The organism is Aeromonas genomosp. paramedia (genome assembly GCF_023093515.1).
Classification (GTDB): Bacteria; Pseudomonadota; Gammaproteobacteria; order Enterobacterales; family Aeromonadaceae; genus Aeromonas.
In genome coordinates this window covers 1-42,357 of sequence record NZ_JAAROG010000030.1, presented here as the reverse complement: position 1 = coordinate 42,357, position 42,357 = coordinate 1, and the positions used below count along the sequence as shown (strand labels likewise).

The window sequence follows — 42,357 nt, the reverse complement described above, 5'->3', positions numbered from 1 at the left end:
CGACTTGGTTTTCTGCGTTGCCGCTTGCCCTGTCGATGGAGGCGCATTATAGGGAGCTGAAACTTTCTGGCAAGCCCATTTTTGCAAAAAGTGGCAATAAATCTTCAAAAATAGGCCTTTCTCTAGTTATTCATAGCCAACCACAGCTTTTGTACAAACTTATCCACAGAAACGGGCTCGGGATTGCTAGAATGGCCAGAAAATTGAGGAGGCCAAGATGGACTTGCGACTGAGATCCTATAAAGGAAAACGCCCGCAACTGGGCAAACGGGTATATGTGGACCCCTGCGCCACCCTGGTGGGAGACATAGTGCTCGGCGACGATGCCAGCATCTGGCCCCTGGTGGCGGCACGGGGGGATGTGAACCATATCCGTATCGGCGCCCGCAGCAATGTGCAGGACGGCACCGTTCTGCACCTCAGCCGCAGGAGCGCCGCGAATCCCGATGGTTATCCCCTGCTGATCGGGGAAGACGTCACTGTGGGCCACAAAGCCATGCTGCACGGTTGCACCATAGGCAACCGGGTACTGGTCGGCATGGGGGCCATACTGCTGGATGGGGTGGTCGTCGAGGATGATGTGATGATAGGCGCCGGCTCTCTGGTACCACCGGGCAAGCGGCTCGCATCCGGCTTCCTCTATATGGGGAACCCGGTCAAGCAGGCACGGCCGCTCAAGCCAGCAGAGATTGCCTTTCTAAAGACCTCGGCCGACAACTATGTCCTGCTCAAGGATGAGTATCTGTAAGAGGCTTGAGGCAGACAGATAACAAAAACAAGAAGCCCGGCATGCGCCGGGCTTCTCTGCTTATATAGCTAGCCAATCACTGTGATCGGGATCAGTGGGCCTGATCCCAGTTGTCGCCGGTCCCGGCTTCCACCACCAGCGGCACGTGCAGCTCGGCCGCCGCGGACATCTTCTCCTTGATGAGGGCGATGTACTCCTCCAGCTTCTCCTCGCGGATCTCGAACACCAGTTCATCGTGAACCTGCATCAGCATGTGGATGGAGCCATCGGTAATGCCCCGGATCCAGCCATCGACGGCGATCATGGCGCGCTTGATGATGTCGGCGGCCGTGCCCTGCATGGGGGCGTTGATCGCCGCCCGCTCCGCCGCCTTGCGCAGACCGGCGTTGCGGGACTTGATGTCCGGCAGGTAGAGGCGACGACCGAACAGGGTCTCGACATAGCCCTGGGCTTCCGCCTGCTGGCGGGTGCGCTCCATGTACTCCAGCACGCCCGGATAGCGCTCGAAGTAGAGATCCATGTACTTCTGCGCCTCGGCACGGCCGATCCCCAGCTGCTTGGCCAGACCGAAGGCACTCATGCCATAGATGAGGCCGAAGTTGATCGCCTTGGCGCTGCGGCGCATGTCGGTGGTCACCGCCTCGAGTGCCACACCGAACACCTCGGCGGCGGTCGCCTTGTGGATGTCCTTGCCCTCGGCAAAGGCGGTCAGCAAGCCCTGGTCACCGGAGAGGTGCGCCATGATGCGCAGCTCGATCTGGGAGTAATCCGCCGCCACCAGCTTGTAGCCGGCGCTCGGGATGAAGGCCTGCCGGATCCGGCGCCCCTGCTCGTTGCGCACCGGGATGTTCTGCAGGTTGGGATCGGTGGAGGAGAGCCGGCCGGTCGCCGCCACCGCCTGATGGTAGGAGGTGTGTACCCGCCCGGTCTGGGGCTTGATCATCAGCGGCAGCTTGTCGGTATAGGTGGACTTGAGCTTGGCCAGACCGCGGTGCTCCATCAGCAGGCGCGGCAGATCATAGGTCTCCGCCAATTCCGCCAGCACCTCTTCGGCGGTGGACGGGGCCCCCTTGGGGGTCTTCTTGAGGATGGGCAGCCCCAGCTTGACGAACAGTATCTCGCCGAGCTGCTTGGGCGAGGAGAGGTTGAACTCCTGCCCGGCCAGCTCGTGCGCTTCCCGCTCCAGCTCCGCCAGACGTACTTCGATCTCCTGGCTCTGCTGGTGCAGCAATTTGGGATCTATAGTGGTCCCGAGCAGTTCCATCCGTGCCAGCACCGGCAGCAGGGGCAGTTCGATCTCGGTGAACACCTTGGCCAGCTCAGGCTGTTTGCTCAGTTCGCCCCACAGGGTCTGGTGCAGACGCAGGGTGATGTCGGCATCTTCCGCCGCATAGGGCGCGGCCTGCTCCAGTTCGATCTGGTTGAAGGTGAGCTGCTTGGCCCCCTTGCCGGCGATGTCCTCGAAGGAGATGGTCTCGACCCCGAGGTACTTGCTGGCCAGGGAGTCCATGTCGTGGCGGCTGGCGGTGGAGTTGAGCACATAGGATTCGAGCATGGTGTCGAAGGCGATGCCCTGCAGATCGATGCCGTGATTCTGCAGCACATTGCGATCGTACTTGAGGTTCTGGCCCACCTTGAGGCGGGTCGGATCTTCCAGCAGCGGCTTGAGCTTGCCCAGCACCTGCTGTTCGGTCAGCTGGGTTGGCGCCCCCAGATAGTCGTGGCCGAAGGGAACATAGGCCGCCTTGCCCGGCTCGATGGCGAACGACACGCCGACCACTCTCGCCTCCATGTAGTCGAGACTGGTGGTCTCGGTGTCGAAGGCAAACAGTGGTGCCGCCTGCAACTGTGCCAGCCAGCCGTCGAACTCGGCCTCCTCCAGAATGCAGCTGTAGTCGGTCTCGATGGCGGCAGCGGGAGCAGCAGCGTCATCAGCGGCCTCTTCCTGTCCGGCGCTCTCTTCGCCACCGGACTCCAGCTCCTTGATGAGGTTGCGCAGCTCGTACTCCCGGTAGACCGCCAGCAGGGACTCCTTATCGATCGGGCCCAGCAGCAGCTCTTCGAGACTCTGCTCCAGCTCGACGTCGGTCTTGATGGTCGCCAGCTGGTAGGAGAGGCGAACCTGATCCTCCTGCTCGCGGAATTTGTCGGCAAACGTCTTGGAGCCACGGAAGCCGAGGGCGGCGACCTTGTCGAGGTTGGCGGCGATCTGATCGATGCTGCCTATCCCCTGCAACAGCGCCTGGGCCGTCTTCTCGCCCACCCCTGCCATGCCGGGAATGTTGTCCACCTTGTCCCCCATCAGGGCCAGGTAGTCGATGATGAGCTCGGGGGGCACGCCGAACTTCTCGATCACCCCTTCCCGATCGGTCTTCACATCCTTCATGGTATCGATCAGGGTGACATGGTCGGAGACCAGCTGCGCCATGTCCTTGTCGCCTGTGCTGATGAGCACGGGCAGTTGCTTCTCGGTCGCCTGGCGGGCGAGCGTGCCGATCACGTCGTCGGCCTCGACCCCTTCGACCATCAGGAAGGGGAAGCCCATCGCCTTGATCATCTGATGGATGGGGGCAACCTGGCTGCGCAGATCGTCCGGCATGCTGGCGCGGGTCGCCTTGTACTCGGGGTAGATGTCGTCACGGAAGGTCTTGCCCTTGGCGTCGAACACCACGGCCACATGGCAGTCGGGGTATTGCTTGCGCAGGCTGCGCATCATGTTGGCCATCACCCGGACGGCGCCGCTTGGCAAACCGGTCGATGTGCGCAGATCGGCCTGCTGGGAGGCGAAGAAGGCGCGGTAAAGATATGAAGAGCCGTCGACCAAGATAAGGGGATTGCTAGGGGCCATGAAATCGTCCTGCCAGGAATAAACAGTCGCTAGGATGCCACAGGGCCCGCGGCACACCAAGGGGCTGACCCCCTCCCATTGGTGCCACGAACCGCCCCATGACCTGTGGATAACTCTGTGCTCAAAAATGGACTCATGGCTGTACCATGGTGGCAAAGTTGTGGATTAAAAACAAAAAACACATATAAAACAGCGCATTGAGATCGTAAAAACAAACCATGACGCCTTCATCATGATCTCGATCAATGTGGAAAAAAATTCAAGGGGGTCAACGAGGCAGGATCCAAAACGAAACAATCCTAGCACAGCAAGATGACTTGACCAGTGGAGGCCGAACGATAACCATACAAAAGTACAACAATCTACCCTGGCTCACATTTTCAACAACGAGGAGTCTGCCATGAAAAAAGTGGCCGTGATCTTGAGTGGCTGTGGCGTGTTTGATGGCGCCGAGATCCATGAAGCCGTCATCAGCCTGCTGGCTCTGGCCCGTCAGGGCGCCACCGTCCAGTGCTTCGCGCCCGACGTGCCTCAATTGCATGTCATCAACCACCTGACCGGCGAGGTGAGCGAGGGGGAGAGCCGCAACGTCCTGGTCGAGGCTGCCCGCATCTGCCGCGGCCAGATCCGGAATGTGGCCGAGCTGGATGCGGCCGATTTCGATGCCTTGCTGGTGCCCGGCGGCTTTGGCGCCGCCAAGAATCTGTGCGACTTCGCCGTCCAGGGCGCCAACTGCCAGATCCAGCCCGATGTGCTGAAAGCCTGCCAGAGCTTTGCCGAAGCCCGTAAACCGGCGGCCTATATCTGCATAGCACCGGCCATGATACCCCTCATCTATGGCGCCGGCACCCTGGCCACCATAGGCCATGACGAGGGCGCCGCCAATGCCATCGAGGCCATGGGGGGCAGCCATCTCAACTGCCCGGTCAGCGAGTTCGTGGTGGATCAGGAACACAAGGTGATCTCGACTCCGGCCTACATGCTGGCACAGAACATCGTCGAGGCCGCCGACGGCATCGAGAAGACGGTCAGGCAGTTGCTGGCCCTGTGATCCCCTCCCCTGCCAAAACAAGCGGGCCGCTCAAGGAGCGGCCCGCTTTCATTCCAGTCAGTCAAGACGGGATCAGATGGCATCGCCCATCTGGTCCATCTTGCCCAGCAGGGCGCGCAGACGCTCTTGCCAGGCAACGTGTTCGTTGCGCAGCTGATGGTTCTCGTCTTGCAGCTTGTTGTTCTGCTCTTTCAGCTCGTCCAGCTCCATTTTCAGCAGGGAGATGTTGTCGACGGCGGATTGTACTTTGGATTCGAGTTGCTCAAGGACTTCTAGTGACATATGCATACCTGTATGTTCAATTGCGATGCCCCACAGGGGGCGATTCAAGCGCGTGAAGCCAGCATACCCTGATGCGCTCGGCACAAACAAGCCAGCGCGTTGCAAAATGCGCCCTCCGTGCCGGTATTGCTTAAATATGCGTCGGTTTTTCTCGCAGGCAGCAGGAACCGCGATCCGGGACGCTCGCCGCGGCGTCACGGCCCCTGCTAACAGCCTCCTCTCCCGCCGCCGGCATCAGCCGTGCAGGGCGATGAAGCCCCCCATCAACAGACAGGCCACCCCGTACATCAGCAGCCCGTAGAGCAGGTTCCAGCGCAGCAGCAGCCCGGCGCTCAGGTTGTAGCGGGAGGCCAGCGCCAGGTTGGAGCCGGAGAGCGGGCTGGTGCCGGTGGCGAGCCCCCACCCCAGCAGGAAGCACATGCCGAGCAGACTGGGATCCGGTGACAGCGGCCACAGCAAGGGGGCCACCCCCGAGATGCTGATGAGGGGGTGCACACCTATGATGGCGACCAGGAAGATGAGCAGCAGGGTGAGGGATGCCTCAAGCCAGCCGAAGTGGTTGAACAGCGGCAGGCCGTGACCCGCACCGAAGTCGATGACAGAGAGGGCACTGTTGATGCCGGCAGCCAGCAGGCCAGCCCCGAGAAACAGCACCAGCTGGCCGCCTATGGCGGGGAAACGCTCCACCACCTGCCGCTTGAGGGCCGCCCCGCGCCCCTGGCTTGGCATGAAGAGCAGCGCCAGCAAGGGGGCCACCAGCGCGATCACCGCCAGGATGCTGAGCCCGGGCCAGAGCCGGTGGATCAGCAGCACCAGCAGCGCCAGGGTCACCGGCAACCCCAGGGTCTGCAGCCTCAGGGGATAACCTGCAAAGTCCGCCACCCCGAGCCGCTCCACCTGCCAGGCCGTCAGACCCATGGCCAGCAGGGCGGCAAGGATGCCAAACGGCAAAATCTGGGAGAGCTGCAGGCCGGGGGCGTAAGTGAGCGCCACCGCCATGGCGACGAAGAAGGGGGACCAGAAGGCCGCGGCGCAGAAGATCCGGCTCAGCACCATGACCTGGCGCCGTTCAAGGGTACCATTGCGCTCCAGCCGATCGCCGATGATGAAGAGCACCGAGAGGTTGATGACGGCACCGAGCAGATTGAGGCTGGCCATGGTGCTCCACAACCCCTTGCGCCCGGACCAGGAGGCGGTGCCGGTCAGCAGACCCGAGGTGGCGAGGTTGAGGGTGCTGACGGCGGCAAACATGGTGAGCATGTTGATGTTGGGCAGCAGCCAGTCTCCGGGGCTGAGGCTGGCGCCGCGCCACCAGGAGAAGAGCAGCAGCAGCAACGCCGCCCCGTAGAGCGCCAGCGCCTGACGACGGGCGGCGCCCACCAGCCAGGGCCAGGTGAGCAGGGAGGCGGCCCAGGCCGCGACAGCGGCCGGCCAGGGGGAGAATCCCAGATAGAGGTGCAGCAGGTTGAGCAGCCACATCCCCAGGATCAGATAGCCTGACCAGCGCTTGACCATACAGCGGCCTCGGTCAGGGGATCAGAGACACTGATCCATGTCCAGGGAGGGTTTGTCGCACTCGGGTCGGCCCACTATCTTGGCGGGCACGCCGGCGACCGTGGTGTGGGGTGGCACCGGATTGATCACCACGCTGCCGGCCCCTATCTTGGCGCCGACCCCCACTTCGATGTTGCCGAGCACCTTGGCGCCCGCCCCTATCATCACCCCTTCCCGGATCTTGGGATGACGGTCGCCACTCTCCTTGCCGGTGCCTCCCAGGGTCACGCTCTGCAGGATGGAGACGTCGTTCTCGATCACTGCGGTCTCACCGACCACTATGCCGGTGGCGTGGTCAAACATGATGCCCTTGCCGATCCGCGCGGCCGGGTGCACGTCGACCCCGAACACCACGGAAATCTGGTTTTGCAGGTAGAGCGCCAGCGAGCGACGCCCCTGGCGCCACAGCCAGTTGGCAACCCGGTAGCCCTGGAGGGCATGGAACCCCTTGAGGTAGAGCAGCGGCGTCGAGAAGAGGTCGACGGCGGGATCCCTGTCCTGCACCGCGCAGATGTCGGCGGCCACCGCGGCCAGTAACTCGGGTTCGCTGCGCAGGGCCAGCTCGATCACTTCCCGCAGGGCGATGGCCGGCATGGTGGTGCTGTCGAGCTTGTTGGCGAGCTGGAAGCTCAGCGCCGAGCGCAGATCGCTGTGGTTGAGAATGGTGGAGTGAAAGAAGCTGGCCAGCATGGGCTCCTGGGCCGCCATGCTCTGCGCTTCCTGCTGAATTTTTTGCCACGTCTGGGCAACCAGATCATCCATGTTGCAGCCTACTGTTGTTCAGGGTGAGTGCCTTGTTGTTCTTTTGTCAGCACCGAGATGGGGTCCATGTGGATGATCACATCCATCCGCTCAAAGGACTGGCGGACCGCCAGTTCAGCCTCGTCGGCTATCTGATGGGCCTTGACCAGGGGGAGCTGATCGTCAAGCTCCAGATGCAACTGCACGAAGCGGGTCGGTCCGGATTGACGGGTGCGCAGATCATGTACGCCATGCACCCCCTCTACGGCACAGCAGAGCGCCATTATTCTCGCTTGTTCTTCCTCTGGCAACTGACGATCGAGCAGGGCCTGTACCGATTCGTAGCCGATCTGGACGGCTCCCCACACCAGGAACAGACCGATCAGGATGGCGAACAGGCCATCGGCCCAGTACCACCCCTGCCCCGCCAGCACCAGCGCCACCAGGACACCGGCGTTGAGCAGCAAGTCCGAGCGGTAGTGCAGCATGTCGGCCTTGATGGCCACGCTGTTGGTCTTGCGAATGACCAGGCTCTGGAAGCTGACCAGCAGCAGGGTCAGCAGGATGGAGCCGGCACTGACCCAGATCCCGGCCTCGAGCCGCACCACGGGAACCTGGTTCAGCATCGACGAGATGCCGTGCATCATCAGCAGCAGGGCAGAGCCCGAGATGAAGGCCGACTGGATCAGACCCGCCAGGGACTCCGCCTTGCCGTGGCCGAAGCGGTGCTCCTCATCGGCCGGCGCCAGCGCGTAGCGAATGGCCAGCAGGTTGATGATGGAGGCGCTCACATCCATGAAGGAGTCGGTGAGGGATGCCAGCAGGCTGGAAGAGTCCGTCATCAACCAGGCGATCAGCTTGCCCAGGATCAGCAGGGTGGCGGTGACGACCGCCGCCGTGCTGGCGAGGGTGACCCAGCGGGAATAGTGTTGGTGGCTCAAAACCGGCTTTCCTCTGACGCGTAAAAACCTATTATACCCTGACCCGAACGTCAGTTTGGCGCGCAAAATCAACGGAGTGACCCCGAATGAACAAAATACTCCTGGTCGACGACGATCTCGAACTGACCCAGCTGCTCACCGAAATCCTGACCCTGGAAGGGTTTGACGTCACCGTCGCCGAGGATGGGGAGGAGGGGCTGCTGCGGCTGGCAGAGCAGGCATTCGATCTGGTGCTGCTGGACGTCATGATGCCCAGACTCAACGGGTTCGCCATGCTGACCAGGCTGCGCAAGACCCACGACACTCCAGTGCTGATGCTGACCGCCCGGGGCGACAGCCAGGACAGGGTCAACGGGCTCGAAGCGGGGGCCGATGACTATCTGGCCAAGCCCTTCGACGACAGAGAGCTGCTGGCGCGGGTGCGCGCCATCTTGCGCCGCACCCAGCATCCCTCCCCCCAGCGCGGCGCATCCGACGAGCTGCGCTTCATGGATCTGGTGCTGCAACCCGGCCTGCAGCAGGCCCGCTGCGACGATCAGCTGCTGGAGCTCACCGCCACCGAGTTCGGCCTGCTGGAGTGCCTGCTGCGCAGCCCGGGCCAGATCGTCAGCAAGAACCTGTTGTCAGAGCAGGTGCTTGGCAAGAAGCTCGAGCCCTTCGATCGGGCCATCGACATGCACCTGAGCAACCTGCGCAAGAAGCTGCCTGAGCGCAGCGATGGCCAGCCCCGCTTCAAGACGGTGCGTGGCCGAGGCTACCTCTGGCTGGAGCAGGCATGAAAACGGCCCGCACCTTCAATGGCCTCTCCACCCAGATATTTCTCTGGTTCTGGTTCATGCTGCTGCTCGTGCTGGCCGCCGTGGTGACACTGCCCACCCTGGATCCCCGCAACACCATACCCCTGCCCGAGCACGAGATGGCCAGGATGAACAACAACCTGCGGGCACTGCAGGCCGGTGCCGATCCGCACCAGGATTTCGATCTGCAGCAGGCCATCACGACGGCCGGACTGTTGCCGGTGGACAACGTCTACCTGCGCGATGCCAAGGGCCAGATGCAATCCACCACCCGGCTGAGCAAGTTCGTGATCCGCTTCATGCTGGATGCCGACGACCCGGCCAGGCCCATGCTGGGCAGCGAGCACCAGCGGGCCATCGCCGGCCCCTTCCTGATGCAGCACCACGGCCAGAGCTATCACGTCTACTTCGGGCTCAACGTCGAGAACTCCTATCTGTTCCTGTTCATCCAGATCCTGGATCACCCCATCCAGATCCTGGGCATCGCCATGCTGGTCAGCACCCCCCTCTGCCTGCTGCTGGCCTGGCGGCTGACCCGCCCCATACTGCAGTTGCAGCAGTCGGTCTCCCAGCTGGCGCAGGGCAAGCTGGAGACGCGGATCCCCAACCTGGGACGACGGGACGAGATAGGTCAGCTGGCGGATCATGTCAGCCACATGGTGGACACTCTCAAGCGCATGATCCAGAAGCAGAAACAGTTGCTGTCAGACATCTCCCACGAGCTGCGCAGCCCCCTCACCCGCATTCAGCTGGCGCAGGCCTTGATCCGCCGCAAGCAGGGGGACAGCTCGGAGCTGGCGCGGATCGAGAGCGAAATAGCCAGGCTCGACAAGCTGATCGGGGATCTGCTGGATCTGTCCCGGGTCCAGCAGCACGTGGAGGCCCCGGTGACCCTGCCGCTGGCGGATCTGCTGGAGCCCATACTGGACGACGCCATGTTCGAGGCCAACCAGAACGGCAAACAGCTCAGGCTGCCACCGCTGCCGACCGAGTCGCTGCGGATGTGGCCCGAGCTGCTGGCGAGGGCCCTGGAGAACCCGCTGCGCAATGCGCTCAAATATGCCCGCGAGTTCATCAAGGTGGATTGGTATCAGGAGGGACGGGAGTGGGTGATGACCATCAGGGATGACGGCCCCGGCGTGCCGGTGGAGCAGCAGCCCATGCTGTTCCTGCCCTTCTTCCGGGTGGACGATGCCCGCAACGCCAAGACAGGGGGCACCGGTCTCGGTCTCGCCATCGCCGCCGAGGCGATCCAGCGTCATGGCGGCACCATCAAGGCCAGCAACAATCATCCGACCGGGCTCGTCATCACCATACGCCTGCCCATGGTGTGAGCCACCCCTTTTCATCGGCACGGGCGCTGGGTATGCTGGCGCCCGTTTCGCACCACCCCAGCCCCGCATCAGGATCCCGTCATGCTCGACATAGTGCTCTATCAACCGGAAATCCCGCCCAACACCGGCAACATCATCCGCCTCTGTGCCAACACCGGCTACCGGCTGCACCTGATAGAGCCCCTGGGTTTTGCCTGGGATGACAAGCGGGTGAAGCGGGCCGGGCTCGACTATCACGAGTTTGCCGAGGTGAAGCGCTGGCCGAGCTATGAGGCCTTTCTCGCGGCCGTGGCCCCCAAGCGGGTATTCGCCTGCACCACCAAGGGGCGCACCGCTCATTCGGCGGCGCAGTTCGCCCAGGGGGATGCCCTGCTGTTCGGGCCTGAGAGCCGCGGATTGCCGGCGGAGATCATCGAGAGCCTGCCGTTCGAGCAGCGGCTGCGCATTCCCATGCTGCCCCAGAGCCGCAGCATGAATCTGGCCAACGCGGTCGCTGTCTTCGTCTACGAGAGCTGGCGCCAGTTCGGCTATGAGGGATCTCTCTAGCCTCCGTCGGCGCGGCGCCCTCAGAGGCGGTGCCGACCATGAGACCCCGTCAGGCGGGTTCCCGGCCTTGACCCAGCAGGCGGCCGTCACGCTCCAGTTGCCAGCATAGCCAGCCCAGAGTCAGGCCCCGCCCTGTCATCAGCGCCGCCATCGCGGCCCACAAGGCCGCCACGCCCCACCCCTGGCACAGCCACCAGATCGGGAAGAAGCCGGCAAACACCGCCACCAGCATGCTGTTGCGCATCTCGCGAGCCCGGGTGGCCCCGATGAAGACCCCATCCAGCAGGAAGCACCAGACCGCCAGCAAGGGCATGGCGATGAGCCAGGGCAGTTGGCGGTTCGCCTCGGCGATCACCGCAGGGATGTCGGTAATATGGGCGATAAGCTGCCGCCCCCCCAGGGCAAACCCCAGGGCGAAGGCGAAGGCGATCAGCAAGGCCCAACCCAGGTTGAGGACGATGGCCTCCCGCAGCCCCTGCCTGTCCCGCCGTCCTATGGCACGCCCCACCATGGCTTCCACCGCGTAGGCAAAACCGTCCAGCCCGTAGGAGATCAGCATCAGGAAGTTGAGCAGCACCGCATTGGCGGCCACCGCCACATCCCCCAGCCTGGCCCCCTGCAGGGTCATGAAGGCGAAACAGAGCTGCAGGCAGAGGGAGCGGATGAAGATGTCCCGATTCAGGCCGAGCAGCCGCCGCACCGCGGGCCATCGCCACCAGCGCGACCAGGCGCCCTGCCACACCTCGGACGGGAGATGGCGCAGGCGGCGGCTCACCAGCCAGAGCCCCACCCCGAGCGAGCAGTAGTCCGCCAGCAGAGAGGCGGCAGCCACCCCCCTGACCTGCCAGCCCAGCCCCAGCACGAACCAGGCATCCAGCACCATGTTGACCAGGTTGCTCAGGATCAGCAGCAGCATGGGGCTGCGCGCATCCTGCATGCCCAGCAGCCAGCCCATGATGACCAGGTTGCACAGGGCCGCCGGGGCGCTCCAGATCCGCACCGAGACATAGTCGCCGGCATAGACCTGCACCTCGGGGGATCCCCCGCTGAGCCCTATGATGGCCGGCAAGAAAGGCAGCACCAGCAACAGCAGGGCCAGCCCCAGCCCGACGGCGAGGCCGAGCGCCCGCGCCAGGGTGTCCAGCTGCCCCTCGGCGCTGGCAGCGCCCTGGGCCTGGGCAGTCAGGCCAGTGGTGGACATGCGCAGGAAACCGAGCAGCCAGAACAGGAGGTTGATGAGGGTTGCCCCGACCGAGACGCCCCCGAGGAACCAGGCCTGACCGAGATGACCGATCACCCAGGTGTCCACCAGGCCGAGCAAGGGGGTGGTGACGTTGGAGAACACCATGGGCAGGGCCAGGGCAAACACGGCCCTGTGGCGGCGGGGATCCCTCAGCCAGGACGGCATCAAGCTGGGCACGATCTGCGCCGGCGGCTCACTCGTCGGCCAGCCGCACTATGCGTGCGAAGTCGGAGACCATGGTCTGCATGTCCACATGAGGCACCTCACCCGGGGCCACCTTGGGACGGAACATGGCCACCAGCTTGCCCTCGGGGCTGATCAGCACGATCGAGGCCGAGTGGTCTATGAGGTAATCCTTGCGTTCGCTCTCCACGATGGAATAGACGAGGCCAAGGTTGCGCACCAGGGGGAAGAGGGCGCGGTGGGGGCCGGTCGCCGCCTTGAACTCCGGATGGAAGAAGGCGGTGTAACTCTTGAGGCGGGCGCTGTCATCCCGCTGGGGATCCGCCGAGACGAAGACCACCTGGCTGCTGGGCGAGATCTTCTTCAGATCCGGGTAGATGGAGCGCAGATCCGCCAGGGCGGTCGGGCAGACGTCGGGACAATAGGTGTAGCCGATGAACAGGAAGGTCCAGTGCCCCGCCAGATTGGCGGCGGTGAAGGGCTTCCCATCCCCATCCGTGAGGGTGAAGGGATTGATGTCGCGCCCTACCGGATAATAATCCGCCTGCGCAGGCAGGGAGGGTTGGCTCCAGTAATAAGCCGCCATTATGCTGCCGACGAAGAGCAACAACAGCAGGGAAAAACGTGGTTTAACCATATAAAACAGAACCTTGCTAGTTCAACCAGCCAGATGGCGGGGCCAATGAAGGGCTATTGTAACCCGCCAGGCCCCGTTTCTGCCTAGTCCCGAGTCCGGATCCCGGTCAGGAAAGGGCCCCATAGGGAGGAGACAACCACTATCTCCCGGCCATGGCGGGGATAAAGAAAAGCCCCACACCGGGTGGGGCTCACACACTGTTCGGGGGACGGGCTCAGGGTCGCAGTCTTCGCTGCCCCTGAGAGCGCCGTATAGTGGCGTGCAGAGGAATGACCGGGGCCGTCCAAGGGGCATCTGGCAAACCTATGTCGTGGTGGCGGCGGAACAGACGAACCAGGCGGACAATCTTGTCCTTGGGGCACCCCAGCCAGATGGTCCAGCCATCGCCCTTGTGATAGACCCAGAGCGCATAAAACCACGTCATCCGACTGCCCTTGATGAATCGGGTGATGGAGGATGCGGGGGTTGCGGTTGCGGCCGGACCCGGATCCCACGGCGAGCTTGAAGCCATACCTGTCCTCCTTGCTCAACAGGCCACGCCGACCAGTGTGACTGCCATCGGGAGGCAGACCAGGCACCGTCGCGTACTGACTGTATTGAGTCGTCCTGCTGCCTGACGACTCTCCCTGTCCCGCACCGCCCCAGCTGTGATGCATCCCTGCTACCCATGCTGACCTGGCGGCACACTCAAGGTCATGGCGGTTATCCGGCCATGACACTGCGGGCCTTCTCAAAGGATATATCCGAAATGCACGATGCGTGGCGGTACTGTTTGCGGTGGATCCGGGCGGCGGCAATGGCGGGGATCGGGGAGGAAAGGAGATCGGGGAAAACGCACAAACGAAGGGGCCTCCCGCAGGAGGCCCCTTGGCATGTTCGATGGCTACATCCAGTCGGCGTTGCGAATGACCCCGACCGCCAGCCCTTCGATGGTCAGATGCTGGCTGGAGAGATCCACCTCGATGGGGGAGAGATCCTCGTTCTCCGGCAGTAGCCACACCTGGCTGCCCTTGCGCTGGAAGCGCTTGACGGTGACGTCTTCATCGAGACGCGCCACCACCACCTGGCCGTTGCGCACCTCCTGGGTCTTGTGCACCGCCAGCAGATCCCCATCCATGATGCCGATGTTCTTCATGCTCATGCCCTGCACCCGCAACAGGAAGTCTGCCCGCGGGTGGAACAGGGCGGGATCCACCTGATAGTGGCTCTCGATGTGCTCCTGGGCCAGGATGGGCTCGCCGGCCGCGACCTTGCCGATGAGCGGCAGGCCGTTCTCTTCTGGCGCGGCCTCCTCTTCCTCGAGCAGCAGACGGATGCCGCGGGAGGTGCCGGGCATGATCTCGATGACCCCTTTCTTGGCCAGGGCCTTCAGATGTTCCTCGGCCGCATTGGCCGACTTGAAGCCAAGCTTCTGGGCGATCTCGGCGCGAGTCGGCGGCATGCCGGTCTCGCTCATGTTCGCCTTGATAAGCTCCAGCACTTCAGCCTGGCGGGGGGTAAGGGGTTTCATAGCATAGGCACCTGTCTTTTTATACAGCACACTGGCAGTATATACAGTGCTGTGGCCAAGGCAAGGCGTTGCTGATATTTGTCCCCACCTTGTCGCAAAAATCCCGCACCTTCTATCCTGAAAAGGCACTCATCCTACCTCTCGGCGACAAGCCGTCGGTGATTTGCTATGCTCACGCCGCATTTTTTTGGAGAGCAGACGCACATGTCCCTTGGACAGAACATTTCCAGAGCCATCCTGCAATGGCCGGTCAGTGGCTTGGTCAATCACAAGAGCCTGCCGGAAAATCCCATCACGGAGCTCAAGCTGGATCCGGCAAGGCCCATCGTCTACGCCCTGAAAACCAGCTCGATCACCGACCTGATGACCCTGCAACAGTGCTGCGAGGATCTCGGCCTGCCCGGCCCCTTCACGCCGCTGGAGCTGGGTGGCCAGCTGCTGCCGCGCTACGTCTGTCTGGATCGTCCGCCTCCCCTGTTTGGCACGCGCAACAAGCCGCTGCCCTTCCTGCAGGAGTTCCACCAGCTGCTGGACTTGCACAAGCAGGATCCCGAGCTGGATATCCAGGTGGTGCCCGTCACCCTGTTCTGGGGGCGCGCCCCCGGCCGGGAAGGCGAGGAAGCCTCCGGCTGGAACATCATCAGCAGCCTGGCCCCGAACCGGCTCAAGAAGGCGCTGATCGTGATCCTGAAAGGGCGCGAAAACCTGGTGCGCTTCTCACCGCCGCTCTCATTGCGCTACATGGCGGACAAGCACGGCACCGACGAGGCCATCGCCCACAAGCTGGCGCGGGTGGCCCGCACCCACTTCAGCCGCCAGCAGCTGGCGGCCACCGGCCCCAAGCTGCCGAACCGCAACCTGCTGTTCAAGCAGTTGCTGGAGTCGAGCGTGATCCAGCAGGCCATCGAGGAAGAGGCCAGACGGGAGGGGATCAGCCTCGAAAAAGCCCAGAAGCGCGCCCATGGCTACATGGACGAGATCGCCTCCAACTTCTCCTACCGGCTGATCCGGCTCGGGGAGAGCTTCCTCGGCTGGCTGTGGAACAAGCTCTACCGCGGCCTCTCGGTCAACGGTGCCGAGCAGGTGCGCCAGCTCGCCCAGGAAGGGCACGAGATAGTCTACGTCCCCTGCCATCGCAGCCACATGGACTACCTGCTGCTCTCCTACGTCATCTACCACCAGGGCATGGTGCCGCCCCATATCGCGGCGGGCATCAACCTCAACTTCTGGCCGGCGGGCCCCATCTTCCGCCACGGCGGCGCCTTCTTCATCCGCCGCACCTTCAAGGGCAACCCGCTCTACAGCACGGTATTTCGTGAATACCTGAACCTGCTGTTTGCCAAGGGCTACTCGGTGGAGTTCTTCACCGAAGGGGGTCGCTCGCGCACCGGCCGCCTGCTGCCCCCCAAGACCGGCATGCTGGCCATGACGCTGCAGGCCATGATGCGCGGGCTGGACAGGCCGGTCACCCTGGTGCCCGTCTATCTGGGCTACGAGCACGTGATGGAGGTGAACACCTACCACAACGAGCTCAAGGGCAGCCGCAAGGAGAAGGAGAGCTTCCTGCAGGTGCTCGGCATACTGCGCAAGCTACGCAACTATGGCCGGGGCTTCGTCAACTTCGGCGAGCCGCTGACCCTCAACAGCTACCTCGGCGAGCACGTGCCGCACTGGAAGGAGAGCATAGGCCGGGAGGAGCGCCCGGAGTGGATGGCCCCCACCGTCAACCGGCTGGCCGAGCTGCTGATGACCCGGATCAACGATGCCGCCGCCGTCAACGGCCTGACCCTGAGCGCCCTGGCGCTGCTGGCCGCCGAACGCCATGCCCTGACCCGGGACGAGCTGCAAGCCCAGATCAACACCTATCTGGACCTGCTCAAGCAGGTGCCCTACAGCCCCCAGAGCACCATGCCGGACGAGGATGCCAGGACACTGCTGGATCAGGCCATGGAGCTCAACAAGTTCGAGGTGAGCGAGGACAAGTTGGGGCAGATCATCAGCCTCGATCGCTATCAGGCGATCCTGCTGACCTACTACCGCAACAACATACTCCACCTGTTCGCCCTGCCCTCCCTGGTGGCGGCCCTGATCGAGCGCTGCGAGGGGATCTCCCGCGGCGAGATCGTCGCCCGCTGCATCGACATCTACCCGCTGCTCAAGACAGAGCTGTTCCTGCGCTACGAAGAGGACGAGCTGCCGGAGCTGGTCGATGCCCTGCTGGCCGAGCTGCAACGCCAGCAGCTGATCGAGGCCCGCGACGGCGGCTACTGGGTCAATCCGGGCAACCAGATGCGTCTGCTGCTGCTGGCCGAGAGCATTCAGGAGACGCTGCAACGCTACGCCATAGTGCTGACCCGGGTGCTGGCCCAGCCCCACATAGAGGCGGAGCAGCTGGAGGCGGACGGCCTGATGATGGCGGAGCGCCTCGGCACCCTGCACGGCATCAACGCCCCCGAGTTCTTCGACCAGAAGCTGTTCAGCACCCTGATCCACACCCTGCGCAGCGAAGGCTATCTGGATCCGGGCTGCAAGCCGGATCTCGGCCGCTTCCAGGCCCTGGCCGACAACATAGTGCCGCTGCTGAGCAACAAGATCCGCCGCACCATACAGGCGGGCAACCGGCTCTGACCTCAAGAAGAGCCAGCCACAGAGCAACAAAAAGGCCGCATCATGCGGCCTTTTTTATCGACAGGGGCTGCTCACAGGTAGTGGGCGATCACCCCGAACAGCACCAGGGCCCCCACATAGTTGTTGTTGAGGAAGGCCTGGAAGCAGGCCTCCCGCTGACGCTCCCGGATCAGCCGCTGCTGATAGACGAACAGCGCCGCCGCCCCCAGCAGACCCCAGTAATAGCCGGACCCCAGCGCCATCAGCTGACCCACCAGAAGCAGAATGAGCAGGGTTGCCAGCTGCAGCACGCCGATGATCCGCTTGTCGTGACGGCCAAACAGGATGGCGCTCGACTTGAGCCCGAGCTTGAGGTCATCGTCCCTGTCCACCATGGCGTACTGGGTGTCGTAGGCGATGGTCCACAGCAGGTTGGCGAGAAACAGCAGCCAGGCGACGGGCGGCAGGGCATTGGCCTGGGCCGCATAGGCCATGGGAATGGACCAGGAGAACGCCATCCCGAGCACCAGCTGCGGGATGGGAATGAAGCGCTTCATGAAGGGGTAGCAGACCGCCAGCAGCAGGCCGGCGAACGACAGGCCTATGGTGAGCGGGTTCAGGGTCAGCACCAGGGCGAACGAGATGAGCGCCAGCACGGCGAACAGGATCAGCACCTCCCGTTCGTCGACCCGGCCCATGGGCAGCGGTCGCCCGGCGGTGCGTTTCACGTGGCCGTCGAAGTTGCGATCCGCATAGTCATTGATGACGCAGCCCGCCGAGCGCATCAGGAAGACCCCCACCACGAACACGGTCAGGATCCAGGGATCCGGCAGGCCGCCCGCCGCGAGACAGAGCGCCCACAGGGTCGGCCACAGCAGCAAGAGGGTGCCGATGGGCTTGTCGATGCGGGCCAACTGCACATAGGCCAGTCCCCGCTCCTTGGTTAACAGCTTCACTCCAGCTCCTTATGCGATGGCAGCGAATGAGACGATAGCGAGGGCAGGAAGAGTTCGTGGACCAGCAAGGGCCACTGCCCCAGATAGAGACGGGAGCGGCGCCCCCAGACGGTGGCGGCCTGGCACCAGGGATTGCTCGCGATCTCGAAGCAGGCCAGTTGCAGGTGATCGCGCCGTGCCGGTGCATCACCGAAGATGCGCTCCCCCAATGGCTGCTCCCCCAGATCCTGCAGGCCGCTCCCTTGCAGCGCCGCCTCGGCAAACAGGGTCCAGCCCAGAATGGCCGGCCCGGCATCACCGTGCAGGATCACCTCGCGGCAGATCCCCACGGGATCCGCAACGGCCACCAGCGTCTGCTCGTCCGCTCCCAGCGACACGCTGCGATTGCCGAGCAGTTGCACCGAGAGGTGACTATTGTAACGCCGCAGGCGCCGGGTCATGGAGTCGGCCTCCAGCAACCAGGGGCGCAGTGCCTCGGGGGGGGCACACTCTGCGGGTGCCCGCCAGGGGACGAGCTGGATGAGGGGAACAGTCAACTCGGACTTCACAGCTTCACCATCCGGAGATTTCCGTTGTCAGGTTAAAATCCCGTTTATTATCCGTAAATCAATGGCGAATTGTAAGAACATCCGTGCTTGACGGCCCCGATGGCAGCATCAAAAATGGGGCATCCGTCGCTGCCGAGCCATCTAGATGAAGATCTTCAGAATTCTGCTGGTGTTATCCCTGGGTTGTACCCTGTTGAATACCCACGCCTTCGCCAACGAGGAAGCGGCCGCCGATCCGGCCTCCGCCGCCGTCCAGCCGGGATTCGCCTATCACGCGCTGGATCCGGACATCATCACCAACTACCTCGGCGACGGCAAAACCCTGGGCTATGTGCGGGTGACGGTGGAGCTGATGGCCGAAAACGCCGCCGATCTCAAGTTGCTGGAGCAGCACGACCCCCTGATCCGCGACGCCATCATCCGCCTGATTGGCAGCAAGACGGGGGCCCAGATCAAGTCCCTGGTGAGCCGGGAAGAGCTGCGCAAGGAGTGCGAGGCCAAGGTCAACGAACTGCTGGTCAGAGAGACCGGCAAGAAGGCGGTACGCGAGCTCATCTTCACCAAGTATCTTTATCAGTAATGAACCGCGAGCAGGGTGCCGACCGGCAGTCTGCTCTCCCTACCGCTCCCATTCACTGTCGAGGAAGTCATCGTCATGGGCCACAAGACGCTGTGTGAATGGCGCCGTCACGAGATCCCCGCCGATCTCAAGACACTGCGCAAGATATTGCGCAAACCCAAGTTCGTGTGCGGCAAGTGCGCCCGCAGCGCCAATGACAAAGAGTACCTGTGCCAGCCGCTACGGCTGAAGGAGAAAGGGGAGTAAGTCCCCCGCAGCTTGCCGCTCAAGCGTCTGAAGAAGGGGGGGGCCTATTGATCGGTCCAGCCCTGACGGCCCTGCGCAAACAGTCTGCGGGCCTGGACGTCATTGGGGCAGACACCGCGGTACTCCTCCCCCGATCGCCCGGCCAGATAGAGGTGCTCCGGGCGGCAATACCAGGCCAATCCCTTCTGGCGGCCCTGCTGCCACATGGCAACGTCCACCTTGTCGCCGCACTGGGTCTGGTGGAATGCCACCCTGTCGTCGGCAAACCCCAGCTTGCCATCGGCTTCCCCGACGTCGCTCCACACCTTTTCGCAGGGATCGTCCGAGTTGGAGACACAGCCCCCGAGCAGGGTGGCACAGAGCATGATGACGAGTGAGCGCATAATCATCCTTGGGCGTTGTTTGAGTGGTTTATGGCGTCTCTGGCCTGACGGGCATCCCTCTTCCCACAGCGCCATTTGAGCAGTTCATTCTAACCAGAGCCTCGCCCGGCCACCAAGGGGCATGCTGCCGAACGCACAAAAAATCGGGCGGGCCACCAGGCCCGCCCGCACGCGTTACAGGGAGTCATTGATCGTCGAGAGGGTCATAGTCCTGCCAGCCCTCGTCGTCCAGCTCCTCCAGCTCGTCTTCCCAGGATTCCGGCTCCCACTCATCGTCGAGCTCGAAATCCGGCGTCTGCGTACCCATGCTCATTCTCCTTGGATAGTGCACCGGCCTTCAAAGTCTATCCAGAAAAATGGGGCTCGCCAGTGGTGCCGGTCAGAGCCTGATCAGGGTGCGCCCCGCCACCCGACCCTGGGTGATGGCCTCGGCGGCCTCCACCACCTGCCCCAGCCCGATCTCGGTGACCGCCTGGGCGAAGAAGCTGGCAGGCAGATCCCGCGCCAGCCGCTGCCAGGCCAGTTGACGGCGCGCCAACGGGCACATCACCGAATCCACCCCCTGCAAGCGCACGTTGCGCAGGATGAAGGGCATGACGCTGGTGGGCAGATCGAAGCCGCCCGCCAGGCCGCAGGCGGCCACGGCGCCGCCATAGTTCATCTGGGCCAGCAGCTTGGCCAGCACCTGGCTGCCGACGGTGTCGACCGCACCGGCCCACAGCTGTTTCTCCAGCGGCTTGGCAGGCTCCAGCAGTTCGCTGCGCGGCACTATGCGGCTGGCACCCAACGCCGTCAGCATGGCGCCCTGCTCCTCGGGACGGCCGGTCAGGGCCGCGACGCGATAGCCCAGCGCAGACAGCAGGGCGACGGCTGTGGTGCCCACTCCACCGGCGGCACCTGTCACCAGCACCTCACCACTGTCGGGGGTTATGCCCGCCTCTTCCAGCGCCAGCACGCAGAGCATGGCGGTGAGGCCGGCGGTGCCGATGCACATGGCTTGGCGCTCATCCAGCCCGGCCGGCAGCGGCACCAGCCAGTCGGCCTTGACCCGCGCCTGTTCGGCCATGCCGCCCCAGTGTCCTTCCCCCACGCCCCAACCGGTCAGTACCACCTTGTCACCGCTCTGGTAGCGGCTGTCGGCCGACTCCAGCACAGTGCCGACGAAGTCGATGCCCGGCACCAGCGGCCACTGGCGCACTATCTTGCCCTTGCCGGTGATGGCCAGCCCGTCCTTGTAGTTGAGGGAGCTGTAGCTCACCGCCACCCGCACCTCCCCCGCCGGCAGTTGGCTCTCGGCCAGCTGGGTCAGAGTTGCCTTGGTCTTGCCATCTTGGTTGTCCAGTAACAGAGCCTTGAACATGCTTGCCTCTCGATGTTGTGACGTCACCCATCAGGTGCTTTGACGCCTTTGCAGTTGAAAATCCAGGGTCAGGGCCAGGCCGGCCACCGTCTCGCCTGCCAGCTGACGCAGGATGAGATCGGCCGCTTCCTGGCCCATCTGGTAATAGGGGATCCTGACCGAGGTGAGCGCCGGATAGCAGGCCCGTGCCACGTCCAGATCGTCGAAACCGGCGATGGCGAGCTTGCCCGGCACGCTCAGGTGGCGGCGCTGGCACTCGAACAGCACGCCCGCCGCCAGCTCGTCGTTGACGCACACCAGCGCATCCAGCTCGGGCCAGCGCAGCAGAAACTCCCCCAGCATGGCCGCCCCCGTGCTGAAGCTCGGCAGCTCCGAGGTGTTGATGATGGCGTCGGGGGAGAGGTAGTTGTCCAGCAGCGCCTTCTGCCAGCCCTGCATGCGCTGTTGCAGCATCCACTGCTCCTGGCGGGCACAGAGAAAACCGATGTTGCGGTAGCCGCGCTCGATGAGGTGACGGGTCAGCTGATAGCCGGCGTCGAAGTTGGAGACCCCCACGTTCATGTCGATGGGTTGGCGCGCCATGGCGCCCACCTCCACCACCGGCAGGCGGGCGGCCTTCAACCGGGTGTGTATGGTTTCGCCGGGATCGCCGCCAAACAGCACCACGGCGGCCGGGTTGTGCTGCAGGAAGTTGCTGAGAAGGCTCTCTTCCTGCCGCTTCAGGTGCTGGGCGTCCCCCAGCATGATCTGGTAGCCCTCGGCGAGCAGGGTCTGCTGCAGACCGGCTATCATGTCGCCGCAGGCACGCTCCGCCAGGCTGGGGACTATGACCACTATGGTCTGGGAGGTGGCGGAAGCCAGCGCCCCCGCCGCCCGGTTGGGGATATAGCCGAGTTCATCCACCGCCGCCTCGATGCGCTCGCGCATCTTGTCCGACACCAGCTCCGGAGTGCGCAGGGCGCGCGACACCGTCATGGCCCCCACCCCGGCCAGCTGGGCCACTTCGTTGAGGGTCACCCGACCCGTGCTACGGCGTTTCTTCGCTTCTGACATCCTTTCCCTTCCTCGGCATGCGGGTACTCACTTTAAGGCAAAAGTGCAGCACTGACTATTTGCTCAAGCCGGATTTTACCTCCTTCGGCGGGGTGACGGGGCAAGATGAATCCCGTTCATGGCATAAATGATAGCGCTATCACATATCGATGTTAGCGCTATCTGGTAGCGCTAACTTTCGAGATCCAGCTCACGGTTATCCACCGGCGAGAACGCTAGATTGGCGCAATCTCATCCAGCCGGACACTGCCATGCTGACTCAATTGCTGACCGAGGAGGTCATTTCCATCGAAGCGGGGGCCCGCGACTGGCGCCATGCCATCGAGCTCGCCACCGCCCCCCTGCTGGCCAACGGCACCATAGCGCCCTCCTATGTGGCGGCACTGTTTCGCTCCCACGAGGAGCTCGGCCCCTACTACGTGCTGGGCCCGGGCCTGGCCATGCCCCACGCCCGCCCGGAAGACGGCGTCAACCGGCTGGGGTTGGCGCTGACGGTGCTGAAGGAGGGGGTCAACTTCGGCTCCGAGGGCAACGACCCGGTCCGGTTGCTCATCACCCTGGCCGCCAGCGACGGCAACTCCCACGTGGAGACCATAGCCCGGCTGGCCGAGCTGTTCATGAACGAAGAGGACGTGGCGGCCATCATGGCGGCCGACACCAAAGACGACATCCTGCGCATACTGGCGCGTTACTGAGCGGCGCCCTGCGCCCGACTGAGGAAAATGACAATGAACATTCTGGTTGTATGCGGACACGGCCTGGGCACCAGCCTGATGATGGAGATGAGCATCAAGAGCATCCTCAAGGAGCTGAGCGTCACCGCCGAGGTGGATCACCGGGATCTCGCCTCCGCCGGCAGCGAGACCGCCGACATCTTTATCGCCACTCGGGACATCGCCGAGCAGTTGCAATCCATGGGGGTCAACGGCCGGCTGGTCTCTCTGGACAACATGGTCGACAAGGCCGCCATGAAAGAAAGGCTCACCACCGCCCTGCGCGAGCTGGGCGCACTCTAATCCTTTTGCAACTCTCTGGGCGGCCTGTGGGCCGCCCCTTTCCTCTGATTGGAGCTGACCATGGAATTTTTCAATTTTCTGATGTTTGACGTGCTGTCGGAGCCGGCCGTGCTGGTCGGCCTGATCGCCCTTATCGGTTTGATTGCCCAGAAGAAACCCGTGACCGAGTGCATCAAGGGCACGGTCAAGACCATCATGGGCTTCGTCATCCTGGGGGCCGGTGCCACCCTGGTGGTGAACTCGCTGGGCGACTTCGCAGCCATCTTCCAGCACGCCTTCGGCATCAAGGGGGTGGTCCCCAACAACGAGGCCATCGTCTCCATCGCCCAGCAGTCGTTCGGCAAGGAGATGGCGATGATCATGTTCTTCGCCATGCTGGTGAACATACTGATCGCCCGCCTCACCCCGTGGAAATTCATCTTCCTGACCGGTCACCACACCCTCTTCATGTCGATGATGGTGGCGGCCATCCTCTCCGCCGGCGGCATGAGCGGCATTCCGCTGATCGCGGTGGGCAGCCTGGTGGTCGGCGTGACCATGGTGCTGTTCCCGGCCCTGGCCCACCCCTACATGAAGCAGATCACCGGCTCCGACGACGTGGCACTCGGCCACTTCTCCACCTGCTCCTACGTGCTGGCCGGCTGGATCGGTGCCAAGTTCGGCAACAAGGCCCACAGCAGCGAAGAGGTGCAGGTGCCCAAGAGCCTGCTGTTCCTGCGTGACACCCCGGTGGCCATCTCCTTCACCATGGGCATCATCTTCCTCATCACCTCCGCCTTCGCCGGGCCCGAGTTCGTCGCCAGCGTCGCCAAGGGCAAGCACTGGTTCATGTTCTCCCTGATGCAGTCCATCACCTTCGCCGCCGGGGTCTACGTCATCCTGCAGGGGGTGCGCATGGTCATCGCCGAAATCGTGCCGGCCTTCAAGGGGATCTCCGACAAGCTGGTGCCCAACGCCAAGCCGGCGCTCGACTGCCCCATCGTCTTCCCCTACGCCCCCAATGCGGTGCTGATCGGCTTCCTGTCGAGCTTCGCCGCCGGCCTGGTGGGCATGGTGCTGCTCTATCTGCTGGGGCTCACCGTCATCATTCCGGGGGTGGTGCCGCACTTCTTCGTCGGCGCGGCGGCCGGTGTGTTCGGCAACGCCACTGGCGGCCGTCGCGGCGCCCTGCTTGGAGCCTTCGCCAACGGCCTGCTGATCACCTTCCTGCCGGTGTTCCTGCTGCCTGTGCTGGGGGATCTCGGCTTTGCCAACACCACCTTCAGCGATGCCGACTTCGGCGTGGTGGGCATACTGCTGGGCCTGATAGTGCGCTGAGGTCACCTTATCCAGGCAGTCAACAGGCGCGGTCTATGGACCGCGCCTGTTGTTTGCGGCAACCTCACCTCATCGACGCCGAAAATATGTGCAAACACAGTGCGTTGGATCGGATTTTCAGCCCACAGCGGCAGCATCTGACGGGGGAGTGCGATATGCTGATGCGCTGACGTTCCACCCGACCTCACCCGAGGCCTCTTCCATGAAATACCTGGTAGTACAAACCAAACAGATAGGAGATGTGCTGATCTCCACCGCACTGTGCAACAACCTCAAGCAGCACGACCCCGCCGGGGAGGTTCACTATCTGGTCATGGATTACTGCGCGGGGATGGCGGAGGGGAATCCCAACATAGATCGCTTGATCGTCATCGAGAAGGCGCGCCGCAACGAGTGGCGCTACATGAAAGAGTTGCTGCTGGGCATTCGCCGCGAGCGCTACGACGTGGTGATCAACAGCCAGGGCCAGATGATAGGCCTGCTCACCTGCCTCATCTCGGGGGCAAGACTGCGGATCGGCTTCGACTCCTTCCCCTGGCGACTCGGCCACAACCACATTGTGCGCTTTCGCCACGACACCGAACATCAGGGCAACAGCACCCTGGTGGATGACAGGTTCTCGCTGCTAAAGCCCCTGGGGCTCGCCAAGGAGGATCGCAACTACTATCTCTGGCTGAGTGAAGCGGAGAAGCAACGGGGACGGGAGACTCTGCAGGCCGCCGGCATAGATCCGGGCAGGCCGCTGATCGCCATGGGGGTCAACTCCCTTGGCCACTACAAGCGCTGGCCCATCGACTGTTTCGCCGAGGTCGCGCGCTGGCTCATCGAGCAGCACCACGCCCAGATCCTGATCTACTGCGGCCCGGGGGAGGAAGAGTACAACCGCAGCCTGAAGCCCTTGCTGCCAGAGACGCTGCAGACCAGCGTGTTTGACCGCATACAGACCCGCTCGGTGCGGGAATTGGCAGGGCTTATCGCCCACTGCCAGCTGTTCGTCGGCAACGACACAGGTCCGCGGCATATAGCGCAGGCGCTGGACATACCGCTGCTGACCATAGTCTCTCCCCTGGGGCACTCCGCCATTGCCAATCCCGTCTCTCATCCCCGCTATCGATTCATCGATACCAATCACCAGCACCCCGAGCAGGAAGTCTTGAATGTGCAGGAGAGACTGGCCACATTCTGTGCTGAGCTAGGAATAGCTCACGACAATGAATAAATAATCGGCTACAGAAGTATGCCCCACCAGTAACGCAATTTATGGTCTAGACCTTTAATTCGTTGCTGGTTATGACCATGCCACCCGAAAACGGGTTTCACCACTACCGATATGATTGAATGACTCTCGTACTCGGAACCATAGATTGACGCTAGAAACTTGGTTAAAGATAGTGGACTATATGTGATTATTCTTTCGTAATTTGTTGAAATAATTACATTATATCTCAGTTGATTTTAATATCACACTCTATAGCTTATTTAAAAACAGGCCATGTTTTAATAAAATAGTCTATTTAGATCACCCCCTAGTAGCTCATCCATTGTTAAATGATATTAATTTTTCACGCCTCGTTGCTTATGTCTTAAGGAATGAGACAGTGACGACCTCATGATAATAGCCAAGAATAGCTTAAATCTGGCTGGTTTTTTACATGACTTGATGAGTTCCTTGATAAGAAATCTAAACTTAAGAGCTTTTGCAGATAAAAAATTATAATTTTTATCGAAATAATAAAATAAAGATCTATAAAACTCTATTTCTATGTCTAGATTTCTATTCGTACTCCCACCACCATAATGAATTATCTTTGCATCAGGAACAAAAAATACATTCATTTTTTCTTTCTTCATTCTAATGCAGATATCTTCTTCCTCACAGTAAAGGAAAAAATTAGGATCTAAACCTCCAATTTTAAAATAATCAGATGCGCGAAAAAACATTGATGCTCCACTACCCATTTGGACACTAAATGGATTTTTATATTCCTTCTTCCTATCCATATATTCTGATGGTTTTAACATTCGACATAACCCGTTACCAAACCACTGATTAGCTACTGATGGTAAATAGGCAAAAGATGGATGATATATACCATCTTTATTATACTGAGATGGTATACACAACGATACGTCTGGATTATTCTCCATAAACGAATGAAGTATATCAAGCGCGCCCTCATCCACTAGCGTATCATTGTTAAGGACAAATATGTACTCCCCTTTTGCTTTTGATATTCCAAATATGTTCCCAAGAGCAAACCCTAAATTAATATCATTTTCTATAAAGTGTATTTTACTATTGTTTTTAATTTTCAAATAGTCAATAACCAAGCCACGTTCATCCGCGTTTGAATTATTATCAACCACTATTATTTCATATTTCTGACATGAGCCATTCAATATACTATCAATGCAATTTATTGTGTATTTAGACGAATTGTAATTTAAAATAACAATTGAAATAGAAACCCCCACACTATACCCCTCTAATTTTAACAGTCGCATTAATCATTAAATTAATCACACAAAGAAACGATATAACCTCACTGTTTAGGGCTATTGATTTATTCGTTTTCACTCTTCTTAAAAACAATAGATGCGGCTATAACCAAGGATGAGACAAAGAAAGTAATACCAGAATTGTGACCGAAAAATGCCTGACTGAGGCAATAATCAATCGATGAAAAAACAGTCACGATAACCAACGCTGAACCACAATGCACATCATCATTATGAGGTTGATGCAAACGTCTTTTTACCAAGAATAGGGGGATCAGCATCATCAGTAGCAGCGCACCAAGGCCAACAACGCCTCGTTTTGCCATTTCATCGAGAAACTGGTTATGGGCATGAGAATTGAAATCATAGATAAACTGGCCAATCTCTCCCCGTGCCAGCTGTGCTTTTTGTGACTCCCGAATCCCATGATTGCCCCAGCCAAATAGTGGCTTTTCGGTAAAGCTCTGCCAAGCACTCTGCCAAAGCTGAAGTCTGATGCCCAATGAGGTGTTGAGGTTGGTTTTGTCAAGATACTGGCTGATATCGTGTTGAGCCTGCTCAATCCGCGCTTCCACACCGCTCTGCGGCTGGGCAATGAGCCCTCCCCCACATAGCAAGATACCGGCAATCATAGCGATGGCTCTCTTACGATAGAGGCACTCTTTGAACAACATCCCAATGGTTAGCAAAATAACAGGTAGCAATATCCAACCACCGCGGGTGCCCGAAAGAAAGCTGGCCCCCATCCCTCCGCAGATACCCAGCAGCATGAAGAGAGAGAAGACCAGTCGTCCATTCTTCTGAGCCCAAAACAGGCCACAAAGGCAAAAAAGTCCCAGCGACATGGCAATATTGCCACTTTGAATTGGCATCAAGTCACCAAATGCCCGCTCGTAGCCAAGGATAGACTTGTCATGGATAGCAATGCCAAACGCGAGCAGAGCCCCAAGACCAAAACCAGACAATAACCAAGAAAGCCGTACTGGTATATAGGCCAGCAGAGGCAGCATAACCACTGCCATCAAGGCCCGGCTGGGCCTGTCTATTTCACTTATCTTGCCACCATCTAGCCAGACTGAGAGCGCCATGACGATAAAATACGTCAACAAGCCAAGTCCAATGAACTTGAGCTCACGAGGGAATCTCCAAATGGAGCGCTTGATGCCAATAAAACCGAGGCTTGCAAGCAGCAGCAAGGCGGGACCATATGAATATCCACTCGGGACGACCAATGCCAACGCACCAAACAGAAAAGCGGACAACTGAACGAACATAGAAAATAAATGGTCACTCCGTAGCCATAAATAGTTCCTGCTGGCTGAAATATCTGTTTTTAACGGCATGTTTTTCTCTACCACAACCTTATTTTCTGAAGACATAGTTGCCACGGATCTTGCGCCACAACCCGAACATGTCGGTGCGAGGGAAGATGGCGATCCGGCGGATCTGGAGCGGATCCCGATGCATGGCCCTGGGGCCGCTGTTGGTGGCCACAGCATAGCGGTAGCCGGCGGCGCAGGCCTCGGCTTTCGCGCTCTCGTTCAGATCCCCGTAAGGGTAGGCAAACGACAGGAGCGGCTGGCCAAGCAGCCGTTCCAGCCTCTCCTTGTTGGCCAGGATCTGGTGGGCCTGTTCCTCTGGGGAGAGCGTGCTCAGGCGTGGGTGCGTCAGGGTATGGCCACCGATCTCCACATGGCCAGAGGCCACCAGCGCCTTGATCTCGTCGCCATTCATCAGGGCCACAGGCGTATCGGGGTGGGTCGGATGCTCCACATCCCAGCGATTGTGATCCTCGCCGGTCACTATGTACACCACCGCCTTGTAACCATATTTTTCCAGCAGCGGCAGCATGCGGGTGAGATTGTCCCGATAACCGTCGTCGACGGTGATCATCAGGAACTTCTTGCCGTATTGCAGCCGGTGGATGAAGCCCTTGTCCGCCAGATCCGCGAACGTCAGGGTCTCGTAACCCAGCCACTTCATCAGCTTGAGGTGTTTCTCGAACATGGCGATGGGCAGCCAGGTACCGTGCACCCCCTTCTCGCTCTCCTGCTCGATGAAGCGGTGATACATGATGACCGGCATCTCCCGGCGCAGGGTCTCGATCACCGCATCCTGATAGATGGACTCGAGCCCGCTCACCACCTCCTGCAAGTCATACTCCTGCCGGATGCGCTGGCGCAGGCTGTCCGGCACGCTCTTGCTCGCCAGCGCCGGGGCTATCTGCCCCTTCAGCGCGGCAAAATCGATGGCCAGATCGCTGGGCCCTATGTCGCCGAAGTTGCTGGCCAGCGCCTCGTCCAGATTCTGTTCGGTCACCAGCCCGAGGGCCTTGGCCTCGCCGATGGCAAACGCCGGACGGCCGCACAGCAGAGCTTCCATCGCCACCCGGCCGGCGCCGATCACCAGATCGCACTGTGCCAGCAGGGCGGGTACATCATCCACATAGCCGACGAAATCGACCTTGTCCTGGAAGCGGGCAAAGCGCTCCGGCACTCGGGTGCCGCTGACAACACGGACTTGGCAGGCGTCCAGATCCAGCACCTCGTCCAGCAGGCGATAGCAGAGCTCCCCCTTGGGGCCGCTCAGTCGACCTATGATGGCGATCACCGGCTTGGGATTATCCGGCGCAGGTACAGGCTGGAATTTGTCGGTTTCTATGCCGTTGCGCAGCACCTGCACCATGGCGGGATCCACCCCCAGGTTGTCGATGATCTGGCGGGCGATATCTTCACAAACGGCAACCGCCCGATAGCCGAGGGCATGGAAGGCCTTGCGGGAGGCATGCACCGGCTGACGGCCATGAACTGTGGTGATCATGGGGGTGCCGGTCAGCTTGCAGGCCACATAGCTGCTCCAGCCGGAGGCGCGGGAGTGGGCATGGACCAGCTGGATGTGGTGCTTCCTGATGAGATAGATGAGGTAAAACACATGCCAGAAGCGGCGCAGTATGCTGCGTTTGTTGAACCTCAGCTTGAATACGGGCCCTTGCGTGGGCTTGGTCAGGGTATCTGACACGTAAAAGACGTTGTGACCACGCCGGGTCAGCTCGTTGCCGACCGTGGTGGCATAGACCTCAGCTCCCGTGACTTCGAGCTGGGAGAGTGCCATCAATATGTTCATGCAAGCGCATCCGATCGACGGGCGGCCAGGGCCGCCCGTCAGAGGGGGATCAAGCCCGGTTCAACCAGGCCATGTAATCGGCTACGCCTTCGGCGACAGTCTTGAACTCGCCGTCATAACCGACGCCGCGCAAGCGGGTCAGATCGGCCTGGGTGAAGCTCTGATAGCGACCCTTGAGGTGATCCGGGAAGGGAATGTACTCGATGGCGCCTTGCTGGTGATGCTTGATCACGGCCTCGGCCACGTTCTGGAACGGCTCGGCACGACCGGTGCCACAGTTGAAGATGCCGGAGTGCTGCGGGTTCTGCCAGAACCAGAGGTTCACCTTGCAGACGTCGTCCACATAGATGAAGTCGCGCATCTGGCCGCCATCCGGGAAGCCGTCACAGCCCTCGAACAGCTTGGGATTGTCCCCCTGCTTCACCTGGTTGTTGAGGTGGAAGGCGACGGAGGCCATGGAGCCCTTGTGCTGTTCGCGCGGACCGTAGACGTTGAAGTACTTCAGGCCCACCACCTGGGAGTCGATCTCTGGCAACCAGCGGCGCACGTATTGATCGAACAGCTGCTTGGAGTAGCCATAGACGTTCAGCGGCTGCTCGAACCTGGGATCTTCGATGAAGTTGTCGTTGCGGCCGCCATAGGTCGCGGCGGAGGAGGCATAGATGAAGGGAATTTCCCGCTCGATGCAGTAGTGGAACAGATCCTTGGAGTACTCGTAGTTGACCTCCATGATGAACTTGCCGTTCCACTCGGTAGTCGCGGAGCAGGCACCTTCGTGGAAGATCACCTCGATGCCGCCATCCCACTCTTCAAACTCGTCACCGGAGACGATCCGCGCCTGGAACTCGTCCTTGTCCATGTAGTCGGCGATGGTGAGATCGACCAGGTTGACGAACTTGGTGCCGTCGGTCAGGTCGTCGATGACCACGATATCGGTCCGTCCTTGAGCGTTCAGCTGCTTGACCAGATTGCTGCCGATAAAGCCAGCACCGCCAGTTACTACGATCATGGAGTTTGCCTCGCGTACGTTGATGGCCCCGTGTGACTGCCTGTTAAAGCTGTGTATAGTGGGCCAATTTGAAATTGCCGAAAAGTTTATCACGGGCCGCCAGGGGATTCGACCTCGGCGCACAGGGCCCGGCAGAGGGATCAGTGATGAAGACCAGAGACAGGATCATCCACAGCGCCACCGAGCTGTTCAACGATCAGGGTGAACGCAACATCACCACCAACCACATTGCCGCCCATCTCGGCATCAGCCCGGGCAACCTTTACTACCACTTCCGCAATAAAGAAGACATCATCCACTCCATCTTCGATCAGTACGCCCGCCACCTGAGCGAGAGCTTCACTCCGGCCCGCAGCCACGAGATCAAGCTGGAAGATCTGATGGGTTATCTGGATGCCATCTTCTATCTGATGTGGCAGTTCCGCTTCTTCTACGCGAATCTGCCGGACATCCTGAGTCGCGACGAACCCTTGCAGCACAAGTACCTCAAGGCCCAGGAGCAGCTGCGCGCCGCCGTGGAGGCGCTGCTCAGAAGCCTGCGCGAGGGTGGCATCATAGACGTCAGCGACGAAGACCTGCCGGATCTCGGCCAGACCATCAAGATGGTGGTCACCTGCTGGATCCCCTTCCAGATTGCCCAGGCGCCCCATACCCGCATCACCAAGCCCTTGCTTTATCAGGGGGTCTTGCGAGTGCTCTTCCTGCTGCGCCCCTATGTCCAGCCCCAGGTGATCGCCCAGATCCGCCAACTGGAGCAGCACTACCACCAACTGGCCCAACCAGCAGGGTGAGATCTGTTTCACAATTGTTGAATATCAGCATAATAATTTGAATTGGTGCGCAACGATTGCAGTAAAATGTTGCCCATTCCAGGGTCTGTCGACGTTTCGTCACGACCACGACGACGTCAGTCCATGCACCCGCACGGCCCAAGATCCTGATAACACAGTCGACACAGTCAATGAGGACCGAGGATGTCTAACGGATTCTATCGTCACCTGGCCGAACAGCTCGAACAGGTCAAGGCGGAAGGGCTATACAAGCAGGAACGCATCATCACCTCGGCTCAGCAGGCCCAGATTGCGGTGGGCGGCGAGCAGGTTCTGAACTTCTGTGCCAACAACTACCTGGGGCTGGCCAACCACCCGGATCTGATCGCTGCCGCCCATCAGGGGCTCGACAGCCACGGCTTCGGCATGGCCTCGGTGCGCTTCATCTGTGGCACCCAGGATCAGCACAAGGCGCTGGAGCAGAAACTGTCCGCCTTCCTCGGCACCGAGGACAGCATCCTCTACTCCTCCTGCTTCGATGCCAACGGCGGGCTGTTCGAGACCCTGTTCGGCGCCGAAGACGCCATCATCTCAGATGCACTCAACCACGCTTCCATCATCGACGGCGTGCGGCTGTGCAAGGCCAAGCGCTATCGCTACGCCAACAACGACATGGCCGAGCTGGAAGCCCAGCTCAAGCAGGCCAATGCCGACGGCGCCCGCTTCAAGCTGATCGCCACCGACGGCGTCTTCTCCATGGACGGTGTCATCGCCGACCTCAAATCCATCTGCGATCTGGCCGACAAATACGATGCCCTGGTGATGGTGGATGACTCCCACGCGGTGGGCTTCATCGGCGAGAACGGCCGCGGCACCCACGAATACTGCGACGTGCTGGAGCGGGTCGACATCATCACAGGCACCCTGGGCAAGGCGCTCGGCGGCGCCTCCGGCGGCTACACCTCCGGCAAGAAAGAGGTGATCGACTGGCTGCGTCAGCGCTCCCGTCCCTACCTCTTCTCCAACTCCCTGGCGCCCTCCATCGTCTCGGCCACCATCAAGGTGATCGACATGCTGGCCGATGGCCACGCCCTGCGTGCCCGCCTGAAAGAGAACAGCGAGTACTTCCGCACCCGGATGAGCGCCGCCGGCTTCACCCTGGCCGGTGCCGATCACGCCATCATTCCGGTCATGCTGGGGGATGCCAAACTGGCCGCCGAGATGGCGAGCCGCATGCTGGCCGCCGGCATCTACGTGGTGGGCTTCTCCTTCCCTGTGGTGCCCAAGGGCCAGGCCCGCATCCGTACCCAGATGTCTGCCGCCCATACCCGCGAGCAGCTGGACAAAGCCATCGATGCCTTCATCCGCATCGGCCGCGAGCTCGGTGTGATTTGATCACATGGCTAGCTGATTAAAACGGGGGCCAAGGTTGGGCCCCATTTTATTACCCTCTGTACCCGGCACAGCGCCGTGAGGAATCTGTCATGAAAGCACTCTCCAAACTCAAATCCGAAGCCGGCATCTGGATGACGGACGTCCCGGCTCCCGAGCTCGGCCACAACGATCTGCTGATCAAGATCCGCAAGACCGCCATCTGCGGCACCGACATGCACATCTACAACTGGGATGAGTGGGCCCAGAAGACCATACCCGTGCCCATGGTGGTCGGTCACGAGTATGTGGGAGAGGTGGTCGCCGTCGGCCAGGAAGTGCGCGGCTTCGCCATCGGCGATCGTGTCTCCGGCGAAGGCCACATCACCTGCGGCCACTGCCGCAACTGCCGCGCCGGTCGCACCCACCTGTGCCGCAACACCATTGGTGTGGGTGTGAACCGCCCGGGCTCCTTCGCCGAATACCTGGTGATCCCGGCCTTCAACGCCTTCAAGCTGCCGGACAATATCCCCGACGAGCTGGCCGCCATCTTCGATCCGTTCGGCAACGCCGTGCACACCGCCCTCTCCTTCGATCTGGTGGGTGAAGACGTGCTCATCACCGGCGCCGGCCCCATCGGCATCATGGCTGCCGCCGTCTGCCGCCATGTGGGCGCCCGTCACGTGGTGATCACCGACGTCAACGAATACCGGCTGGAGCTGGCCCGCAAGATGGGCGCCACCCGCGCCGTCAACGTGGCCAAGGAGAAGCTCTCCGACGTGATGGCCGAGCTCGGCATGACCGAAGGCTTCGACGTGGGGCTGGAGATGTCCGGTGTACCCAGCGCCTTCCAGGACATGATCGACAAGATGAACCACGGCGGCAAGATAGCCATGCTCGGCATTCCTCCCTCCACCATGGCCATCGACTGGAACAAGGTGATCTTCAAGGGACTGTTCATCAAGGGGATCTACGGCCGCGAGATGTTCGAGACCTGGTACAAGATGGCCAGCCTCATCCAGTCTGGCCTGGATCTCAGCCCCATCATCACCCATCACTTCCACATCGATGACTTCCAGCAGGGCTTCGAAGCCATGGGGTCAGGCAAGTCCGGCAAGGTGATCCTGAACTGGGATTGAGAAGCCAGGACAACGGCTTGTGGATAGGTGCGAAGGCCCGGTCCGGCACCGGGATCCTGAGTGGAGACAAGTCAGCCTTTTTCACGGCTGAATGCAAAACCCGGCGAAAGCCGGGTTTCTTTTTGCTCTTGCCTTGCCTGCTGCCCCTGCCGCCGCAGAAACTTTGTTCGCAGATTGCTTAACACTTCACACACAAGCGTTTAAATGCCTGTAACTATTCGGTTATAATCCCGTCGTTTTCTAGGGATAATAAGAGCCTGCTGGGAGTACATGAGCGTGTTGAAAAAACTGAGCTATTTGCTGGCTGCCGGGATGGCGGCCGCCACCCTGTCCGGCGCCGTCCTTGCCGCCGATGAGATGTCGACGGAAGCCATCGCCGAGCGCATAGCCCCGGTCGGTCAGGTCTACACCGCCAAGGATCTGGAAGGTATTGCGACGGCCGCGGCCGCCCCTGCTGCTGCCTCGTCCGGCCCTCGGGATGGCGAGACAGTGTTCAAGGGCGCCTGCTTTGCCTGCCATGATACCGGCGCGGCCGGCGCGCCCAAGCGCGGTGACAAGGCCGCCTGGGAACCACGCATCGCCCAGGGGTTCGACACCCTGCGCAAGCATGCCATCGAAGGCTTCACCGGCAAGGCCGGCATGATGCCGGCACGGGGTACTTGCGCGGCCTGTAGTGACGAAGAGATCGAAAACGCCATTCACTACATGATCGACAAGCTCTAAGTGGTTGAAAGGGCTTCTATAGCAGCCCTTTCAATCCAATCACTTCCGACTACGCTTGTAGATGAGTTAATTCGGGAGTGTTGCATGTCAGTCCAGCCCCTCACACCGCCAGATCCCCCCCCCTTGCTGGCGGTCGTTTCTTCCATCATGGATTTTCCCGCGCCCGGCATCGCCTCTCCTGAGGACTACGCCAGACTGGTAGAGCAGTTGGGCAGGCTCTGCCCCCTGCAGCACTTTGCCATGCTGGGGCTGGCCGATGGCGGCCTGCACTGGTTGTATGAACATCGGCTGCCCGAGGTGTTCAAGCAGCAACTAGGGCGTGAAGGGCCCCGTCTCACCGAACAGCTCACCCGGCTCGATGAACATCAGGGATGGTGCGTGCAGGCGGTGGAACACTATGAGGTGCAATGGCTGCTGGCCCGCGGCGCCCCCGAACAGACCCCGACCCTGAGACTGCTGCTGGAGTGTCTGGCCAAGCGCCTGCACGAAACCCAGACCGGCACCCAGCTGGCGGGGCAGGCTTCCCCCCTCATGCAACGGGATCCCCAATGGCAGAAGAAGATTGAAAAAATCAGCCGTATCATGCGGTTGGCCCACAACCTGCCGCAGCATGCCCTGTTTTCCCAGCTAGAGGCCGTGCTGCGCCAGATGCTTGCCGTCAATGACATGCTGCTGGTCCGCCTCGACAACCTGCGGCTGGATAAACTCTATCCGATGCGGCTTGCCTATGATGACGACGTCATCAGGGCCCTGTGCCACAGCACCAACAGCATAGAGCGCAGCGAGGCCGGATTGTTCTGGTACAGCCTGCCCCTGCGCCAGCAGCAGCAGTATTTCGCCCACCTCATCATCAATACTGCCCAGCCCCTGGAAGCCGATGACAGACTGTTCCTCGACTTCCTGCGCCACCAGTTGACCCTGCTGCTTGAGCTCAAGAGAGTCAGGCAGCAGCTGGATGAACTCAACTCGGAAGAGTCCATCAACCAGCGACTCCAGCAGCTGCGCCAGACCAACCTGCGGTTGCAGAAACGACTCAGGCATCACCAGGAGCTGGAGCGGCGACTCCAGTTCAATGCGCTGCACGACCCGCTGACCCAGCTGCCGAACCGGGCCCTGCTGATGAACCACCTCCATCACGCCATGACCCGTTACCGCCGTTACCAGACGGCCGGCTTCACCCTGATCTTCGCCGACGTGGATCACTTCAAGCAGGTCAATGACGCCCTGGGCCACAGTGCCGGCGACCAGCTGCTGCAGGAGCTGGCCAAGCGCCTGCAGAGCTGCATCCGGCAAAATGACATGGTGGCCAGGCTGGGGGGCGACGAGTTCGTCATCTATCTGGACAACAGTCAGCAGGAGGAGGACGTCAGCCCCGTACTCAACCGCATTGTAGGCCGCATCGCCCACCCGTTCCGGCTTCAGGGCAATGAGCTGACCGTGACCGTCAGCCTGGGGGTGGCCAGCGTGTCGGAGCAGACCACGGACATCAGCGAGCTGCTGCACCAGGCCGATCTCGCCATGTACCAGGCCAAGCGCAATGGCCGCAGTCGCATCGTCATGTACTCAGACGCCTGCATGGAGCACTCGGGCTCGCCGGAGGAGCGGCTGTTCAGGGCCTTGCGGGAAGGGCGGATTGTGCCCTACTTCCAGCCCGTGATCAGGCTGTGTGACAGCCGCCTGGTCGGTCTGGAGGTGATGGCGCGCTGGATAACGGAGGAGGGGGAGCTCAAGGATGCATTCGACTTCATTCCACTGGCCGAGCAGTGCGGCCTCATTCAGGATCTGGATCGCCAGATCCTCAGACGCACCTGCCAGCAGTTGAAGAGCTGGCTGCAGCTCTCGGGGGGCGGCCGCTTCAAGATATCGCTCAACCTGTCCGGCAAGCACCTGGCCAGCCGCGAGCAGATCATGGCGCTGGTCCACATCATGGAGGAGGAGGGGGTGATACCCGGCTACTTCATCTTCGAATTCAACGAGCGGGAGCTCTCCAGGCAGAGTGCCGACTCCCTCACCTCGCTCCATGAGCTCAGGGCCAAGGGGATCCAGATCAGCCTCGACGACTTCGGGACCGGCTTCTCCTCCCTCAATGCCCTGTTCCACTTCCCGGTGGACTACATCAAGGTGGATGACAGCTTCACCCATCGCATGCTGAACTCCCCCAAGGATCTGGCGCTGATCCGCGCCATGCGGGACATCTGTCAGGATCTCGACTTCACCCTGGTGGTCGAGGGCATAGAGAACCAGCAGCAACTGCAGAAGCTGATCGAGCTGGGCTGCGCCCTGGGGCAGGGGCGCCACATCTCCCCGCCTCTGCCAGGATCCGACATCATACCGCTGCTCGCAGAGCCCCCGGCCTAGCCTTCTCTCAATCCTTCTTGAACAGGGCCCTCAGGTTGGCAACGCCGACCTGCCCCTTCTGCTGGCGCTCCTCGGCCGTCACCTTCTTCTGGTTCTCCCACTCCAGATCGTCCTGGGGCAGCTCCAGCAGGAAGCGGCTCGGCTCGGGGCGCACCGACTCCCCATACTGACGCCGCTCCTTGCAGAGGGTGAAAGTCAGTTCGGTCTGGGCCCGGGTGATGCCCACGTAGGCGAGACGGCGCTCCTCCTCCACGTTGTCCTCGTCGATGCTGGTCTGGTGGGGCAGCAAGCCCTCTTCCATTCCCACCATGTAGACATAGGGGAACTCCAGCCCCTTGGAGGCGTGCAACGTCATCAGCTGCACCTGATCCGCATCGTCCTCCCCCTCGTTGCGCTCCATCATGTCCCGCAGGGTGAGGCGAGTAACCACCTGGGCGAGCGTCATGGCCTCCTCCAGCTCGTCCCCCTCCAGCATCTCGGTGATCCAGCGATAGAGGGTGGAGACGTTCTGCATCCGCATCTCGGCCGCCTTCGGGCTGGGGGAGGTCTCATAGAGCCACTCCTCGTAGTGGATCTCCTTGATCATGTCCCGCACCGCCTCCACCGGGTTGCCTCGCAGCGCCTGATCGCCGAGCCGCACCAGCCAGTTGGTGAAGGCCTGCAGGGCCACGAGGCCACGGCCGGACAGGTGCTGCTCCAGCCCCAGCTCGAAGCTGGCGGCAAACAGGCTCTTGCCGCGCTGGTTGGCGTACTGCCCCAGCTTCTCGAGGGTGGTGGGGCCGATTTCCCGGCGCGGCAGGTTGACCACCCGCAGGAAGGCGGTGTCTTCGTCCGGATTCACCAGCAGCTTGAGGTAGGCCATGATGTCCTTGATCTCGGTGCGGGAGAAAAACGAGGTGCCACCGGAGATGCGATAGGGAATGCGGTTGGTCATCAGCGCCTTCTCGAAGATGCGCGACTGATGGTTGCCCCGATAGAGGATGGCGTAATCCTTGAACCGGGTGCGGTTCATGAACTTGTGGCCCATCATCTCGGCGGCGATCCGCTCCGCCTCGTGCTCCTCGTTCTTGGCGAACAGCACCTTGACCGGCACCCCGTAGTCGAGCTCGGAGAAGAGCGCCTTGTCGAACACATGGGGGTTGTTGGCGATCAATATGTTGGCGCACTTGAGGATGCGCCCCTTGGAGCGGTAGTTCTGCTCCAGCTTGATGAGCTTGAGGCTGGGGAAATCCTCGTTCAGCAACACCAGGTTCTGCGGCTTGGCACCGCGCCAGGAGTAGATGGACTGATCGTCATCCCCCACCACAGTGAAGCGGGCCCGCTCGCCGACGATCTGCTTAACCAGCTCGTACTGGCTGGTGTTGGTGTCCTGATACTCGTCGACCAGCAGGTAGCGGATCTTGTTCTGCCAGCGGGTCCGCACCTCCTCGTTGTTCTTCAGCAGCAGGGTCGGCATCACGATGAGGTCATCAAAATCCAGCGCGTTGTAGGCCACCATCTGACGGTGATAGCGCTCGTAGAGCTGAGCCATCAGCACCTCTTCCGGCCCCCGGGCGATGCGCATGGCACGCGCCGGCAGGATGAGGTCGTTCTTCCAGTTGGAGATCTGGGTGATGAGGGCCGACAGTTTGTCCTTGTCGTTGTCGAGCTCCGCCTCGGTCAGCTCTTTCAGCAGTGCCAGCTGGTCGGTATCGTCGAACAGGGAGAAGTTCGCCTTGAGATTCAGACTCTTGTGCTCGCGGCGTATGATGTCGAGCCCCAGGGTATGGAAGGTGGAGACCATGAGCCCCCGCGCCTCCTTGCGACCCAGGGTCTGGCCGACCCGCTCCTTCATCTCCCGCGCCGCCTTGTTGGTAAAGGTCACAGCGGCGATGTTGCGGGCGTTGTAGCCGCACTGCTGCACCAGATAGGCGATCTTGTTGGTGATGACGCGGGTCTTGCCCGATCCGGCACCCGCCAGCACCAGGCAAGGGCCGGAGACAAACTTGACCGCTTCGTTCTGATTGGGGTTGAGCTTCATGGGCCGGATCTCTTGGCTTATGATGAGGGGCGGCATTGTAACAGAGATCCCGCGGGCAGCCGAAACCGGACACAGGATCCCGCCACTTCGCCTTGTGTTTGCCCGTCATTTTCCGGATCATGACCGACTTTTCCAGAGGAGATGAGGGGAGCATGAATCAGCAACAGCACGCCCAATTGCGTAGCCAGTTTCCGGCCCTGACACAGGAGGTGAATGGCCACCCTCTGATCTATCTGGACAACGCCGCCACCACCCAGAAGCCGCAGGCGGTGCTGGACGCCATCGCTCACTACTATCGGGCCGACAACGCCAATGTGCACCGCGCCGCCCATGCCCTGAGCGGTCGCGCCACCCGCGCCTTCGAGGCAGCCCGCGAGACGGTCGCCCGCTTTATCAATGCGCCCCGCAGCCACGAGGTGATCTGGACCCGTGGCACCACCGAGGCGATCAATCTGGTGGCCCAGAGCTGGGGCATGAGCGAACTCAAGGCAGGGGACGAGATCGTCCTCAGCACCCTGGAGCACCACGCCAATATTGTGCCCTGGCAACTCATCGCCCAGCGTACCGGCGCCATCATTCGCGTCATTCCGCTGGATACGCGCGGGGATCTGGATATGGAGGCTTACCTGGCCATGCTGGGGCCGCGCACCCGGCTGGTGAGCGTGGCCCACGTCTCCAATGCCCTCGGCACCGTCAATCCGGTATCGCAGATAGTAACTGCCGCCAAGGCGGTCGGCGCCCTGACCCTGATCGACGGTGCCCAGGCGGTGGCCCACCTCGAGGTAGATGTGCAGGCCATAGGATGCGACTTCTACGCCTTCTCCGGTCACAAGCTCTACGGTCCGACCGGTATAGGCGTGCTCTGGGGCCGCACCGAACTATTGGAGCGGATGCCGCCCTGGCAGGCAGGGGGCGAGATGATCGACAGAGTCAGTTTCAGCGGCACCACTTTCAATACCCTGCCCTTCAAGTTCGAGGCGGGGACCCCCCATATCGCCGGGGCCATTGGCCTGGCTGCCGCCATCGACTTTATCAGGACGCAAGACAGGGCGGCCCTGGTGCGCCACGAACAGGCACTCACCGACCATCTGGTCGCTGGCCTGCGGCAGGTGCCGGGCCTGCGCCTCATCGGGGAACCAGCACAACGGGCAGGCGCCGTCTCCTTTCTGCTGGACGACATCCACCCTCAGGATGCCGCCACCCTGCTCGACATGCAGGGCATAGCGCTGCGAGTCGGTCATCACTGCGCCATGCCGCTGATGGACAGCCTAGGTATAGGCGGCACGATGCGGGTCTCCCTGGCCTGTTACAACAACCGGGACGATGTGGACGCCCTGCTGGCGGCCCTGCACAAGTTAAGTGACTTCTTCTAAGGCAGATAATCGAATGAGTGACCTCGCAACCTATACCCGGATCGGCCTTGAGCCCGACGCAAATAGCATCCGCCAGCAGTTTGCCGCCGCACCTGGCTGGGAAAACCAGTACCGCCTCATCATCCAGCTCGGCAAACAGCTACCCGCACTGCCCGGTGAGTGGCAGCAGCAGGAGTATCGACTCAAGGGGTGTGAAAGCCAGGCCTGGTTGAAAGGAGAGAAAAGCGAGGATGGTTGCTGGCACTTCGCCTGCGACTCCGACGCTCGCATCGTGCGCGGGCTGATCGTCATCGTGCTGGCGGCGCTCAACCACCAATCCGCAGAGGTGATTCAGGCCTTTGATATGGAAGCCTATTTCACAGAGCTGGGGCTAGAGAAACATTTGAGCCCGTCACGGGGTAACGGGCTCAGGGCAATCGTGCTGGCGATCCGGGAGCTGGCAGTCTAACCCGCCTTGTTCAGTGGTCGATCAGGCTTCGCTAATCGACCCTACCTCTCCATTCCCGGCCTCTTTCTCGGCCCGGGCGCCCCGTTCGGCAATCTTCTTCAATACCCGGGACGCGGCCACCAGACCGAAGGTCGCCGTCACCGGTGTCACCGCGCCAAAGCCGGAGGCGCAATCCATCTTCATGTTGCCGTCGCTGGCCGCCTTGGCCTGACAGGTGCCGCCATTGCCATCGGGATAGCTCAGCTGCTCGGTCGAGAAGACACACTCCACCCCGAACTTGCGCGCCGGATTCTTGCTGAAGTTGTGCAACCGGCGCAGGTCGGAGCGCACCTTGGCCGCCAGCGGATCCTGAATGGTCTTGGCCAGATCCGCCACTGTGATTTGGGTCGGATCCATCTGCCCGCCGGCACCGCCCGCTACGATCACCGGGATCTTGTTGCGCTTGCAGAAGGCGATCAGCGCCACCTTGGCCTTGACCGAATCGATGGCATCCACCACATAGTCAAACTCCCGCCTGATATGCTCAGCCAGGTTGTCGGCGGTGACGAAGTCATCCACTTCGCTCACCTCGCAGTCGGGGTTGATGGCGCGGATGCGCTCGGCCATGACTTCTGTCTTGAGGCGGCCGACCGTGCCCTGCATGGCGTGGATCTGACGATTGGTGTTGGTGATGCAGATGTCATCCATGTCGATCAGGGTGATCTGGTTGATGCCGGCACGGGCCAGCGCCTCAGCCGCCCAGGAGCCGACCCCGCCTATCCCCACCACGCAGACCTTGGCCTGACTGAAAGAGCCAAGGGCGCGCTGACCATAAAGACGGGCAATGCCCCCGAATCGCTGTAGATATTCTGCTTTCATACCACCACCTTGCTTGAGGGCGGCCATTATAGCGACAACCACGGTCAGCGGCGATGATCGGGTGAAAATGGTGCCGATGCGAGGGGGAAATACGTGCTGTGTCGGCATGCTTGAAACGAAAAAAAGCCCAGTCTTTCGACTGGGCTTTCTAAATAGTGGCGGAGCGGACGGGACTCGAACCCGCG

Annotated in this window: 41 protein-coding genes; 20 read left to right on the top strand and 21 right to left on the bottom strand. The window is 61.3% G+C overall.

From position 1 onward, the window contains the following. Positions 1-233, top strand: a 233-nt coding sequence (locus HB860_RS20635) for a hypothetical protein (RefSeq protein WP_247627792.1), incomplete at its 5' end; no start/stop codon positions are given. Beyond that, entirely contained in the window at positions 218-748 is a 531-nt protein-coding gene (locus HB860_RS20630) for a gamma carbonic anhydrase family protein (protein ID WP_247627791.1), read from the top strand. The genes HB860_RS20635 and HB860_RS20630, both read left to right, overlap by 16 nt. Before the next feature lie 91 nt (positions 749-839). Here the strand turns inward: HB860_RS20630 and polA are convergent, their stop codons facing one another. After that, on the bottom strand, positions 840-3,596 hold the full coding sequence (gene polA / locus HB860_RS20625; protein WP_247627790.1) for a DNA polymerase I: 2,757 nt from the start codon (positions 3,594-3,596) through the stop codon (positions 840-842). Positions 3,597-3,996: 400 nt separating this feature from the next. On the opposite strand from polA, the gene elbB reads away from it, so the two are divergent. Further along, positions 3,997-4,647, top strand: coding sequence for an isoprenoid biosynthesis glyoxalase ElbB (gene elbB, locus HB860_RS20620; RefSeq protein WP_247627789.1), 651 nt, complete (start codon positions 3,997-3,999; stop codon positions 4,645-4,647). A gap of 72 nt (positions 4,648-4,719) precedes the next feature. Here the strand turns inward: elbB and HB860_RS20615 are convergent, their stop codons facing one another. The 4 genes from HB860_RS20615 to fieF all read right to left on the bottom strand — a co-directional run bounded on the left by HB860_RS20615 (position 4,720) and on the right by fieF (position 8,165). Beyond that, the gene (locus tag HB860_RS20615) at positions 4,720-4,929 is read right to left on the bottom strand and encodes a cell division protein ZapB (RefSeq protein ID WP_025325277.1); all 210 of its coding nucleotides are present in this window, start codon (positions 4,927-4,929) and stop codon (positions 4,720-4,722) included. A 234-nt stretch (positions 4,930-5,163) separates the two neighbouring features. Next, the gene (locus HB860_RS20610; RefSeq protein ID WP_247627788.1) at positions 5,164-6,444 is read right to left on the bottom strand and encodes a hypothetical protein; all 1,281 of its coding nucleotides are present in this window, start codon (positions 6,442-6,444) and stop codon (positions 5,164-5,166) included. A gap of 21 nt (positions 6,445-6,465) precedes the next feature. After that, positions 6,466-7,245: a serine O-acetyltransferase gene (cysE, locus tag HB860_RS20605; protein WP_025325275.1), complete on the bottom strand. Its 780-nt coding sequence runs from the start codon at positions 7,243-7,245 to the stop codon at positions 6,466-6,468. An 8-nt stretch (positions 7,246-7,253) separates the two neighbouring features. Next, a complete protein-coding gene (gene fieF, locus HB860_RS20600) occupies positions 7,254-8,165 on the bottom strand; it encodes a cation efflux pump FieF (protein WP_205642766.1) in 912 nt (303 codons plus the stop codon). Between the two features lie 86 nt (positions 8,166-8,251). Here fieF and HB860_RS20595 point away from each other — a divergent pair, with 86 nt between their 5' ends. The 3 genes from HB860_RS20595 to trmL all read left to right on the top strand — a co-directional run bounded on the left by HB860_RS20595 (position 8,252) and on the right by trmL (position 10,842). Continuing rightward, positions 8,252-8,944 (top strand): response regulator, encoded by a 693-nt coding sequence (locus HB860_RS20595; RefSeq protein ID WP_139437775.1) that lies wholly within the window; start codon positions 8,252-8,254, stop codon positions 8,942-8,944. Beyond that, entirely contained in the window at positions 8,941-10,296 is a 1,356-nt protein-coding gene (locus tag HB860_RS20590; protein ID WP_247627787.1) for an ATP-binding protein, read from the top strand. Before HB860_RS20595 ends, HB860_RS20590 begins: the two co-directional genes overlap by 4 nt. 81 nt (positions 10,297-10,377) lie before the next feature. Further along, positions 10,378-10,842 (top strand): tRNA (uridine(34)/cytosine(34)/5-carboxymethylaminomethyluridine(34)-2'-O)-methyltransferase TrmL, encoded by a 465-nt coding sequence (gene trmL / locus HB860_RS20585; RefSeq protein ID WP_247627786.1) that lies wholly within the window; start codon positions 10,378-10,380, stop codon positions 10,840-10,842. Positions 10,843-10,891: 49 nt separating this feature from the next. Here trmL and HB860_RS20580 read toward each other — a convergent pair whose 3' ends face one another. The 4 genes from HB860_RS20580 to lexA all read right to left on the bottom strand — a co-directional run bounded on the left by HB860_RS20580 (position 10,892) and on the right by lexA (position 14,415). Then, a complete protein-coding gene (locus HB860_RS20580; RefSeq protein WP_247627793.1) occupies positions 10,892-12,250 on the bottom strand; it encodes an MATE family efflux transporter in 1,359 nt (452 codons plus the stop codon). A gap of 28 nt (positions 12,251-12,278) precedes the next feature. Next, positions 12,279-12,905, bottom strand: a complete 627-nt coding sequence (locus HB860_RS20575) for an SCO family protein (RefSeq protein ID WP_139437782.1) — start codon at positions 12,903-12,905, stop codon at positions 12,279-12,281. A gap of 214 nt (positions 12,906-13,119) precedes the next feature. Next, positions 13,120-13,329 carry a hypothetical protein gene (locus HB860_RS20570; RefSeq protein ID WP_247627785.1) on the bottom strand — a complete coding sequence of 70 codons (210 nt, stop codon included), beginning with the start codon at positions 13,327-13,329 and terminating at the stop codon, positions 13,120-13,122. 459 nt (positions 13,330-13,788) lie between these two features. Further along, entirely contained in the window at positions 13,789-14,415 is a 627-nt protein-coding gene (gene lexA, locus HB860_RS20565) for a transcriptional repressor LexA (RefSeq protein ID WP_025325267.1), read from the bottom strand. Positions 14,416-14,619: 204 nt separating this feature from the next. Between lexA and plsB the strand changes: the two genes are divergently transcribed. Next, positions 14,620-17,043, top strand: coding sequence for a glycerol-3-phosphate 1-O-acyltransferase PlsB (gene plsB, locus HB860_RS20560; RefSeq protein WP_247627784.1), 2,424 nt, complete (start codon positions 14,620-14,622; stop codon positions 17,041-17,043). Positions 17,044-17,114: 71 nt separating this feature from the next. Here plsB and ubiA read toward each other — a convergent pair whose 3' ends face one another. Both ubiA and HB860_RS20550 read right to left on the bottom strand, forming a co-directional pair. Then, entirely contained in the window at positions 17,115-17,978 is an 864-nt protein-coding gene (gene ubiA / locus HB860_RS20555; RefSeq protein ID WP_247627783.1) for a 4-hydroxybenzoate octaprenyltransferase, read from the bottom strand. After that, positions 17,975-18,526: a chorismate--pyruvate lyase family protein gene (locus tag HB860_RS20550; protein WP_247627782.1), complete on the bottom strand. Its 552-nt coding sequence runs from the start codon at positions 18,524-18,526 to the stop codon at positions 17,975-17,977. The genes ubiA and HB860_RS20550 overlap by 4 nt, the downstream gene beginning before the upstream one ends. A 145-nt stretch (positions 18,527-18,671) precedes the next feature. On the opposite strand from HB860_RS20550, the gene HB860_RS20545 reads away from it, so the two are divergent. Both HB860_RS20545 and HB860_RS20540 read left to right on the top strand, forming a co-directional pair. After that, a complete protein-coding gene (locus HB860_RS20545; protein WP_139437790.1) occupies positions 18,672-19,106 on the top strand; it encodes a flagellar basal body-associated protein FliL in 435 nt (144 codons plus the stop codon). A 75-nt stretch (positions 19,107-19,181) separates the two neighbouring features. Next, on the top strand, positions 19,182-19,352 hold the full coding sequence (locus tag HB860_RS20540) for a hypothetical protein (RefSeq protein ID WP_005331100.1): 171 nt from the start codon (positions 19,182-19,184) through the stop codon (positions 19,350-19,352). Positions 19,353-19,396: 44 nt separating this feature from the next. Here HB860_RS20540 and HB860_RS20535 read toward each other — a convergent pair whose 3' ends face one another. The 4 genes from HB860_RS20535 to HB860_RS20525 all read right to left on the bottom strand — a co-directional run bounded on the left by HB860_RS20535 (position 19,397) and on the right by HB860_RS20525 (position 22,148). Continuing rightward, positions 19,397-19,741: a DUF2799 domain-containing protein gene (locus tag HB860_RS20535; RefSeq protein ID WP_139437792.1), complete on the bottom strand. Its 345-nt coding sequence runs from the start codon at positions 19,739-19,741 to the stop codon at positions 19,397-19,399. A gap of 178 nt (positions 19,742-19,919) precedes the next feature. After that, positions 19,920-20,042 carry a hypothetical protein gene (locus HB860_RS22245; protein ID WP_080675028.1) on the bottom strand — a complete coding sequence of 41 codons (123 nt, stop codon included), beginning with the start codon at positions 20,040-20,042 and terminating at the stop codon, positions 19,920-19,922. Positions 20,043-20,114: 72 nt separating this feature from the next. Then, the gene (locus HB860_RS20530; RefSeq protein WP_247627781.1) at positions 20,115-21,095 is read right to left on the bottom strand and encodes an MDR family oxidoreductase; all 981 of its coding nucleotides are present in this window, start codon (positions 21,093-21,095) and stop codon (positions 20,115-20,117) included. A gap of 30 nt (positions 21,096-21,125) precedes the next feature. Beyond that, positions 21,126-22,148 carry a LacI family DNA-binding transcriptional regulator gene (locus HB860_RS20525; RefSeq protein WP_247627780.1) on the bottom strand — a complete coding sequence of 341 codons (1,023 nt, stop codon included), beginning with the start codon at positions 22,146-22,148 and terminating at the stop codon, positions 21,126-21,128. Positions 22,149-22,399: 251 nt separating this feature from the next. Between HB860_RS20525 and HB860_RS20520 the strand changes: the two genes are divergently transcribed. From HB860_RS20520 to HB860_RS20505, 4 genes are all read left to right on the top strand, one after another. Next, positions 22,400-22,843 carry a PTS sugar transporter subunit IIA gene (locus HB860_RS20520; RefSeq protein WP_247627779.1) on the top strand — a complete coding sequence of 148 codons (444 nt, stop codon included), beginning with the start codon at positions 22,400-22,402 and terminating at the stop codon, positions 22,841-22,843. Between the two features lie 33 nt (positions 22,844-22,876). Continuing rightward, positions 22,877-23,164, top strand: coding sequence for a PTS sugar transporter subunit IIB (locus tag HB860_RS20515; protein WP_247627778.1), 288 nt, complete (start codon positions 22,877-22,879; stop codon positions 23,162-23,164). 60 nt (positions 23,165-23,224) lie between these two features. Next, complete coding sequence (locus HB860_RS20510) at positions 23,225-24,481, top strand: PTS ascorbate transporter subunit IIC (RefSeq protein ID WP_016349012.1); 1,257 nt, start codon at positions 23,225-23,227, stop codon at positions 24,479-24,481. 202 nt (positions 24,482-24,683) lie between these two features. Continuing rightward, a complete protein-coding gene (locus HB860_RS20505; protein WP_247627777.1) occupies positions 24,684-25,700 on the top strand; it encodes a glycosyltransferase family 9 protein in 1,017 nt (338 codons plus the stop codon). A 335-nt stretch (positions 25,701-26,035) separates the two neighbouring features. Here the strand turns inward: HB860_RS20505 and HB860_RS20500 are convergent, their stop codons facing one another. Genes HB860_RS20500 through rfaD form a run of 4 tightly spaced genes read right to left on the bottom strand, consistent with a single transcriptional unit; the run spans position 26,036 to position 31,112 of the window. After that, complete coding sequence (locus HB860_RS20500; RefSeq protein ID WP_247627776.1) at positions 26,036-26,986, bottom strand: glycosyltransferase family 2 protein; 951 nt, start codon at positions 26,984-26,986, stop codon at positions 26,036-26,038. Between the two features lie 59 nt (positions 26,987-27,045). Beyond that, positions 27,046-28,359, bottom strand: coding sequence for an O-antigen ligase family protein (locus tag HB860_RS20495; RefSeq protein ID WP_247627775.1), 1,314 nt, complete (start codon positions 28,357-28,359; stop codon positions 27,046-27,048). After that, positions 28,343-30,103 carry a polysaccharide deacetylase family protein gene (locus HB860_RS20490; RefSeq protein WP_247627774.1) on the bottom strand — a complete coding sequence of 587 codons (1,761 nt, stop codon included), beginning with the start codon at positions 30,101-30,103 and terminating at the stop codon, positions 28,343-28,345. The genes HB860_RS20495 and HB860_RS20490 overlap by 17 nt, the downstream gene beginning before the upstream one ends. Before the next feature lie 49 nt (positions 30,104-30,152). Then, positions 30,153-31,112: an ADP-glyceromanno-heptose 6-epimerase gene (gene rfaD / locus HB860_RS20485; protein WP_247627773.1), complete on the bottom strand. Its 960-nt coding sequence runs from the start codon at positions 31,110-31,112 to the stop codon at positions 30,153-30,155. 146 nt (positions 31,113-31,258) lie between these two features. Here rfaD and HB860_RS20480 point away from each other — a divergent pair, with 146 nt between their 5' ends. From HB860_RS20480 to HB860_RS20460, 5 genes are all read left to right on the top strand, one after another. Further along, positions 31,259-31,903, top strand: a complete 645-nt coding sequence (locus HB860_RS20480) for a TetR/AcrR family transcriptional regulator (protein ID WP_025325250.1) — start codon at positions 31,259-31,261, stop codon at positions 31,901-31,903. 183 nt (positions 31,904-32,086) lie between these two features. Beyond that, a complete protein-coding gene (locus tag HB860_RS20475) occupies positions 32,087-33,277 on the top strand; it encodes a glycine C-acetyltransferase (RefSeq protein ID WP_247627772.1) in 1,191 nt (396 codons plus the stop codon). Positions 33,278-33,366: 89 nt separating this feature from the next. Continuing rightward, complete coding sequence (gene tdh, locus HB860_RS20470; RefSeq protein ID WP_043132655.1) at positions 33,367-34,392, top strand: L-threonine 3-dehydrogenase; 1,026 nt, start codon at positions 33,367-33,369, stop codon at positions 34,390-34,392. Between the two features lie 270 nt (positions 34,393-34,662). Then, a complete protein-coding gene (locus tag HB860_RS20465; protein WP_162519260.1) occupies positions 34,663-35,115 on the top strand; it encodes a c-type cytochrome in 453 nt (150 codons plus the stop codon). A gap of 84 nt (positions 35,116-35,199) precedes the next feature. Continuing rightward, a complete protein-coding gene (locus tag HB860_RS20460) occupies positions 35,200-37,473 on the top strand; it encodes a putative bifunctional diguanylate cyclase/phosphodiesterase (protein WP_247627771.1) in 2,274 nt (757 codons plus the stop codon). A gap of 7 nt (positions 37,474-37,480) precedes the next feature. Here the strand turns inward: HB860_RS20460 and rep are convergent, their stop codons facing one another. After that, positions 37,481-39,493: a DNA helicase Rep gene (rep, locus tag HB860_RS20455; protein WP_202048071.1), complete on the bottom strand. Its 2,013-nt coding sequence runs from the start codon at positions 39,491-39,493 to the stop codon at positions 37,481-37,483. 152 nt (positions 39,494-39,645) lie between these two features. Between rep and HB860_RS20450 the strand changes: the two genes are divergently transcribed. Together HB860_RS20450 and HB860_RS20445 are read left to right on the top strand one after the other, a co-directional pair. Continuing rightward, positions 39,646-40,866, top strand: a complete 1,221-nt coding sequence (locus HB860_RS20450; RefSeq protein ID WP_247627770.1) for an aminotransferase class V-fold PLP-dependent enzyme — start codon at positions 39,646-39,648, stop codon at positions 40,864-40,866. Between the two features lie 13 nt (positions 40,867-40,879). Then, entirely contained in the window at positions 40,880-41,314 is a 435-nt protein-coding gene (locus tag HB860_RS20445) for a SufE family protein (protein ID WP_247627769.1), read from the top strand. A gap of 21 nt (positions 41,315-41,335) precedes the next feature. On the opposite strand, the gene tcdA is transcribed toward HB860_RS20445, so the two are convergent. Beyond that, the gene (tcdA, locus tag HB860_RS20440; protein WP_247627768.1) at positions 41,336-42,172 is read right to left on the bottom strand and encodes a tRNA cyclic N6-threonylcarbamoyladenosine(37) synthase TcdA; all 837 of its coding nucleotides are present in this window, start codon (positions 42,170-42,172) and stop codon (positions 41,336-41,338) included. Positions 42,173-42,357: the final 185 nt, after the last annotated feature.

Coding starts and splice junctions, on each gene's coding strand:
- HB860_RS20495 (WP_247627775.1), bottom strand. CDS start 28,359: ATGTCTTCAGAAAATAAGGTTGTGGTAGAGAAAAACATGCCGTTAAAA.
- trmL (WP_247627786.1), top strand. CDS start 10,378: ATGCTCGACATAGTGCTCTATCAACCGGAAATCCCGCCCAACACCGGC.
- HB860_RS20480 (WP_025325250.1), top strand. CDS start 31,259: ATGAAGACCAGAGACAGGATCATCCACAGCGCCACCGAGCTGTTCAAC.
- HB860_RS20500 (WP_247627776.1), bottom strand. CDS start 26,986: ATGCGACTGTTAAAATTAGAGGGGTATAGTGTGGGGGTTTCTATTTCA.
- HB860_RS20520 (WP_247627779.1), top strand. CDS start 22,400: ATGCTGACTCAATTGCTGACCGAGGAGGTCATTTCCATCGAAGCGGGG.
- HB860_RS20630 (WP_247627791.1), top strand. CDS start 218: ATGGACTTGCGACTGAGATCCTATAAAGGAAAACGCCCGCAACTGGGC.
- tdh (WP_043132655.1), top strand. CDS start 33,367: ATGAAAGCACTCTCCAAACTCAAATCCGAAGCCGGCATCTGGATGACG.
- HB860_RS20445 (WP_247627769.1), top strand. CDS start 40,880: ATGAGTGACCTCGCAACCTATACCCGGATCGGCCTTGAGCCCGACGCA.
- HB860_RS20450 (WP_247627770.1), top strand. CDS start 39,646: ATGAATCAGCAACAGCACGCCCAATTGCGTAGCCAGTTTCCGGCCCTG.
- HB860_RS20590 (WP_247627787.1), top strand. CDS start 8,941: ATGAAAACGGCCCGCACCTTCAATGGCCTCTCCACCCAGATATTTCTC.
- HB860_RS20535 (WP_139437792.1), bottom strand. CDS start 19,741: ATGATTATGCGCTCACTCGTCATCATGCTCTGTGCCACCCTGCTCGGG.
- HB860_RS20490 (WP_247627774.1), bottom strand. CDS start 30,103: ATGAACATATTGATGGCACTCTCCCAGCTCGAAGTCACGGGAGCTGAG.
- HB860_RS20595 (WP_139437775.1), top strand. CDS start 8,252: ATGAACAAAATACTCCTGGTCGACGACGATCTCGAACTGACCCAGCTG.
- rfaD (WP_247627773.1), bottom strand. CDS start 31,112: ATGATCGTAGTAACTGGCGGTGCTGGCTTTATCGGCAGCAATCTGGTC.
- HB860_RS20505 (WP_247627777.1), top strand. CDS start 24,684: ATGAAATACCTGGTAGTACAAACCAAACAGATAGGAGATGTGCTGATC.
- HB860_RS20475 (WP_247627772.1), top strand. CDS start 32,087: ATGTCTAACGGATTCTATCGTCACCTGGCCGAACAGCTCGAACAGGTC.
- rep (WP_202048071.1), bottom strand. CDS start 39,493: ATGAAGCTCAACCCCAATCAGAACGAAGCGGTCAAGTTTGTCTCCGGC.
- HB860_RS20525 (WP_247627780.1), bottom strand. CDS start 22,148: ATGTCAGAAGCGAAGAAACGCCGTAGCACGGGTCGGGTGACCCTCAAC.
- HB860_RS20610 (WP_247627788.1), bottom strand. CDS start 6,444: ATGGTCAAGCGCTGGTCAGGCTATCTGATCCTGGGGATGTGGCTGCTC.
- lexA (WP_025325267.1), bottom strand. CDS start 14,415: ATGAAACCCCTTACCCCCCGCCAGGCTGAAGTGCTGGAGCTTATCAAG.
- polA (WP_247627790.1), bottom strand. CDS start 3,596: ATGGCCCCTAGCAATCCCCTTATCTTGGTCGACGGCTCTTCATATCTT.
- HB860_RS20540 (WP_005331100.1), top strand. CDS start 19,182: ATGGGCCACAAGACGCTGTGTGAATGGCGCCGTCACGAGATCCCCGCC.
- cysE (WP_025325275.1), bottom strand. CDS start 7,245: ATGGATGATCTGGTTGCCCAGACGTGGCAAAAAATTCAGCAGGAAGCG.
- HB860_RS20460 (WP_247627771.1), top strand. CDS start 35,200: ATGTCAGTCCAGCCCCTCACACCGCCAGATCCCCCCCCCTTGCTGGCG.
- HB860_RS20575 (WP_139437782.1), bottom strand. CDS start 12,905: ATGGTTAAACCACGTTTTTCCCTGCTGTTGTTGCTCTTCGTCGGCAGC.
- tcdA (WP_247627768.1), bottom strand. CDS start 42,172: ATGAAAGCAGAATATCTACAGCGATTCGGGGGCATTGCCCGTCTTTAT.
- HB860_RS20510 (WP_016349012.1), top strand. CDS start 23,225: ATGGAATTTTTCAATTTTCTGATGTTTGACGTGCTGTCGGAGCCGGCC.
- HB860_RS20530 (WP_247627781.1), bottom strand. CDS start 21,095: ATGTTCAAGGCTCTGTTACTGGACAACCAAGATGGCAAGACCAAGGCA.
- HB860_RS20580 (WP_247627793.1), bottom strand. CDS start 12,250: ATGCCGTCCTGGCTGAGGGATCCCCGCCGCCACAGGGCCGTGTTTGCC.
- plsB (WP_247627784.1), top strand. CDS start 14,620: ATGTCCCTTGGACAGAACATTTCCAGAGCCATCCTGCAATGGCCGGTC.
- HB860_RS20515 (WP_247627778.1), top strand. CDS start 22,877: ATGAACATTCTGGTTGTATGCGGACACGGCCTGGGCACCAGCCTGATG.
- HB860_RS22245 (WP_080675028.1), bottom strand. CDS start 20,042: ATGGGTACGCAGACGCCGGATTTCGAGCTCGACGATGAGTGGGAGCCG.
- HB860_RS20465 (WP_162519260.1), top strand. CDS start 34,663: ATGAGCGTGTTGAAAAAACTGAGCTATTTGCTGGCTGCCGGGATGGCG.
- HB860_RS20545 (WP_139437790.1), top strand. CDS start 18,672: ATGAAGATCTTCAGAATTCTGCTGGTGTTATCCCTGGGTTGTACCCTG.
- elbB (WP_247627789.1), top strand. CDS start 3,997: ATGAAAAAAGTGGCCGTGATCTTGAGTGGCTGTGGCGTGTTTGATGGC.
- HB860_RS20570 (WP_247627785.1), bottom strand. CDS start 13,329: ATGACGTGGTTTTATGCGCTCTGGGTCTATCACAAGGGCGATGGCTGG.
- HB860_RS20615 (WP_025325277.1), bottom strand. CDS start 4,929: ATGTCACTAGAAGTCCTTGAGCAACTCGAATCCAAAGTACAATCCGCC.